The organism is Vreelandella profundi (assembly GCF_019722725.1).
Lineage (GTDB): Bacteria > Pseudomonadota > Gammaproteobacteria > Pseudomonadales > Halomonadaceae > Vreelandella > Vreelandella profundi.
Map to the genome: position 1 here is coordinate 2,528,335 of NZ_CP077941.1, position 57,671 is coordinate 2,586,005.

44 protein-coding genes and 1 pseudogene are annotated in these 57,671 nt (G+C 55.0%); 22 read left to right on the forward strand and 23 right to left on the reverse strand.

From position 1 onward, the window contains the following. Positions 1-190: 190 nt before the first annotated feature. Complete coding sequence (gene tkt / locus KUO20_RS11625; RefSeq protein WP_235040022.1) at positions 191-2,206, forward strand: transketolase; 2,016 nt, start codon at positions 191-193, stop codon at positions 2,204-2,206. Positions 2,207-2,286: 80 nt separating this feature from the next. Here the strand turns inward: tkt and KUO20_RS11630 are convergent, their stop codons facing one another. The 5 genes from KUO20_RS11630 to KUO20_RS11650 all read right to left on the reverse strand — a co-directional run bounded on the left by KUO20_RS11630 (position 2,287) and on the right by KUO20_RS11650 (position 6,557). Beyond that, positions 2,287-3,162, reverse strand: a complete 876-nt coding sequence (locus KUO20_RS11630; RefSeq protein WP_235040023.1) for a PA4780 family RIO1-like protein kinase — start codon at positions 3,160-3,162, stop codon at positions 2,287-2,289. A gap of 65 nt (positions 3,163-3,227) precedes the next feature. Then, positions 3,228-4,661 carry an ATP-dependent RNA helicase DbpA gene (gene dbpA / locus KUO20_RS11635; protein WP_235042472.1) on the reverse strand — a complete coding sequence of 478 codons (1,434 nt, stop codon included), beginning with the start codon at positions 4,659-4,661 and terminating at the stop codon, positions 3,228-3,230. A 100-nt stretch (positions 4,662-4,761) separates the two neighbouring features. Then, positions 4,762-5,229 (reverse strand): Cys-tRNA(Pro) deacylase, encoded by a 468-nt coding sequence (ybaK, locus tag KUO20_RS11640; RefSeq protein WP_235040024.1) that lies wholly within the window; start codon positions 5,227-5,229, stop codon positions 4,762-4,764. A gap of 88 nt (positions 5,230-5,317) precedes the next feature. Further along, the gene (locus tag KUO20_RS11645) at positions 5,318-5,587 is read right to left on the reverse strand and encodes a hypothetical protein (protein ID WP_235040025.1); all 270 of its coding nucleotides are present in this window, start codon (positions 5,585-5,587) and stop codon (positions 5,318-5,320) included. 103 nt (positions 5,588-5,690) lie between these two features. Then, positions 5,691-6,557, reverse strand: a complete 867-nt coding sequence (locus KUO20_RS11650) for a cation diffusion facilitator family transporter (protein ID WP_235040026.1) — start codon at positions 6,555-6,557, stop codon at positions 5,691-5,693. A gap of 116 nt (positions 6,558-6,673) precedes the next feature. On the opposite strand from KUO20_RS11650, the gene KUO20_RS11655 reads away from it, so the two are divergent. Continuing rightward, the gene (locus KUO20_RS11655) at positions 6,674-7,558 is read left to right on the forward strand and encodes a LysR family transcriptional regulator (RefSeq protein ID WP_235040027.1); all 885 of its coding nucleotides are present in this window, start codon (positions 6,674-6,676) and stop codon (positions 7,556-7,558) included. Positions 7,559-7,766: 208 nt separating this feature from the next. Beyond that, on the forward strand, positions 7,767-9,176 hold the full coding sequence (locus tag KUO20_RS11660) for a PhoH family protein (protein ID WP_235040028.1): 1,410 nt from the start codon (positions 7,767-7,769) through the stop codon (positions 9,174-9,176). A gap of 122 nt (positions 9,177-9,298) precedes the next feature. Here KUO20_RS11660 and KUO20_RS11665 read toward each other — a convergent pair whose 3' ends face one another. The 9 genes from KUO20_RS11665 to KUO20_RS11705 form a co-directional block, all read right to left on the reverse strand. Then, entirely contained in the window at positions 9,299-10,273 is a 975-nt protein-coding gene (locus tag KUO20_RS11665; protein ID WP_235040029.1) for a YihY/virulence factor BrkB family protein, read from the reverse strand. Positions 10,274-10,309: 36 nt separating this feature from the next. Further along, positions 10,310-12,082 (reverse strand): complex I subunit 5 family protein, encoded by a 1,773-nt coding sequence (locus KUO20_RS11670; RefSeq protein WP_235040030.1) that lies wholly within the window; start codon positions 12,080-12,082, stop codon positions 10,310-10,312. Further along, a complete protein-coding gene (locus KUO20_RS11675; RefSeq protein ID WP_235040031.1) occupies positions 12,079-13,584 on the reverse strand; it encodes a complex I subunit 5 family protein in 1,506 nt (501 codons plus the stop codon). The genes KUO20_RS11670 and KUO20_RS11675 overlap by 4 nt, the downstream gene beginning before the upstream one ends. Next, complete coding sequence (locus tag KUO20_RS11680; RefSeq protein WP_235040032.1) at positions 13,581-15,071, reverse strand: complex I subunit 5 family protein; 1,491 nt, start codon at positions 15,069-15,071, stop codon at positions 13,581-13,583. Before KUO20_RS11680 ends, KUO20_RS11675 begins: the two co-directional genes overlap by 4 nt. After that, positions 15,068-15,748, reverse strand: coding sequence for a hypothetical protein (locus tag KUO20_RS11685; RefSeq protein WP_235040033.1), 681 nt, complete (start codon positions 15,746-15,748; stop codon positions 15,068-15,070). Before KUO20_RS11685 ends, KUO20_RS11680 begins: the two co-directional genes overlap by 4 nt. A 72-nt stretch (positions 15,749-15,820) precedes the next feature. After that, positions 15,821-16,486: an alpha/beta hydrolase gene (locus KUO20_RS11690; RefSeq protein WP_235040034.1), complete on the reverse strand. Its 666-nt coding sequence runs from the start codon at positions 16,484-16,486 to the stop codon at positions 15,821-15,823. 102 nt (positions 16,487-16,588) lie between these two features. Further along, on the reverse strand, positions 16,589-18,358 hold the full coding sequence (locus tag KUO20_RS11695; protein ID WP_235040035.1) for an SLC13 family permease: 1,770 nt from the start codon (positions 18,356-18,358) through the stop codon (positions 16,589-16,591). A 253-nt stretch (positions 18,359-18,611) separates the two neighbouring features. Further along, positions 18,612-18,815, reverse strand: a complete 204-nt coding sequence (locus KUO20_RS11700; RefSeq protein WP_235040036.1) for a cold-shock protein — start codon at positions 18,813-18,815, stop codon at positions 18,612-18,614. Positions 18,816-19,038: 223 nt separating this feature from the next. Then, a complete protein-coding gene (locus KUO20_RS11705) occupies positions 19,039-20,697 on the reverse strand; it encodes a GMC family oxidoreductase (protein WP_235040037.1) in 1,659 nt (552 codons plus the stop codon). Between the two features lie 307 nt (positions 20,698-21,004). On the opposite strand from KUO20_RS11705, the gene msrA reads away from it, so the two are divergent. Both msrA and KUO20_RS11715 read left to right on the forward strand, forming a co-directional pair. After that, entirely contained in the window at positions 21,005-21,628 is a 624-nt protein-coding gene (msrA, locus tag KUO20_RS11710) for a peptide-methionine (S)-S-oxide reductase MsrA (RefSeq protein ID WP_235040038.1), read from the forward strand. 172 nt (positions 21,629-21,800) lie between these two features. After that, entirely contained in the window at positions 21,801-23,183 is a 1,383-nt protein-coding gene (locus tag KUO20_RS11715) for an NAD-dependent succinate-semialdehyde dehydrogenase (protein ID WP_235040039.1), read from the forward strand. A 99-nt stretch (positions 23,184-23,282) separates the two neighbouring features. On the opposite strand, the gene KUO20_RS11720 is transcribed toward KUO20_RS11715, so the two are convergent. The 5 genes from KUO20_RS11720 to KUO20_RS11740 form a co-directional block, all read right to left on the reverse strand. Beyond that, positions 23,283-23,771 carry a phosphatidylglycerophosphatase A family protein gene (locus tag KUO20_RS11720; RefSeq protein WP_235040040.1) on the reverse strand — a complete coding sequence of 163 codons (489 nt, stop codon included), beginning with the start codon at positions 23,769-23,771 and terminating at the stop codon, positions 23,283-23,285. Continuing rightward, complete coding sequence (locus KUO20_RS11725) at positions 23,771-24,526, reverse strand: tellurite resistance TerB family protein (protein WP_235040041.1); 756 nt, start codon at positions 24,524-24,526, stop codon at positions 23,771-23,773. The genes KUO20_RS11720 and KUO20_RS11725 overlap by 1 nt, the downstream gene beginning before the upstream one ends. A 120-nt stretch (positions 24,527-24,646) precedes the next feature. After that, complete coding sequence (locus KUO20_RS11730) at positions 24,647-27,712, reverse strand: AAA family ATPase (RefSeq protein WP_235040042.1); 3,066 nt, start codon at positions 27,710-27,712, stop codon at positions 24,647-24,649. After that, entirely contained in the window at positions 27,709-28,854 is a 1,146-nt protein-coding gene (locus KUO20_RS11735; protein ID WP_235040043.1) for an exonuclease SbcCD subunit D, read from the reverse strand. The genes KUO20_RS11730 and KUO20_RS11735 overlap by 4 nt, the downstream gene beginning before the upstream one ends. Before the next feature lie 111 nt (positions 28,855-28,965). Next, a complete protein-coding gene (locus KUO20_RS11740) occupies positions 28,966-30,597 on the reverse strand; it encodes an SLC13 family permease (RefSeq protein WP_337926479.1) in 1,632 nt (543 codons plus the stop codon). A gap of 292 nt (positions 30,598-30,889) precedes the next feature. On the opposite strand from KUO20_RS11740, the gene KUO20_RS11745 reads away from it, so the two are divergent. The 3 genes from KUO20_RS11745 (at position 30,890) to KUO20_RS11755 (ending at position 41,096) form a co-directional block, all read left to right on the forward strand. After that, entirely contained in the window at positions 30,890-31,513 is a 624-nt protein-coding gene (locus KUO20_RS11745) for a CDP-alcohol phosphatidyltransferase family protein (protein WP_235040045.1), read from the forward strand. A 52-nt stretch (positions 31,514-31,565) separates the two neighbouring features. Beyond that, positions 31,566-32,282, forward strand: coding sequence for a Crp/Fnr family transcriptional regulator (locus KUO20_RS11750; protein WP_235040046.1), 717 nt, complete (start codon positions 31,566-31,568; stop codon positions 32,280-32,282). A gap of 207 nt (positions 32,283-32,489) precedes the next feature. Then, complete coding sequence (locus KUO20_RS11755) at positions 32,490-41,096, forward strand: glycoside hydrolase family 94 protein (protein ID WP_235040047.1); 8,607 nt, start codon at positions 32,490-32,492, stop codon at positions 41,094-41,096. Between the two features lie 90 nt (positions 41,097-41,186). On the opposite strand, the gene KUO20_RS11760 is transcribed toward KUO20_RS11755, so the two are convergent. Further along, a complete protein-coding gene (locus KUO20_RS11760; protein WP_235040048.1) occupies positions 41,187-41,516 on the reverse strand; it encodes a hypothetical protein in 330 nt (109 codons plus the stop codon). A gap of 183 nt (positions 41,517-41,699) precedes the next feature. Beyond that, a complete protein-coding gene (locus KUO20_RS11765; RefSeq protein WP_235040049.1) occupies positions 41,700-42,476 on the reverse strand; it encodes an IclR family transcriptional regulator in 777 nt (258 codons plus the stop codon). A 124-nt stretch (positions 42,477-42,600) separates the two neighbouring features. On the opposite strand from KUO20_RS11765, the gene KUO20_RS11770 reads away from it, so the two are divergent. From KUO20_RS11770 to KUO20_RS11825, 12 genes are all read left to right on the forward strand, one after another. After that, complete coding sequence (locus KUO20_RS11770) at positions 42,601-43,125, forward strand: 2,4'-dihydroxyacetophenone dioxygenase family protein (protein ID WP_096278628.1); 525 nt, start codon at positions 42,601-42,603, stop codon at positions 43,123-43,125. Between the two features lie 67 nt (positions 43,126-43,192). After that, positions 43,193-44,167: a Bug family tripartite tricarboxylate transporter substrate binding protein gene (locus KUO20_RS11775; protein ID WP_235040050.1), complete on the forward strand. Its 975-nt coding sequence runs from the start codon at positions 43,193-43,195 to the stop codon at positions 44,165-44,167. 12 nt (positions 44,168-44,179) lie between these two features. Continuing rightward, positions 44,180-44,650, forward strand: coding sequence for a tripartite tricarboxylate transporter TctB family protein (locus KUO20_RS11780; RefSeq protein WP_192535949.1), 471 nt, complete (start codon positions 44,180-44,182; stop codon positions 44,648-44,650). Beyond that, the gene (locus tag KUO20_RS11785) at positions 44,650-46,164 is read left to right on the forward strand and encodes a tripartite tricarboxylate transporter permease (RefSeq protein WP_235040051.1); all 1,515 of its coding nucleotides are present in this window, start codon (positions 44,650-44,652) and stop codon (positions 46,162-46,164) included. The genes KUO20_RS11780 and KUO20_RS11785 overlap by 1 nt, the downstream gene beginning before the upstream one ends. Continuing rightward, positions 46,161-46,856 (forward strand): SDR family NAD(P)-dependent oxidoreductase, encoded by a 696-nt coding sequence (locus tag KUO20_RS11790; RefSeq protein ID WP_235040052.1) that lies wholly within the window; start codon positions 46,161-46,163, stop codon positions 46,854-46,856. The genes KUO20_RS11785 and KUO20_RS11790 overlap by 4 nt, the downstream gene beginning before the upstream one ends. Before the next feature lie 24 nt (positions 46,857-46,880). Next, a complete protein-coding gene (locus KUO20_RS11795) occupies positions 46,881-47,669 on the forward strand; it encodes an SDR family oxidoreductase (RefSeq protein WP_235040053.1) in 789 nt (262 codons plus the stop codon). 252 nt (positions 47,670-47,921) lie between these two features. Then, on the forward strand, positions 47,922-48,452 hold the full coding sequence (locus KUO20_RS11800; protein WP_235040054.1) for a helix-turn-helix domain-containing protein: 531 nt from the start codon (positions 47,922-47,924) through the stop codon (positions 48,450-48,452). After that, complete coding sequence (locus KUO20_RS11805) at positions 48,449-49,171, forward strand: AzlC family ABC transporter permease (protein ID WP_235040055.1); 723 nt, start codon at positions 48,449-48,451, stop codon at positions 49,169-49,171. The genes KUO20_RS11800 and KUO20_RS11805 overlap by 4 nt, the downstream gene beginning before the upstream one ends. After that, positions 49,168-49,500, forward strand: a complete 333-nt coding sequence (locus KUO20_RS11810; protein ID WP_235040056.1) for an AzlD domain-containing protein — start codon at positions 49,168-49,170, stop codon at positions 49,498-49,500. The genes KUO20_RS11805 and KUO20_RS11810 overlap by 4 nt, the downstream gene beginning before the upstream one ends. A gap of 117 nt (positions 49,501-49,617) precedes the next feature. Continuing rightward, positions 49,618-50,547 carry an ABC transporter substrate-binding protein gene (locus tag KUO20_RS11815; RefSeq protein ID WP_422823077.1) on the forward strand — a complete coding sequence of 310 codons (930 nt, stop codon included), beginning with the start codon at positions 49,618-49,620 and terminating at the stop codon, positions 50,545-50,547. Beyond that, positions 50,541-51,545 carry a FecCD family ABC transporter permease gene (locus tag KUO20_RS11820; protein ID WP_235040057.1) on the forward strand — a complete coding sequence of 335 codons (1,005 nt, stop codon included), beginning with the start codon at positions 50,541-50,543 and terminating at the stop codon, positions 51,543-51,545. Before KUO20_RS11815 ends, KUO20_RS11820 begins: the two co-directional genes overlap by 7 nt. Next, entirely contained in the window at positions 51,542-52,525 is a 984-nt protein-coding gene (locus KUO20_RS11825; protein ID WP_235040058.1) for a FecCD family ABC transporter permease, read from the forward strand. Before KUO20_RS11820 ends, KUO20_RS11825 begins: the two co-directional genes overlap by 4 nt. Here KUO20_RS11825 and KUO20_RS11830 read toward each other — a convergent pair. Then, entirely contained in the window at positions 52,522-54,663 is a 2,142-nt protein-coding gene (locus KUO20_RS11830) for a TonB-dependent receptor (protein ID WP_235040059.1), read from the reverse strand. The two genes, KUO20_RS11825 and KUO20_RS11830, sit on opposite strands and share 4 nt — an antisense overlap. A gap of 281 nt (positions 54,664-54,944) precedes the next feature. On the opposite strand from KUO20_RS11830, the gene KUO20_RS11835 reads away from it, so the two are divergent. Together KUO20_RS11835 and KUO20_RS11840 are read left to right on the forward strand one after the other, a co-directional pair. After that, positions 54,945-55,772: an ABC transporter ATP-binding protein gene (locus KUO20_RS11835; RefSeq protein WP_235040060.1), complete on the forward strand. Its 828-nt coding sequence runs from the start codon at positions 54,945-54,947 to the stop codon at positions 55,770-55,772. 374 nt (positions 55,773-56,146) lie between these two features. Then, positions 56,147-56,388: pseudogene (locus KUO20_RS11840) on the forward strand (integrase core domain-containing protein); the annotation flags it as partial. An 80-nt stretch (positions 56,389-56,468) separates the two neighbouring features. Here the strand turns inward: KUO20_RS11840 and KUO20_RS11845 are convergent. Beyond that, entirely contained in the window at positions 56,469-57,434 is a 966-nt protein-coding gene (locus KUO20_RS11845) for a LysR family transcriptional regulator (RefSeq protein WP_235040061.1), read from the reverse strand. Positions 57,435-57,671: the final 237 nt, after the last annotated feature.

Here is a 57,671-nt window from a genome sequence, read left to right on the forward strand (position 1 = left end):
AGCACTATACTTTTGTATGATGGCCTTAAAATGATTTAAGCCGTATGAGGATTTGACTAAATCGACCAAAACGGTCGATCATTTGAACAATACATGTTCATTTTTATGAAAAGCAGGCAATGTCGCTTCTGGATGGATTGCGCGTGCTTTATGCAACGCTACTAAATATAACAACGCAGGTATCACTGATATGAATAACCGTTTTGAGCTAGCCAATGCCATTCGCGCCCTTTCCATGGATGCTGTTCAGAAGGCCAAATCCGGCCATCCGGGCGCCCCCATGGGCATGGCTGATATTGCCGAGGTGCTATGGAATGACTACCTCAAGCACAACCCCGAAGACCCCAAGTGGGCCGATCGCGACCGGTTCGTGCTGTCTAATGGCCATGGCTCCATGCTGCTTTACTCGCTGCTGCACCTCAGCGGCTACGAGCTTAGCCTGGAACAGCTGCAAAATTTCCGTCAGCTGCATTCACCCACGGCGGGGCATCCGGAGTTTGGCTATGCCCCCGGCATTGAAACGACCACGGGCCCGCTCGGCCAGGGCTTTGCTAACGCCGTAGGCTTTGCTATGGCTGAAAAGACCTTGGCAGCGCAGTTCAATCGTCCCGGCCATGCCATTGTCGATCACCATACCTGGTGTTTCTTAGGCGATGGCTGCTTGATGGAAGGCATCTCCCACGAAGTCGCTTCGCTAGCCGGTACCCAACAGCTGGGTAAATTGATCGCGCTGTACGACGATAACGGCATCTCAATCGATGGCGAAGTGGAAGGCTGGTTTACCGACGATACCGCCAAGCGCTTTGAAGCTTACGGCTGGCACGTGGTGCCAAACGTCGATGGTCACAAGCCAGAGGAAGTTAAAGCGGCCATTGAACTGGCAAAGAGCCACGACGATAAGCCTAGCCTGATTATCTGCAAAACCATTATCGGTTTTGGCGCACCTAACAAGCAGGGCAAAGAAGACGCCCACGGCTCGCCGCTGGGTGACGATGAAGTCGCCCTGGCACGTACACAGCTGGGCTGGGAGCATGCACCGTTCCATATCCCCGAGCCGATCTATTCTGCCTGGGATGCTCGCGACGCTGGCAAACAGGCGCAGCAGGCGTGGGAAGATCGCTTTGCTCGCTATGCAGGCGCTTTCCCAACCGAGGCGCGCGAATTCACGCGTCGCATGAAGCGCCAGCTGCCTGCCGAGCTTGCCACTGAAGCATTGATTGAACAGGCGCAAGAGAAGGGAGAAAGCATTGCATCGCGCAAGGCATCATTTGAAGCGCTGAATGTGATTGGCCCGCAAATGCCGGAACTGTTGGGCGGCAGTGCCGACCTAGCCCCGTCTAACCTGACCTTCTGGAAAGGTGCCAAGGCGATTACCCCTGAAGACGCCAGCGGCAACTATCTGCATTACGGCGTACGTGAGTTTGGTATGGGTGCGATCATGAACGGTATCGCGCTGCACGGCGGCTTGGTGCCTTACGGCGCCACCTTCCTGATCTTCATGGAATACATGCGTAACTCGATTCGCATGGCGTCGTTAATGGGTCAGCAGGTGATTTACGTGTTTACCCATGACTCCATCGGCCTGGGTGAAGACGGCCCGACGCACCAGCCCATTGAGCAGCTCACTAGCCTGCGCACGACGCCCAACCTCAACACCTGGCGTCCTTGCGATGCGGTCGAAACGGCCGCCTCATGGGATGCGGCGATCAAACGCCACTCCGGCCCGACCGCGCTGGTACTCTCACGTCAGAATCTGCCGCACCAGCAGCGCACTCAAGCGCAGCTAGCGGCCATTCAAAACGGCGGCTACGTTCTTAAAGACCCGGCTCTTAAAGACAGCCAAGGCACGCCAGAAATGCCGGAGCTGATTCTGATTGCCACCGGCTCAGAAGTATCGCTCGCGATGGACGCCGCTGCCGAGCTTGAGCAGCAGGGTAAAGCCGTTCGCGTTGTGTCCATGCCCTCTGCATACCGTTTCAACGGCCAGGACGCGGAGTACCGTGAAAGCGTGCTGCCCAAAGCGGTCACCAAGCGGATCGCTATTGAAGCGGCGCATGCCGACTACTGGTACAAGTATGTGGGTCTGGAAGGCCGTGTGATTGGCATGACGACCTACGGCGAATCGGCACCCGCGGATGATCTGTTCAAGCACTTCGGCTTTACGGTCGACAATATCGTCAAGCAAGCTCACGAACTGCTTGGCTAAATCTTAAAAGCATGGCAATAGCTCAAACTAGGCTCCTCACTTTGCTATAAAGCGAGAGGAGCCAGTTTTATTGAGACTGTTCAGTAAGGCTGCGGAATTTCGCCATCGTCATCATCATCGCGCATACGCGCCTGACGCTCGGCCTCTTCCTCTTTGGCATCGTCGATCACTTCCATCAATTCATCTACATTGGCAATGTGATTATCGAAATCGAAGTGGCCGGTCAGCTTGCTATCGGGGTGCAGCTCGCCTGATTCATATAGCGCCCACATCTCTTTGCCATAATGGGTATTAAGCAGCTCGGGGGCATACTGGCCAAAGTAGTTGCGCATATTATCGACATCGCGATAAAGCATGGCAGCGGCACTGTTGTTACTGGCGGCGTCAACGGCTTGAGGCAAATCGATAATCACCGGGCCGGTGGCATCCACCAGCACGTTAAATTCCGACAAGTCACCATGAATTAAGCCCGCACACAGCATGCGTACGACGTCTTGTATAACCTTGGCGTAGTAGGTTTCGGCCTGCTCTGGGGTCAGCGTGACTTCATCTAGGCGCGGGGCAACGTTACCGTCGGCATCGCTGATCATTTCCATCAGCAGCACACCGTCTACGAAGCCATGGGGCTCGGGAACGCGCACACCGGCTGATGCAAGGCGATAAAGCGCGTCAACTTCCGCGTTAAGCCACGCCTGCTCCTGTTCTTTCTGACCGTAACGTGTTTTCTTCGCCATCGCTCTTGAGCGGCGGCTGTTACGCTCTTTACGCCCTTCTTGGTACTGTACCGCCTGTTTAAAGCTACGCTGCTTGGCCTCTTTAAACACTTTCGCACAGCGCACATCGTCACCGCAGCGCACCACGTAAACCTGCGCCTCTTTGCCGCTCATTAACTGCACCAGCACCTCATCGATCATTCCATCATCGACCAGCGGCTGTAATCGTTTAGGGATTTTCATGGTTAGCTGCGTCGGCTCCTCTTTACTCTCTGTATCGTTGCCATCTACGTTCAGTAATTATTGGCTCAATAACGAATACGACGAACGCGGAAAGCCCGCCCTTTTAATTTATCACGCTCAAGCTTGGCCTGAGCCTGTTGAATCACATTGCGCTCAACCGCGACATAGGCACTGCGGGCGAGCACTTTAATTTTACCCACTTGATCACCGCGCAGCCCACCCTCACTGGTCAGCGCGCCCAGAATATCGCCAGGGCGAAGCTTATCCTTCTTGCCACCGGCTAGCTGCAGCGTCGCCATCAGCGGCTCAAACGGCACTGACTGCTGAGGTTTGGGGAGTGGCTCAGTGGCAAGCGGCTGCTGCAGTAACACTTCAAGCTTTTCCAGCCGATAGCTTTCTTTCGGGGTCACCAGCGTACAGGCAATACCGCTGGCACCGGCGCGCCCGGTGCGCCCAACCCGATGCACATGCACATCAAGCTCACGCGCAATTTGGTAGTTAAATACGGCGTCCAGCTGTGCAATGTCTAAACCACGAGCGGCCACGTCAGTGGCCACCAGGATAGAGGCACTTTGATTGGCAAACAAAATCAGTATGCGGTCACGGTCTTTTTGTTCTAAATCACCGTTAAGAGCGACCGCGCTAAACCCGGCGTCCGTCAACTGCTCAGCCACTGCCTGAGTCTCGCGTTTGGTATTGCAAAACACAACGCTGGTGGTGGGTCGATAGGTCAGCAGCAACTGGCGAAGCGCATCAAATCGCGCCTCTTCATTTGCCACCGTATAAAAGTGCTGATGAATAGTGCGCGCATCGTGCACCTCGGCGATTTTCACCGTCACCGGGTCGCGCATAATGCCACGGGTCATCTCGGTTAAGCCGCCGGACGCCTGCTCGTCCGGGAACGTCGCGCTAAATAGCAGCGTTTGGCGCGAAGCGGGCGTGTCCGCAATGATGTCATCGATGGTTGCCTGGAAGCCCATATCCAACATCCGATCCGCTTCATCCAGCACCAGCATGGCAAGGGAATTCAGCGTCAGCGAGCCTTTGCGCAAGTGCTCATCAATGCGTCCCGGCGTACCCACCACGATGTGCGCGCCGTGTTCTAAAGAGCCAAGCTGGGGACCGAACGGCGCACCACCGCAAAGCGTCAGCACTTTTACATTGGCCATACCGCGGGCCAATCGACGTAGCTCTTCTGCCACTTGGTCGGCGAGCTCACGGGTTGGGCACAGCACTAAGCCTTGCACGGCAAAGCTTTCTACTTTCAGCGCCGCCAGCAGCGCCAAGCCGAATGCCGCCGTCTTACCTGAACCCGTTTTCGCCTGCGCTAGCACATCGCGCCCGGCCAGCATCGGCGGCAGGCTCTGCGCCTGCACCGGCGACATTTCATGATAGCCAAGAGATGCAAGGTTGCTCAGCAAAGCTTTCGGCAACGCTAACGAGGAGAAAGAAGAGTCAGACACGATATTACCTTGCTTGGGCCACCGGTGTGCGGCCATCATAAATACAGTGCGCGCCCTCTGGAGGGCAGTCGACGCACACAAACGTTACGGCACCATACCAGAAAGTGCCTCGATCTGCGCCGCCATCACATCGGCGTCACGTTGCCAGGGATACAAAAGTGGCCTCACTCAGGGTGGCCAAGTCTCTCGGCGTCAGTTCAATTTCAAGCCCTCGTCGGCCCGCGCTAACATACACAGTGGCGAACGCTTCGGCTGACGAATCCACAAACGTGACTAGGCGCTTTTTCTGGCCTAGCGGGCTCACCCCGCCCAACACATAGCCAGTGGTGCGCTCTACTTCTTCTGGCGCGGCCATGGCGGCTTTTTTAACGTCGGCCGCTTTGGCAATTTTCTTTAAGCTTAGCTGCCCCGTAACAGGCACGATGCACACCGCCAGCTGCTTGCCATCCAGCTTCACAACTAAGGTTTTAAAAATCTGCTCGGCAGACACACCCAGCTTTTCAGCGGCTTCCAAACCGTAAGATTGCGCGGCACCATCGTGATGATACTCATGAACCTGGAAGGCAACCCCTGCATGTTTTGCGCTATTAATCGCCGGCGTCATGTCGCTCTCTTTTTTTGCCAGGAACTGAAACACTAACGCCAGCTTAACAACGCTGGCGTTAGTGTTTATACAGTTAATATATCAGCGATTACTGACAAGACACGACTTTACGCATAGTGTCTTTCGCCCAAAGGGTTTGCCCATCGGGCGTACGCCCATGCTCGTTCCAGCGTTCGGCCGTTTCCAAGCAGAAAGAACCGGCGCTTTCAACGGTCGTATCGCGATTAGCCGGGCGCTCTCCGCCAATACGCATCACGTCTGGATTATCAGACGTATAGCGAGGAGCAATGGTAGAACTTGCACAGCCAGCGACCAGGACAGTCAGCAGCAGTGCGGGTAAACAGCGGCGCAATGGCATGTTGTTACAACCCTCAACGTAGCGATCATTAGCCCGACACTTTTTTGTCGGTAGCGCTAAATAGCATCGCCGCACAAACAACGTCAATCTTTTTTAATGCCGCTTAGCCAGCAACCAGGGTAAGACTGGTGATTGGGCGCAGATTTAACCGCTTGCAGCGCTGCTCCACGCTATCAACTATTTCCTGGGCATCGTGAAACTGCTGCTTGTCGAGCTGAATGTCTACCATCAAGAAACTGCCTACCTGCGCCAGACGCACATCGCCAGCGGCGACATCAAAATCAGCAACGTCTTTCATTACATCGCGACGCACGCAGTTACTCGGCACACCGAACATCAGCTCACGCAGCGCGCCCTTCACCATGCGAATTGGCATCGGGAGGAAGTAGCCTGCAATCACCAGCACCATGACCGGGTCGGCAAAGCGTGCGTAGCTCGCCCATGGCGTTTGCGTTAGCCCCCAGGTGAGCATAAAGCCCAGCATCACTGCAGCACTTAGCCAGGTATCCATCTGCCACTGACGCAATTCAGCAGCCAGCAGCGACGAGCGCGCCACGCGGGCATAGCGCGCCAGCCACCACCAGGTCAATAAACAGCCGGTCACGTTGACCACGCCAAACATTAAGGCTAAATCTAGCGTGACTAGCCGCCCGCCTGCCGACAGGCTCCAGAGCGCTGACACCAGCGACACGAGACATACCATGGCGATCACTATGCCTTTGAGCAGCACCGCTAGCGGCTCAACCGTTAGCCGCCCAAAGGGGTAGTGATCGTCCGCAGGCTTACGCGCTTGATGAAGCGCATAGAGCGATAGCGATGCTAGCAATAGGCTTAGTAAGGAATAGCCGCTGTCAAAAAGAATCGTTATAGAGCCACTGGCAATCCCTAAAACAAGACCAGTGGATGCGAAGAGGCTGGCTGAAACGGCTGAAAATCTTAGCGCACGGCGCTCGGCTACAAAGGGGGTCACGCGGATAACTCCATCACATTGGGCAAATTGTGCGCCATAATAGAAGGAGGCTATATGAATAACCAATCGCTCAGTGCTAGGTTTATTGGCGCTAACATCTTTAAAACGAGACGACTATGCGTGCTGAACAGGTGCAGGCCTTTGTTGATGTTACTGAACATGGATCTTTTGCCGCTGCGGCCCGGCACACGGGAGTAAAGCGAAGTACGCTGAGCGCCGCGGTTAACGCCTTGGAAGACAGCCTTGGCGTGGCGCTTTTTGAGCGTTCTGGCAATAGCTTAACGCTGAGCGCCGTTGGTGACAGCGTGCTGCCCGACTGCTATCGCCTGTTAACCAGCGCCAGCCGGATCAAAAAACACTGCCATCAGCATTTGCAGGGTGTTGAAAGCCAGCTCTGTATTGCTCGTGACGACGCCCTGCCAGAGGCCTTTTGGCGCCAGGTAATGCATGATTTAAAACAGCAGTTCCCGCTCACGGCGATATCGGTTTATCTGGTGCCTCCGCAGGAACATGCCCAGTTTGTGCAGCGCCAAACGGTAGATATCGCTTTTGGCCTTTACACCGCTGAAGGCATTGATGCTAATGCAGCCAATCTTGCCCCGGTCACTATGCGTTTGGTGGCCGCACCGCAGCACCCTCTCAGCCGTCTTCCCAGCGTCAATCGCGATGACTTAGCCCAGTACACGCAGGTGTGCTTATCCCACGTGCAAGATGACAAGCTGATCAACGAGGCGTTGTTTTCAGGCAATTATCTTGGGTTCACCATGTTTGAAGTCATACGCGATGCCGTGATTAACGCTACCGGCTGGGCGCTACTTCCTTATCCGCTGGTCAAAAGCGCTCTGGAGGCAGGCACGCTGTGTACGCTCAATCACGATCTCGTCTTAGACAGCCATCATTATCGCTACGTAGAGAGCGATAACCGCGGCGTAGTGGCCGCTGCGCTGCTGAATAAGGTGGCACACTTCTTAGCCACGCTGCGTCAATCAGAGTTTTCTTAACCGCTGCCCAAGCGGACTGACACAGCGTTGAAATAATTTAATTGGCAAAAAATGCCAAAGCCTTCCACGCTATTAAAAAGTGCTCAGCCATTAAAAAACGAAGGAGATGCCAGGACACGCCACGTGAGGGACACAGGCAAGTGTCATCTGGGCGTAATACGCACCTGCCAGTGTCGAAGTTGCCGTCAACCAAGGAGTGATTCCACCGATGGTACGACTCGATAAGAAAGCCACTCGGCTGTACGTGCTGGACACTAATGTCCTCATTCATGACCCTGCCGCGCTCTATCACTTCGATGAGCACGATGTTGTTATCCCGATGACGGTTCTGGAGGAACTGGATAAGCACAAAAACGGTATTCGTGAAATCGCCCGCACGGCCCGCCAAATCAGCCGTACGCTTTCTGACCTTACTAGCCAAGTCACCTTTGATGAAATTCAGCTCGGCATTCCGATCCCTCGCATTAGCGGCGAATCAGGTCGTCTGCACTTTTTATGCTACAACGATTTAAAACTCCTCGACGCCATTGATGACAGCCCCGATAACCGCATATTGGCGGAAACCTGCCGCCTGCGCGATGAACGTCCCGATGCCTCGGTCATTCTGATCACCAAAGACATAAACCTGCGCGTTAAAGCCGCCGCGCTCAAGGTACCAGTTGAGGATTATCTAAACGACCGCGCGTTCTCTGATAGCGATGCCATGATTGAAGGCGCGCAGGTATATGCCTCAGCAGGACAAGATGGCGCCACGCTATGGGAAGGCCTCAATGTCGATGTGACTGTCGAGCGCGTTGGCCATCACACCTTCTACCAGCTCAATGGCGTGATGCCCAGGCATTGGCACGTTGGCATGCTGGTATCGGATAGTGAGAATGGCGCAGAGTTTGAGGCGATCGTTCGTGAACTGGGCCCCTCCACGGCCCGCCTTCAGCTACTCACCAACTACCGCCATCACTCCGGTGTTTGGGGCGTTCACGCACACGACAGCCGGCAAAACTTCACCTTAAATCTACTTATGGACCCGGATATTGACCTGGTCACGGTGGCCGGTAATGCCGGCACCGGCAAGACCTTTATGACGCTGGCGGCCGCCTTCCAGCAAACCCTGGATGCCAAGCTGTTTGAACGCATTGTGTTTACCCGCGCACCGATCCCCATGGGGGAAGACATCGGCTTTCTGCCCGGTACCGAGGAGGAGAAAATGTCACCTTGGATGGGCGCTTTCCACGACAACATGGATAACCTTTTGCGCAACGAGGAGGGAGAGTCTAGCTGGGATAATGGCGCCACCCGTCAACTGATTGGCTCACGCGTACAAATTCGCGCGCCGAGTTTTATGCGTGGCCGCACCTTAAATGACACCTTTCTAATCATTGATGAGGCGCAAAACTTTACTCCCAAACAGCTAAAGTCGCTGGTAACACGGGCGGGGCGCAATACCAAGATTGTCTGTCTGGGCAACGTTGGTCAGATAGACACGCCCTACCTCACCGCCAATACCTGCGGTATGGCGGCCGTCGTTGAGCGCTTTCGCGACTGGCCTCACGCCGGCCATATCACCTTGAAAAGCGTTGAACGTTCACGCTTAGCACTTGCCGCTGAAGAACTTCTATAAATAACCACTTTAGAGCAGTAATTGTTATGCACCATCCCTCACGCCAGAACCGGGTGAGGGATCCAAGAAAGCTGACTCAAAGAGCAACGAACACGAGGGCTTAAACAACCGGTCTTAAGCGGCTACTCAGTGTCAGATGCACGCCACGGCTGAGGGCTGCCAATCGTGTCTGCGGCAAACGCCTCACGTTCGCCAAGAGGACGCGGATAACCGACCGTTGTGTCGCGGTAAGTCTGACGCTCCATTTCACTGTTCACCTCTGCTCCGAACAGCACCACAAAGGCAGAAAGCCAAAACCATATCATCAACGCGATGACGGCTCCCAGTGATCCGTAGAGCTCACTAAAGGTTGCGAAATAGCGCACGTACAGCGAAAGCCCGCCGGAGCCCAATAGCCACATAAAAGTGGCGAGTAGTGTCCCATAGCTTAACCACCGCCACTGCGCTGAGCGCCGATAGGGAGCGAAACGATAAAGCAACGCGATCAGCACGCTCATTAGCACCAGGAGTGCAGGCCAACGTAGCCATTGCAGCAGTTTATCCAGGGGTGGATCAATAGCTAGAACATCAACCAACATGGGGACGACGGCGATAAAACCCAGCGATACCAAGGTCATAATAATCAAACCAAACGTCAGCGACACCAGCACCGTACTACGATGAAATAATGAGCGTTTTTCCGTTTCCCCATACACCACGTTTAATCCAATCACTAATACCGCCACACTTTTTGAGGCAATAAAAATGGCAATTAACAGGCCCACTAGCGTGCCCATCACGTTACTTGATTCAGCGCTTTCAACGACCTTCTGAGCCTGCTGATCAATTAATTTGGCCGCATCGGGTGGCATAAAGCGGCTGATTTCATAAAGCTGCTGGCCCGCCTCATAGGGGTCAAACAGCAGCCCCCAAAGCGAAATAACCGCTGCAATCGTGGGAAATAAGGCGAGCAATGCGTAAAAAGCGACACCGGCCGCCAGCATGGTAATGCGATCGCGCCGCGCGGCGCGCACTACTCGCCAGGCAATATCATGCCAGCCACGAGCAGGAATCTCGCTCGGCACCTCGGCACGCCGACCACGCGCCAGATTACTCATAGCGCGTCAAAATCCAGCACGGTTGCGACATTCTCATCATCCTTGCCCTTCCCACATAAGTAGCGCCGCAAGCACTGCGGCAAGCACCATCATCAAACCACTGGAATGATGCCGCAACCAGCCCTCCCCGGCCAATACGCGTGATAAAGAAACCATAAATCTGTTTTCCACACTTTGCGCGACAGTCACGCTGGCCGCTTTAATCTTGCCACAGCCGTGCCCTATCACACGTATCGGCACCAGCGCAGCGCTGACGACACAAGCATAAAGCCACCATAAATCACCTGCAGGGGGCGCTTTACCCTTAAAGGGGCGGGTTAATACCCAGCCCACGGCGGCGAGAAGAACACCTGCCGGAAATGGCCATATAATCCCCAGCCACTCTTTAATGGGCGGCATTTCAATACTGCCCGCAGGCAACGGTAGCCACAGCGGTGTCACAAGCGCCGCCATAATGCCTGCTAGCCAGGCGCCCGATTGCCACGGGTTGCTGCCGCCCTGCTCGCGCTGCTGCCACTGGCGCCAGAGCGCGACACTCACTAGCGCCGCGGTGCCAACGGCGGCCCAGCTCAGCAGCTTAATTAACGATTCATGATGCATCTCATAAAGCGGGCTTTTGACGCCCCACTTGCTGACCATGCCTGCGCCAATAGCACCGGCCAGCGATATACCCGGCAGCGCCATCAACGCCCACATCAGAGGCAACGGCCAGCGCGGCAGGTGCTCACTAATACTGGTGCCCATAAACAGGCTGCCTTTGGCCAACGCGTGATGAGCTGCAAACAACACCAGGCCCGGCCACAGCAGTGGCCAAACATCCGGCGCCACCAGCCCCATTGCCACCAGCGCGGTCATCATGCCCATTTGACTAATACTTGAATACGCTAGCACGGCCTTGGGATGGCGCTGAAAGACACCGTAGAGCGCCGCGGCGAAGGCGGCTGCCAATCCGGCTATTAGCATGACGTGGCCAAACTGGGCCAAGGCATCGGATACCTCTTCATGACCCAGCGGCAGCACGCTTATCCAGCCGAGCAGGCCGGCTTTAATCATCGCCCCGCTGAGCACCGCACTGGCCGGTGCGGGCGCGACCGGGTGTGCCAACGGAAGCCATACGTGCAATCCGATCACGCCGGCTTTGACGCCAAAGCCTAAGCACAGCAAGGCAGCCATCCATGCGCCCTGCTCCGCAACTAAAATACTCTCACGCACGCCTTGCAGCGTTAGCGTGTCGGCCTCACCGGCGGCCCATAAAAAGCCGCCTAAAATAAGGCCTTCGCCGACCACGGCCAAGATTAAATATACCCGAGCGCCCAGCCGCGCCTCTTGTGTACCGGTATGCACCACGAGGGCATAAGCGGCAAACGTCATCAGCGCAAAGCCTAAATAAAAGCTGGCAATATCCTGGGCGATCACCATCAGCACGTTGCCCAATAGGGTCATTGGCCACAGCAATGAAAAACGCTGCAGGCGTCGCTGAGCGGCTTGATCGCCCACCTGAGCCTGCTGCTGCTCCGCCGCAAAATAACCTCGCGCGTGCACCGCCGCTAAACTCCACAGCAACGCGGTAAACGCCAGCCATGGTCGGCTTAGCGAGTTTAACGCCCACTCTCCGCCCAGCATCCAGGCATCGATAGTCCACTGCGCTTCGCCACCGTACGCTAACAGTAAGGCAGGCCAGGCAGCGCTCACCCACAGCAGCGAAAAATAGTCGCGCCGTGAGCTTGGCGTGCGATAGGCGTGCCAAGCTGAACTTCCCGCGACGCACAGCGGCCATAGCAGTGACAGCGCCAGCAGCAGCGTCATCATAGCAAGTACTCCCCGTTTGCGACGCGGGTTGCCCAGTCCAGCGGACTAAACGGCAAGCCTGCCAACAAACCAGCAGCAAGGCTTATCAAAGCGGTAAACACCATCGGCAAAAGCAACCAGCCATGGGTTTCAAAGCGCCCTAAACGCTGTTCATCGGGCCAGCTGCCTTTGCCATGCGAAGGCCCCAAGCGGAACCACAGGCGATGTACAATCGGCAAAAAGTACATCGCGTTGAGCGTACTGCTGGCCACCAGCACGGCCACCACCCAGTACATTTCAGCCTGGATCGCCCCAATACCGAGGTACCATTTGGTAATAAAGCCAGCAACGGGCGGGAGGCCAATCATGCCTAGCGCGCCAATCGTAAACGCAATACTGGTTAACGGCATGCGCTTACCGGCGCCGTCCATTTCGTCGATGCGGTGAATCCCCAACTCTTCTGCATAGTTACCCGCACAGAAGAATAACGTGACCTTCATTAAGCCCTGGTGCAGCAAGTGCGCTAACGCGCCTATAGTACCGAAAGGCCCAAACAAGCCGATGCCGAGAATGACGTAGGAAACCTGGCTGATGGTAGAAAACGCTAAGCGGGGTTTCAGCTCTTCTTGCGCAAGGGCTCTTAGCGAGCCATAAATAATTGTAATCGACGCCGCCACCGCAAGCGCGGTAATGACGCCAAGCTCCACGCTAAGCTCAATGCCATAAAGATCATAAACCACCCGCAAGATGCCAAACGCCCCGGCCTTCACGACCGCGACCGCGTGCAACAACGCGCTCACCGGCGCTGGCGCGACCATGGCTCTCGGTAGCCAGCCGTGCAGCGGCACCATGGCAGCCTTGACCGCAAACCCACCCACCAGCAGCGCAAATATTAGCGTTAGCAAGCCACGATGATCGTTTAAATAGTCGCCCAAGCCCTCTTCGGAAGAAAAAGACTGGTCCCCCGTCAGGCTATAAAGCAGCACCGCGCCCAGAAGCAGTACCACGCCAGCCGTGAGGGTATAGCGCAAATAAACGCGGCCCGCATTGAGCGCTTGCTCCGTGCCACGGTGCACCACTAGCGGGTACGTGGAGAGCGTCAGCATTTCGTAGAAAATCAAGAAGGTAAACAAGTTATCAGCCAGCGCAATGCCGATGGTACTGGCCACGCAGAGGCTAAAAAAGCCAAAAAAGCGTTTTCGGTTGGCAGACCCTTCCAAGTAGCCAATCGCGTAAATCGTCGTACACAGCCACAGCAGTGACGATAACCCGGCGAACATCACCCCGAGTGCATCTGTACGCAATACGAAATCAACACCACCGACGACCTGGAAGCTGAAAACATCCTCATATCCAGCGGCTACCCGCCTGACCATTAGGGTAACCAGAACAATATTAACGACCGCAGCCAGCAGATTAATCGTGGTACGTAGACGGCGGGACTCTTCCGGCAGCGCAAAAATAATCACGGTGACCAGCAGCGCGATAGCCAGCGCGGTGATGGGTAGCCACGCAGCAGTCATACGCCACCTCCCTGCATCAATTCCAATGGAAAATGCGCCAAAAGCCCCAGCGCGAAAGCAGCCAACGCCAGCGTCAGGGCGATTAAGTCCATTCCCGGCGCAAGCGGCTGATAACGCTGACGCGGTGCCGACTCGTCAAACGAATAGCGAAACATGCGGAATATATAGGCGGCGGTTAGTAACGTACCGACAAGCAGTGCCGCCACGGCCCACCACTGCTGGGTGATGATCATGGCCTCAAAGAGCAGCCATTTTGCGGTAAAACCAGCACTCGGCGGCAGGCCCATCAACGTGATGGCAGCAATGCCAAACACTAACAGTGAAAGCGGCAAGCGTCGGCTGGTGCCGGCCAAGCCCTTTAAGGTACTTTCACCGGTCGCCAGAATCAGGTTTCCGGCAGCCATAAACATCGCGGCCTTGGCAAAGGCGTGCCCCATTAGCTGCAGCCAAAAGCCTTCCCACGCTAAGGCGCGAGGCAGCGGCGCGACGTCTGCTCCCAGCAGCAGCGGAAAAATCACCATCAAATAACCCAGCTGCGCGACGGTTGATGAGGCAACCAAGGTTTTCAGTGAGTCGGTACGCCATGCTAATAGGCCACCCCATACAATCGCCAGCATGCCTAGCCAGGCGATAACACGCGATGCGTAGAAAGCATCCGGCAGTAGGATGCTCCACAGCAGCACCAGCATAAACAGCGAAGCTTTGATCACCAGCCCGGCATGCAGTGCACTCACCGGCGTCCAGGCATTTTCGTGGACAGGCGACAGCCAGGCATGCAGCGGAAACAGCGCGGCTTTCAGTGCAAGCCCCGCGCCCATCAGCGCCGCAGCGAACCATGCCACGGGGCCGGGCTCTATTGTCTCGGCCAAGCCCTGTAAATCTAACCGGCCCCAGTGGCCTAAAATCAAAGCAACGCCCAGTAGATAAGCCAGCGACCCCACCAGCGCTAGCAGCAAATAGCGCATCCCAGCCTTAAGGGCAGGCGCTTTACCCGATAGCAGCAGCATGCCAACCGCCGCCAAGCCCATCAGCTCCAAGGCGACATAGAGTGTGAGTAGATCCGTGGCTAGCCACATTAATGAAAGCGCGCTTATCAACGTGCCCATCAGCGGCCAAAGCCAGCGTGCCATCGGGCCGGGGTCGCTTAAGCGCAAATAGCCGGGCGTATATAGCGCTGCGGCAAAGCCAATCCACTGGGTCGTTAACAGCAGCAGCACGCTGAGCCCATTTAAGCGCAGCGACAGATGGATGTCTGCGACGGCCCACTGCCAACGCAGCAGACCCGCATCGTTAAATGCCAATAGCAGCATTACACCAGCCGCCACTATCGGCGCACCGGCAAGTAGCACGGGCCATACTCGCTTAGGGGGGAATAATGCCGCCAGCAGCCCCATCAACAGCGGCAGGCAAAGCGCCGTCAACAGCGCCCAGTGGGTTGTGGCAAGCGGCTCAAAGGTGCTATCAAAGAGGCCAAAGCGCCAGATCATGTCGCACTCTCCTTGGGCCCGCTGTCGTGGTCCAAGGCATCGACCCCTTCCAAATGTACAAGCTGCCTTATTAGCAGAGCGCCGAGCATCGACCCAAGTGCCGCCACTAATAGCCCCACGCTTATTAACGCCTGGGCAGCCGGAGTAGTATCCGCCACGCCGGCGAGCAGCATAAATACGCCCGAACCGAGTAGATTAAACGCTAACAAACGTCTTAACAGGTGACGGTGTAGTGCAAAGGAGGCCATGGCGCTAGCAGCAATCACCACACCAGCCAATACAAGCGGATGTTCAGAAAGCGAGTGCTGCATATCGGCTAATACATAGCGAATCGCGGCAGCAACCATGACAAACCAGACCAGCGCTAACACTACGCGCACAGCAACGCGCGACCATGGCTCGCTAAAATGATCGTGCGTTAAAACGGATGGGCCGCTAGGCCCAAAGTGACCGAGTGCATAAAAAAAGCAGAGCCCTGTCAGCACTGCTCCTAGCAATAGCTCTGCGCTTGCTAACCAAATGGCACCTAGCTGCCACCATGCCAATGCCATAGCAATAGCAAAAGCCAAAAAGAAGCGGCAGGCGCGCAGAAGATAGCGATCAAACAAGCACACCAGCGCCGTCCCCGTAAGGCACAGCGCTAGCGCTACTTCTATCACATCAATGGAAGCTATCATTCGTTTTCGCTACGTCCTTGCATCGGGCACGAATAGGCGCTTAATTTAGGCAAATGCTAGCTTAGGCAAATGCTAGCTTAGACGCGTGCCCAGCCATTTGCCGATATCATTCACCTGCTGTGGGCAGAGCGCGTGGGCCATGGGGTACTGGCGGTAATTGACCTTATAGCCCATCTCCTTTAAGCGGTCTACGCCGCTGCGCCCCAGGCTTTCGGGCACGATAGGATCAAAGTTACCGTGCTGCACTTCAATTGGTATTTGTCGATTCGCGTCGCTAAGAACAATATTGTCGGCAGTGGCAAAATAGGTCGACATCGCCAATAAGCCGCCCAAGGGTGCGGGGAAAGTGAGCGCGGCTTCGTAAGCAACGGCGCCGCCTTGCGAAAAACCCGCCACAATAATGCGCCGGCTATCGATTCCCTGATCAATTTGCTCTTGAATCAGCCCCTGTAATCGCTCAGCCGATTTTTTGAGCTGGCTTTTATCCACCCGACGCCCCAAATCCATGGCGAGAATGTCGTACCACGCCGGCATCACCATGCCGCCATTAATCGTCACGGCCAAGCGCGGCGCATGGGGCATGATAAAACGCACCTGCGAGTCTTTATGTAACGCTAATGCGGGCACTAGCGGCTCAAAATCGTGCCCGTCAGCACCCAAACCGTGAATAATAAAGACACACGCATCGGCGGGTTGACCGTTTTTCGGCTCAATAATCAGTTCGCCAGGATCAGTCATCGACTCTCATTCCTTGTGCAAAAAAAGCAACCCTAGCGCAAACCAGTCCTAACCGCGAGTAGTGGCGTGCCTAAAGGAGTCACGCCACCGCCAAAAGATGTTTCAAAAAGGCCATACCTGAGGAATCAACACAAGCGCTATCGCACCGGTTAACACATTTAAACCACTGCCTAAACGTAGAAAGTCACTCACTCGGTAGCCGCCGGGGCCATACACCATCAAGTTCGTTTGGTAGCCGATAGGGGTTAAGAAGCTGGCTGAGGCAGCAAACATAACGGCCACTACGTAAGGCATCGGGCTAACCCCTAAGCTTTCTGCAGCGCTCATCACGACCGGAAAAATAATCACTGCCGCGGCGTTGTTTGTGACTAGCTCGGTGAGTAACGCTACGACACAGTAGGTGCCTATCAGTAAGAGTAGAGGATTGCCCGCCACTAGCGCCAGCAGCCCACCGGCAATCACTTCCGCCGCACCGGAGCTCTGTAGCGCGGCTCCCACGCCAAACGACGCGGCAATGGTTAGCAGCACCTGCGTATCAAGACCTCGCTTGGCCGCTCCCACCGAGCAGCAACCCGTCAGTAGCGCAAACGCCGCACCCAGCATGGCCGCATTGAGCATGCTAAGCACGCCCAGTGCTGCAAGCATCACGGCACCCAGTAAAATTCCCCACGCGAGCGGCGCCTTTTCATGGATCGGCCGTGCTGCCCCATTAAGCTCGCTTATCAGCAAGAAGTCCCTGGACTGACGATGACGTTCAATAAACGGTGGACGCGCTTCCAGCAGCAGCACATCCGCTGACTGCAAGCGTACTTGACCTAAATTCCCTTTTACCCGCTCACCGCCACGGCATATCGCCAGCACCGCCGCGCCGTACAGTGTTCTAAACCGGCCATCGCGAATACGCTGGCCAATAAACTGGCACTGGTCAGACACAACGGCCTCGACCAAACGGCGCTCTTTAAACTCTTTCTCTAAACTGGAGGTGTCGTCGCGTGAAGGAATCAAACCACGGATTTGCTGTAGCTCCACCGCTGCGTCGCTGGTGCCGACAAACACCAGCCGATCGCTCCCCTTGAGCTGCTCCCCCGGGCCGACAACGCTAACAATGTTACCTGCGCGCTCAATCTCCACCAGAAACAGCTCCTGTAAATGACGCAGCCCGGCTTCCTCAACGCTACGGTCGACCAGCACACCGGCAGGGTCCACCTCCATTTCAATCGTGAACTCACGCGGATTGGCAAACGCACTGGCCACCCCGGAACGCGACGGTAGCAGCCGCGGCCCTAGTGCAATCAGATAGGCTAGCCCCGCTATGGCCACGGGAATCCCGACCCAAGCGAGATCCAAAAGCCCCATGCCGCGCTCGGGATAACGGTCAAGTAATAGTCCATGTACGACCAAGTTAGTACTGGTGCCGAACAGGGTAATGGTGCCACCCAGGATAGAAGCAAAGCTGAGCGGCATGAGCAGTCGCTGAGGAGATAAACGCAGCCGCCGGCTCCAGCTCATCACTGCAGGGATATAGGTCGCCACTACCGGAGTATTGTTTACAAAACCACTGAGCATCGCCACGGGTAATAATAGGCGTGCCAGGGCGCCTCTTTCACTTGTAGGGCGCCCCAATACATAGCGAATAATGAGATCGATCCCACCGGTTTCACGAATGCTGGCCACCAGCACGTACATAAAGGCGACGGTGAATAAGCCGCTATTGGAAAAGCCGCCTAATGCCTGCTGAGGATCAATGACACCCAGCGTCATCAGCACGATAACCGCGCCTAGTAAGATAATATCGGGCCCTAAGCGTGAAAAAGCCATTAGCGGAAAGATCGTAACCACCACTGCTACCGCAATCCATGCATCCAGCGACATACCCACCCCATTCTTAATCCACAAGCATGGGCTATTGTGACGCCAATCACATATTCTAAAAAGTTATTTTTAGAGAAATTTAAAGAACAAAAATGAATATAAGAATAGCGACAATGGTGCCAAGATTGCGGCTTTAGAACTTACTAAAGAACTTACTAAATGACGGACAGCAAAAAGCCCCGCACGAGGCGGGGCTTTCCGGTCAATCAACGCTAAGCGCTAATTGTTAACATCTCATGGTTTAAGAATTAACTTAAACGATTTTGATGTTAGAAGCCTGAAGGCCTTTTTTACCCTGAGTGACGTCGAAGGAAACCTTCTGGCCGTCTTGCAGAGATTTGAAACCTTCAGACTGAATTTCAGAGAAATGCGCGAACAGGTCGTCGCCATTGTCGTCAGGAGAAATGAAGCCGAAGCCTTTAGTGTCGTTGAACCACTTAACGGTACCAGTTGCCATGATCGAAATCCTCGATGTAGCTAATCAAAACCGGGAAATACCCGAATTACAGTGGGTAGAACAAGAAACTTTCACCAGATTTAACGCTTGAGGCGTTTCTATACTGCTGACAACGTTCAACTTGCTAACCAACTGAGCGTATATTGCGCCTAACCAATGCACCCGTCAACACTACTATAATACCTAGCTAAAAGTCTCTACATTCCTGGACTTTCCATGAATTTCAGCTATGTGCTGCTAAGATCCAACCGGCAGCCTTCTCCGCAATCATTAGCGTCGGTGAGTTTGTATTGCCACTGGTAATGGTTGGCATAATGCTCGCGTCGGCGACGCGCAGACCGCTAATACCACGCACTCGCAGCCGCGCATCCACCACCGCCATAACATCGTCCTTGCGGCCCATACGCGCAGTGCCCACCGGGTGAAAAATGGTCGTTCCTATGTCGCCTGCCAACCGGGTAAGCTCATCATCGCTTTGGTACTCAGCGCCGGGCTTCACTTCTTCAGGCGCATATCTGGCAAAGGCCGGCTGCTCGGCAATGTGCCGAGTGACGCGCAGCGAGTCCGCTGCAACCTTACGATCTTCTGGCGTACTCAGATAGTTAGGCGAAATGGCCGGCGCTTGACGCGGGTCGCTGCTCTTTAGCCGCACTGTCCCTCGGCTGGTGGGGTTCAAGTTACACACGCTTGCGGTAATCGCCGGGTATGCGTGCAACGGCTGGCCAAAAGCCTCAAGGCTCAGCGGCTGCACATGGTACTGGATATTGGGATGCGCGTGCTCTGGCGAGCTGCGAGTAAACGCCCCCAGTTGAGAAGGCGCCATGCTCATAGGCCCAGAGCGTTTGAGCAAATATTCAAACCCGATACCGGCCTTTCCCCATAGCGTACTGGCCATGACGTTTAATGTTTTGCCATTGGTGATTTTATAGACCGAGCGAATCTGCAGGTGATCCTGAAGATTCTCGCCGACGCCCGGCAGCTCATGCACCAAGGTAACGTCATGTTTACGTAAGAGCTCGGCAGGCCCCACGCCAGAAAGCTGCAGCAAGTGCGGCGTACCGATAGCGCCTGCACATAACACCACTTCCCCACTCACCGTCGCTCGCTGAACGCTGCCATTGCGCTCAACCTCAACGCCCGTGCATCGCGGCACGCCACCGTCTGCGGAAAAACACAGCCGATTAACCTGCGTGGAATGCCATAGCGTTAAGTTGTTGCGTTTGAGTGCCGTGCGCAAAAATGCTTTAGACGTATTCCAGCGAAATCCCGAGCGCTGATTAACGTCGAAGTAGGCCACACCCTCGTTGGAACCGCGATTGAAATCGTCGGTTCGCGGTATGCCCGCCTGCACGGCAGCCTCGGCAAAATCGTCTAACACAGGCCATTTTAGGCGCTGTTTTTCGACTCGCCATTCCCCGCCATGCCCATGAAAGTCGCGATGCTGAGCATCGCCATCACCGCCCGCATCTAATCGATAGTGGTCTTCATGCTTGATAAAATCAGGTAAACAGTTTTCCCAGCGCCAGGCATCGTCGCCCGTTACCTCAGCCCAGTGATCGTAGTCTTGCGCCTGGCCGCGCATGTAAATCATGCCATTGATGCTGGAGCAGCCGCCCAGGGTTTTGCCGCGTGGATAAATCAATGAACGGCCGTTAAGTCCTTTATCGGGCTCGGTGCGAAACAGCCAGTCGGTACGCGGATTGTTGATACAGTAAAGATACCCTACGGGAATATGAATCCAATGGTAGTTATCACGCCCACCTGCCTCTATCAGCAGTACCTTGTTATTGGGATTGGCACTTAAACGATTGGCCAGCAAGCACCCGGCGGTGCCTGCGCCTACAACGATATAGTCATAGTAATTATTAGCTAGTTCTGGCATCACGGGCTCCGGTAACGTTAAGGCGCTACTTCGCCATCACAAATGCAGCGCATGCGCAAACCCCACTCGTCGGAGAGTGGCGGCTAACAAGAGCGTTAATTAATTGGATTGTTGTTGTCATGGGCCTACCTTTAAGAAAGAACGTGTTTTGCAAAGGCTGCGGATAAACGTATAAGTAGAGACTAGCCTACTGAGTTAGCCAAGGGAGCCTAGGCGTTAGTTTAATGTCGCTATTAGCAAGTCGCGCCACAGGCCATTAATGGACTTAAGTTCGACCCGTATCACTACTGCCACTGGAGTGCTTTCAATGCCCCGACTTCCCCTTTTTCGTCCATTAGCACTTTGCGTAGTGGCCGCTGCGGGCCTAGCCAGCCCGTCACTTCAAGCCCAGGCGACCACTGAGGCTACGTTTGCCGGCGGCTGCTTTTGGTGCATGGAGCCACCTTACGATAAGCAGCCCGGAGTCAGCGCCACCATTTCTGGCTACATCGGCGGCGAGCTAGAGAACCCTAGCTACGAAGATATTTCGCGAGGCGGTACCGGTCACGCTGAAGCTGTGCAGATTGAATACGACCCAGAAGAAATCAGCTACGCGCAGTTATTAGATATCTTCTGGCGCAATATCGACCCCTTCGCGGTAGACCGCCAGTTCTGCGACGTGGGCGATCAGTACCGCTCAGCGATTTTTTATCATAACGAAGAGCAGCGCGAGCTGGCCGAAGCATCTAAAACCGACATGGAAGCACGCTTTGACAAGGATATCGCCACCCAAATAGTACCCGCCACGACGTTCTGGCCAGCAGAGGAGTACCACCAGGATTATTATGAAAAGAATTCGGTGCGTTATAAGTTTTATCGCTTCAGCTGCGGACGCGACGGGCGGTTAGAAGAAGTATGGGGCGAAGAAGCCGGTGGGCCTACGTTTAGATAAGCACATTCATATTGAACCGATTGATTAACGCTATGCCCTAGACTGAGTATCTCTATTATGCAGGAGTACTCAGTTTGTACTAGAGTGACTCTACATTAGAAATAGACTGGTCGATTAAAGCCCAGGAGCTGGACGATTTGATCAACACGTTGATCTATAAATAGGAAATATTATGAGCAACAGCATCACGACGATTAATCCGACTAATGGCGAAACCCTCGACACCTATGCACTAATGAGCAGCGGTGAAGCTAAGCAGGTAGTTGATGTCTGCTACGAGGCGTTTCTAGAATGGCGTCTTGAATCCCTTGAAAGTCGCGCTAAAACGGTTAAGGCGATTGGCCAGGCGCTTCAAAAGCACAAAGAAGCACTGGTCGACCTGATCGTCAAAGAAATGGGCAAACTGCCTGCGCAGGCACGTCAGGAAGTTGACCTGTGTACCAGTATTTGTGATTACACCGCTGAACACGGCCCTAAAAAATTAGCTGACGATGAGCGCCAGCCTAGCAACGGCGAGCGCGGCTTTGTCACCTATTCTCCAATGGGTGTTATTTACGGCATTCAGCCCTGGAACTTCCCGGCTTATCAAGTGGTGCGTTACTCCATCGCCAATCTGATGGCGGGTAACGGTGTACTGCTTAAGCACGCTGAAAATGTTACCGGCAGCGGACTCCTGCTGGAAAAGATTTACCGCGAAGCAGGGCTCCCCGAGAATGTTTTCCGTACGATCGTGATTTCTCACGACGTGTCTGATGAAGTCATCGCTCACCCTGCGGTACGCGGTGTGACGCTCACCGGCAGCGATGGTGCAGGCCGCAAAGTCGCTGTTAAAGCCGCTGAGCACCTGAAAAAGACGGTGCTTGAGCTGGGATCAAATGATGCCTTCTTAGTGCTTGATGATGCAGATCTGGATGTCGCGGTTGAAACCTGCGTTCAAGGGCGTGTGTACAACGGCGGTCAAACCTGTGTGGCGGCCAAGCGTTTTGTAGTGACTGAAAAGAACTATGATGCGTTCAAAGAACGTTATGTCGCTCGCATGCAGGCATTGAAAGCAGGCGATCCAAACCAGGAAGGTAGCGACCTTGGCCCCATGGCTCGTGTTGATCTGCGTGATGGCCTCCACGACCAGGTCGAAGAAAGCGTTCGCAAAGGCGCCAAAATCCTCTGCGGCGGTGAAAAGCCCTCAGGTAAAGGCGCGTTCTACCCGGTCACGGTGCTGGACAACGTCACTCCTGGTCAGCCTGCTTACGACGACGAACTGTTTGGCCCGGTGGCGGCACTCATTCGCGCCAAAGATGATGAAGACGCTATGCGTATCGCCAACGACAGCCGTTATGGCTTGGGTGGCGGTATTATCTCAAAAGATGTTAAGCGCGCCACAGAGCTTGCCAGCAAATATTTTGATACCGGCATGGTGTATATCAACGGCTTTGGTGTCGCGACCCCAGAAATGCCCTTCGGTGGCGTCAAAAACTCCGGTTACGGTCGTGAACACGGTGGCTTCGGCATGCTTGAGTTCGTCAATGTCAAATCAGTCATCGTCGTTCAAGAGTAATACAGTGAGCAAACGCAACATGTAGTAAGTTGTGAGCTGTAAAAAAACAGCGCCGCAGGCCTTCATCAGGCCTGCGGCGTTTTTTTGTAGCGCGAATTTCTAAGAACTTAAATGTTGCTCATTGGAACGGCGATGCCATAGTTTTAAGCCTATCGCCATCACCACCCAGGTCACAAGCGCTGCGATCACATCATCTAACACAATGCCAAAACCACCCTGCACGTACTCGGCTAGATGAATCGGCGGTGGTTTTAACGCATCGAAAAAACGATAAACAACGAATGCCAGCGCCATCACCAGCGGATGGCGTGCGGCTTTTAAACCGATGACCGCTAGCGGAAACGCCACATATTCATCGGCAACGATGCTGCCATGATCCAAACCGGCAAATTGTCGCGCAGCGATATGGCAGACCGGCACCGCAAGCACCACTAGTATCGCGATAATGGCCCCCTGCTGGCTAAGCGGGCGGCTCAGCAGCCACCACGCTATTGGGATACCCAGGAGTGAACCAAAAGTACCTGGTGCAAAGGGTAATCGCCCCAATCCAAAACCATTCGCTAGCCAAATATTAAGCGTTTCCAGCATTAGCCAGCCTGCTGAGCTTGATGCTCAAGCTCAGTCGTCATCTCTTTGGGTAGATTAAGAGCACTGGCCAACTGGTCTAGCCAAGCACGCTCCATCGGGTTTTGATCATCGGTGACAGCGACGCTCATCAGATACATCTCACGCGCAGCCTGTGGGGAGTCCGCTTCGCGAGCCAGCGCCTGGGCATCCAGCGGCGCTTTTAGCTGCTGCTCTACCCAGTTATGCATCTCTTGGTCGGCGCCCAGCGCATCGATTTGTTCGGTAATCAGCGTCTGCTCTTGCTCATCAATGTGGCCATCGGCACGCGCGGCCATGATCATCGCCTGCAGCAACTCAAGGCTACGCCGCTCTTGGAATTCACCGCTGAGCACTTCTACCCGCTCACCCTCTGCCGCACTTGCCTGCTCAGTGGAAGGCTGCTCGCCGCCGCCCTTAGCCGCTTGCGAACTCTGCCATGCCTTCCAAGCCAGCATGCCCACGCCCGCAATAGCGCCATACTTGAGCGCTTTGCCGCCCATGCTGCGGCCACGTTTGGAACCTACAAGCATCCCCATGGCACCGCCGCCAAGCAGGCTCTTTACATCAAAACCACCGGATGAGCCGCTGCCTTGACTACTGCCGCTACCGCCACCGAACTGCTTAGAAAGCCCGCTCAGCATTCCCTTAACATCGACACCGCTACCGCTGTCACCACCGCCCTTCTGACTACCGCCGGCTTGCTTCATCAGCTGCTGCAAAATTTTGCTTGCGTTCATCCTTGTACTCCTAGGTCGATATTATCTTTAGGCCCGTTTAACAATTAACCCACGTTATAAAACATACTGTATGAACGCAGCGTGAACTAGCGCTGGCTCTAGCATCAAAACAATCAGGCATCAAAGAAGTGCACCCTTTATTTCCACCGAACTACCGTGGCGGCTGGCCTGCACGTCTATACGGACGGGCATTTGCTCTTTGAGTTCACTAACGTGTGAAATAACGCCGATCATGCGCCCGCCCATTTGCAATTCGCTAAGCATAGCAATGGCTTGATCCAAGGCATCTTGGTCCAGGCTGCCAAATCCCTCATCAATGAATAGTGTATCCAGCTGAATACCGCCAGCGTAAGCCTGTACAACGTCCGAAAGCCCCAGCGCCAGCGCCAGCGCAGCCATAAATGATTCACCGCCGGAAAGTGTCGCTACCGAGCGGTTCTTGCCGGTATAGGTGTCCGCTACATCCAGCTCTAAACCCGAGGCTTTATTGCCCTTAGATGGATCTTCTCGACGCACTAGCTGATAGCGGCCGCGACTCATGCGCACCAGCCGCGCGGAGGCTTGAATCAGCACGTCATCCAGCAGTACCCCCAACACGAAACGCTGCAGACTAATCCGATGCCCGGTGCGGCCATTAGCGACCTCGCTTAGCGTGCCCCACAGCTGATATTGGGCTTCAAGCTCTGCCTGAGCCGCGTGGGCTGTCTTAAGCTTATACTGGGTATTGGTTAACTGCACTACGCGTGCCGCCAGACGTTGGTAGGTTTCATCGCAGGCTTGCTCGTGGGCCTGCGCTGCGGCCACCAGTTCAGCGAGTGCCTTTACGTCTGGCGCCGTCAGCCCCTCAAGACGAGCCTTGCTGGCCTCAAGCTGGCCCTCTAGCTTGGCAAGCACCTGCTGAAAGCGCGTAACGGTTTCAGCCAACGCTTGGCGCGCCGATGTTTCCAACCGGGCCTGCAAAAAACCTGCATCATTTTCAAACACGCTACGCTCAAGCGCGCTGCGCCATACTTGCTGGGCGGTGGTTAATGCCTCGGTCGTAGCTGCTGCACGTTGAGCGCTATCCGCCAGCGTAGTGTCAGCCTGGGCAAGCGCCGTTTGTACCTGATGGGCAGCCTCTTGGGCAGAGTGCCACGCCGCCTCGCCCTGCTGAATCTCATGCTGTAAGTGGCTCAGCTCTGCCTGTATTGCCTCAAGCGATGAGTACGCCTCAGGCAGCGCCGTGCGCAGCTGCTCGCACTGAGCCTCTAACTGGTGGCAGCGCTTTTGAGCCGCCTCTACCTCGGGCTGTTGAGACTTTATCTGAGCATCCAGCGCTTTCCAGTCGCTACGCCGCTGCTCAAGGGCAAGTTCCTGCGTCTGTATGTATTGAACAAGTTCTTGATGGCGCGCCACATCGCGCTGGCTTTGCTGGCAGGCGGCCTCCAATGCGGCGAGTGGCTCGCTACTCCACTCGCCTAGCGTGCGGCGCAACTGCTCGCTCTGCTCATCGCTATAGCTAAGCTGCTGGGCTAGCCGCTGTTGCAGCTGTTGGGCGTTTACCAACGCCTGCTGCGTCTGCTCGTAGTCCATGCGCGCACGCTTTACATCCGCCTGGGTCACGGGTGCCTGCTCTGGCGCGGCGGGTGCGGGATGCTCGCAGCTGCCGCAAACCGGGCAAGGCTGGTGAAGCTCCAGCCGCGCAGCCAGGAGTGCTGCCTGGCCCTGATGCCAGTGCATTTCTTGCTCAGTGGCTCGCTGCTGACAGCGTTCGAGAGTCTGCTGGTGATTTTCTACTTGGCTATTCGCTTGAGCTGCCTGCTCAATGAGCACACTGCGCTGAGCGTCAAGCCCCGCCAGCGTGTGCCGCTGGTCACGCAGAGTCTGGCGGCTTTGCAGCACTGCTTCACTGCCTGCCAAGCTATTGCGCTCGGCCTGCTGCGCTTTCAACTGCGCGGCGAGCGCCTCTCCTTGCTGAGCGATGGTGTCGCGCTGGCGTAATTGCCGGCCGGCTGTCTGATCTAACGCTTGCCACGCCTCACGGGATTGATTAAACGCCTTTTCGACACGGCTTAAGGTTTGAAACTGCTCAAGAGCTTGCTGTAACCGGCCGATCTTTTCTCGACGTTCAGGCAGCTGCTGATAATGAGTTTGCGCCTGCTGCAGCACCTGCTGAGCCTGATGGTAGGCCGTGCGCTGCTTTTCAACGCCCGCTTGGGCTTGCGTATACTCTTGCTGAGCAGTCTGCGACGCTTGTTGCGCCATGTGGAGGCTGTGAAACGGCGCCGCCAGCTCCTGGGTTTGCTCATGCGCGTTTAAACGCTCTTGGGCGCGATTGACCTCGGGCTGTTGTTGTAGCAGCAGGCGATGTTCTTCAACCAGCGCTGCCTCCCGATCAAACAGCGCCTGGTATTCCTTGCCCTGGCGCTCGGCCGCCTGCGCGTTTTCACGCTGCTGTTTAGCGGCGGCTAACGCATCGCTGGCGACCTGCTGATTTGGGATAAGCGACTCCAGCAGCTCACTCAGCGCCGTTTCGCTTTCAACATCGCTGGCTTCTAAAATGCCTTTTACCCGATGCTGATGATCATTGACGTCTCGTATGATTTGATTAGCCTGGGTGCGCAAGCGTTCTTCAATGCGTTGGAAAATATGCGTTTGGAATAGCTGAGAAAAAATGTTTTCTCGTTTGGCGGAATCTGCTATTAGCAGTTCGCGAAACTTACCCTGCGGCAGCACCATCACTTGACGGAACTGGTCAGCGTTCAGCCCCATGAGCGCCTGCACCTCAGCTGTCGCATCGCTGACCTTACGCGCCACCAGGCAGGTATCTATCTCGCCTTCCGTGGTTAGTCGCCATAGCTGCGCCTCAGCGCTATGGGTGGTGGTGCCTTCGCCGCGCGCTTTGGGGCGCTCCTGCTGGGGCACACGCCTGACCCGGTAATCGACGTCGCGCAGGCGAAAACTCAGCGTCACTTCCGTTAACAGCGTACCGGCCGCCTGATCGCAGCGCATCTGCGTTGGATCGCGGTCATTGCCGGTGGTCTGGCCGTACAGCGCGAAGCAAATGGCATCTAGAATCGAGCTTTTACCCGCCCCAGTCGGGCCGTTAATAAGAAATAGCGGGCTTTTACCCAGCGCAGTAAAATCGATGTTTTCAGTACCGGCAAAAGGGCCAAACGCCTGCATGGTCAGGGTTAATGGCGTCATCCTTGAACCTCATCGCGCTGCAGCTGGTTAATGAGCTCTGCCATGGCCTGCGATTGCTCTTCGCTCATTGCTTCTCCGCTGGTTTGATTGAAAAAATCACCAAACATATCCAGCGCATCAAAGCGTAACCGCTCCCGATCAAGCTGCTGCCCTCCACGGCTTTCTAACATGCCCGGCTTCTCCAAATGCAGCACGTTGGGGTAAACCTCGCGCAGCTTACCCATCGGATCAAGAATGGCGTGGCGATCGGTTAACCGCACCAGCAGATAGTCATCGGCATTTGCATCCGTTCTACCCTGGGCAATCAAGGCGTCAATTTCACCTTCTAAGACGCGCACTTCACGGCTGGGTAACAAAGGCACCTGCTGAATATGCGTGACGCCACCGGCGTCTAAATCCACCAGCGTAACGCCTTTGCGCTGATTGGCTTCAGAAAAGCTGTACTTGAGTAGTGAGCCGCTGTAGCGAATGTGCTCGCCGCCGCGATACTGCGGGCCATGCAGGTGGCCAAGCGCCACATAATCAAAGCCTTGCATGGGTTCCCAGGCAACGCTTTCAGCTCCGCCTAGGGTAAGCGGGCGCTCCGAATCTGACGCGCTGCCGCCATCCACAAAACAGTGGCTCATCAGTATGCAGGGGCGCGTTGGGTGGCGCTGTTCGCCAATCCGCTCGACCAAATAACGATGGGCACCGTCAAAATCATGTACGTCGACCTTAAAGTGACTGCGCACATGCTCAGGATCAGCGTAGGGAATACCAAAAACATCTACCTCAACGCCATTTATAGTGAGCGTCACGGGAGTCGCAAAGTCAGCTAGGTCAGAGAGAATATGCAGCCCGGCTTGGCGCAGGTGCCGCGCGCCAAACCGCAGCCGTTCAGCGCCATCGTGATTTCCTGAAATCATGATGACCGGGAGTTTGCGCACCTCACACAGCGCATGCAGCACCTCATCCAGCAGCGTTACCGCGGCGGAGGGAGGCACCGAGCGATCGTAAATATCACCCGCGATCAGCACCGCCTCGACCTTTTCACGATCAATGATCTCAAGGAGTTGGCTGAGCACATGACGCTGGTCATCCAGCAACGAAAGATTGTGAAATAGCCGCCCCAAGTGCCAATCCGCGGTGTGAAGTAGTCGCATAACGGGCTCAACTGCAAAGGATGTAGCGGCATCATAACAATCAACCCAGCCAATCGCCCAATAACAAAAAGCCCCGCTCAAGGCGGGGCTTTTAGACACTAGCACGGCATATTAGCGGCGGAAGGCGTCTGGATAGCTGGTTAAGTCAACGTTCCACATCACCGGTAGCATGAAGTAAACCGCTGCCACTATTAACAGCATGGCAATGATGTTGATCCAGAAGCCAGTACGCACCATTTCAATAATTTTAAGCTTACCAGTGGCGAAGATAATCGCGTTTGGTGGCGTACCCACCGGCAGCATAAAGGCGCAGTTAGCCGCCATAGCAGCAGGCACCATCAGCACGAAGGGGTGAATATCCAGCGCTAATGCTAGTGACGCCAGCACCGGAAGAATCATCGTCGCCGTTGCGGTATTTGAAGTGATTTCGGTTAAGAACAGCACCATACCCGTTGCCAGCAGGATCACCAGCAGGAAGTTAGCACCTTCCAGCACGCTCATCTGTCCGCCGATCCACTCCGCTAAGCCTGAAGAACCGAAGCCTGCGGCAATTGCCAGGCCTCCTCCGAACAGCAGCAAAATGCCCCAAGGTACGTCTTTAGCAACGTCCCAACCTAGCAGGCAGCCGCCTTTGTTCTTGGAGGGAATCAAAAACAGCAGAATCGCGGCAAAAATAGCGATCATCGTGTCACTGATACCAGGAATATTGATGATCTGCCCTTGCCATAAAAAGGAGCGGGTAATCCACAAAAAGGCAGCCAATAGGAACACCGCCAGCACCGCTTTTTCTTCAAAGCTAGTAGCGCCTAAGGCAGCCTTTTCTTTGTTGATGAGTTCACGGCCGCCCGGCAAATGATTAAATTTGATCTGGAAAAATACGCGTGTCAGCAGTAGCCACGTGATGAATAGCAGTGCAACGACAACGGGGAAAGCAAACATTAACCAGCCAGCAAACGAAATCTCGATACCAAAAAGCTCGTTAACAATGGCCGCAAGAATAATATTGGGCGGCGTGCCAATTAGCGTGCCCAGGCCACCGATAGTGCCGCCATAGCCAATACCAAAAATCAGCGCTTTGCTAAATTTATCAATTTCACCGCTGTAGTCATCATCGCTTTTTTTCAGCTCTTGGCTCACTTGGTAAACGATAGCGGAACCGATCGGCAGCATCATCATAACCGCCGCCGTATTGGATACCCACATCGATAAAAAACCGGTGGCGGCCATAAAGCCAAACACGATGTTATTAATGCTGGTACCCAATACAGCAATAATCGACAGCGCGATACGCTTGTGCAAATCCCACTTTTCCATGGCCAGCGCGATCATAAAGCCGCCTAGGAATAGGAAAATAATCGGATTGCCGTAGGCAGCAGTAACCGTATTGCCTTCAAGCGCACCGGTTATCGGCAGCAAAATAATGGGCAATAGCGAGGTAACGGGAATAGGAATGGCTTCCGTGATCCACCACACGGCTACCCACAGCGTGGTCGCAAGCACCATGCGCCCTTCAAAGCTTAAGCCTTCGGGATGAAAGAACATCACGACAAAAGCAAAGAGCAAAGGCCCAAGCAGTAACCCCACTTTTTGCGGAGGCGTGTAGGCCGGTGGCTTAGGGTCAGGGGATGGCTCTCGCTTGGCATTGGAAGCCGCTGCCTTCGCGGCACCACCGGTAGGTAGTGCGCACATCAATAAGTTTTTGGCTTGGTAATGGGAATTCCATAGCTGATCCCATACCGTCATCAGGGCAGTTTTATGCATACAATTAGCGTCGCTTTCGAGATATTGGTGATCGGATGTCGAGGATGAGCGCGTAGCCGGTTAGTCGACTAATACGCGTTGTTGGTACTCCTATGACGCCCTTTATTTCACTGCAATAGGTATTCAGTCCAGTCATTTACCCTAACTTGCCACCAAAGTCTAACAGCCTTTAGTTCTAATTATTAGTTATCACTAGCGATGACACGGGGCTTCTGAGCACGTAAGTTATTACCACTGTTAACTAATTTCTTATATGCAGATTAAGGAGTCGCGTATGCTAGACCGATGGACCATGCCGCTGACCCAGCGGCCCCTCAAGCGATTCGCCAACGCCTTGCACAAGCGGCGTATAACGCCCGACCAGGTCACGCTATGGGCTTTTTTCATCGGCATAACCGCCCTACCCCTGTTAGCCTGGGAGCACTATGGCCTCGCCTTACTCGCCATTGTACTCAATCGAATCGGCGACGGCGTGGACGGTGCATTAGCGCGCTTAAGTGGCAGCACCAGCGAGGCAGGCGGATTCCTTGATATCGGGCTAGATTTTGTTTTCTACGCCGCTGTCGTGCTTGGTTTTGCGCTGGCCAATCCAGCCCAAAATGCACTTGCAGCGGCTCTACTGCTGTTTGCCTTTATCGGCACCGGCACGTCGTTTCTGGCGTTCGCCATTGCCGCTAAACAAAAATCCCTGGCGCGCCCCAACTTTCCTAACAAAGCGTTCTATTATTTAGAAGGATTAACCGAGGGCACTGAAACCGTACTCGCGCTAGTGCTTTTTTGCCTTTTCCCCGATCACTTCTCGATCCTAGCGACCCTTTTTGCCAGTGCATGTATTGTCACCACGGCAACACGCCTATGGGGAGGCTACTGGACACTGCGCAGGCATGAAGCCGACTAATATAGCGTATGCTCAAACGAAGGATGACACGCTCTCTCAGGGATGATGACAGATGAAAGATCGTGATTTAACGGCACAGAATCATTTATTTGCAGCCTTGCCGCCTGACGCTAAACGACGGCTTACGCCGCTAATGGAATTGCTACACTTGTCGTTAGGCCAGGTGCTTTACGAACCGGGCGTTACGTTAGCGCACGTTTACTTTCCTATTACTGCGATTGTTTCGCTTCTGTATGTCACCGAAAACGGTGCCTCGGCGGAAATATCGGTCGTCGGTAACGAAGGGCTGGTTGGCATTGCCGTGTTTATGGGAGGAGAAAGCACAACCAATCGCGCTATCGTGCAAAGTGCCGGGCAAGCTCTGCGCTTACCCGCGGCGAGCTTACGCGAAGAGTTTGGCCGCCATGAAGCCATGCTCCACTTACTATTGCGCTATACCCAAGCGCTGATTACTCAAATGGCACAAACGGCGGTCTGCAATCGCCACCACTCGATTGACCAACAGCTGTGCCGCTGGCTGCTGCTATCGCTAGACCGCCTGCCCGGCAACGAGCTCATCATGACCCAAGAACTCATTGCCAATATGCTTGGCGTGCGGCGTGAAGGCGTCACCGAGGCGGCTGGCAAGCTGCATAAGCTCGGTGCCATTGACTATCGACGCGGGCATATTACCGTTCTAAACAGAGCATTACTGGAACAGCTTAGCTGTGAATGCTATGCCGCCGTAAAAGCAGAAAGTGATCGCTTAATGCCCTATCAATGCGCTTAAAGCTTTAAAGAAACTGGTTGTAAAAAAACTCATCCAAAATAACCCATCACTAATAACTAATAACCCACTTACAACGCTTAAATATCTAAACAAAGCGCAATTAATCCATGCTATGTGCGCTAGCGCACGGACGAAGTCACGCGGCAAGACCATTGTCCTGGTAAGGAAGCACCGTTTGTGTGGCCCCTGAGGCGCACTCTCACCAGGATGGAATCTGTGAAACAACTTCTCCGTTTTGTGCGTCCGCACCATGCGTTTGCAGCGCCGTGGAATTCTACTATCCCCGTTAGAGAAGAGCTCTTTAGCGCAGAGCGCCTGGAACAGCATGCTGGCAGCCTGGCACTGGCTCAAAAAGTGACCAGCACGCCACCTAAGGTAGTATCGCTAACTCGACGACTCGACGATAACGCGCAAACGCTGCTAAGCGTTTATCGCGCTAGCGCATCAGCGCTCGCCAACAACCGCGATATCGTGCCCGCGGCCGCCTGGCTGCTTGATAACTATCACCTAATTGAATCTCAAATCCGAGAAATTCGCAGTGATCTTCCCCCCGGCTACTATCGCCAGCTACCCAAGCTTGCCAGCGGCCCATTCGCCGGGTATCCAAGAGTGTTTGGCATCGCATGGGCGTTTATAGCGCACACCGACAGCCATATTGATCTGGCTAATCTACAAACCTTTATCAGCGCATACCAGCGTGTTCAACCGCTCACCATTGGCGAGCTATGGGCCGTTGCTATCACGCTGCGCATTGTGCTGGTTGAAAATCTGCGGCGGCTGGCCGATCAAATGATCAGCGAACAGACGGCGAGAGACGCAGCAGATGAGCTGGCGGCTAAATGGCTAACGCCGCCCGATCAGCCAGCGGTAATGGCGCTTGATACCTTGAGTGAAGGCATTCGAACCTTTAATTTTCACAAAGGAGCGCTGGCCGAGCCGTTTATCGCTCAACTGGCTAAACGAGTGCGCGGTCTCGACCCGCGCAGCAGCCCGCTTATTGGCTGGCTAGAGGAACAGCTTCGCCTTCAAGGTGAAACCATTGATGAAGTGGTTCAGCACGCGCAGCAGCGCCAAGGTGCTGCCAACGTTAGCGTGCGCAACATCATCACCAGTATGCGGCTGGTCTCCAGCATCGACTGGGCGGAGCTGTTTGAAAGCGTCAGCTTAGTGGATAAACGGTTAGGCCAGCACAGTGGCTTTGAGCAGTTAGATTTTCCCACCCGCAACCAGTATCGCAGCGCATTAGAGCAACTCGCCCGTGGCTCTAAGCACTCAGAGCTTGAGACTGTAGATGCAGCGCTTTTGCTATCGCAAAAGGCAGTGAAAAGCACTGGTGATCCCATTGAAGCTGCCCGAATGGGTGATCCTGGCTACTTTCTAATTGGCTCTGGGCGCACTGCTCTCGAAAAAGCGGTGGGGTTTATTCCCACCCCTCGCCAACGGCTGCGACGCACACTTATTCACTACGGGATTCGCAGCTATATCCTGACGGTGGCGGTGGTCACGCTGTGCTTAATGGCGCTGGCTGGAGGGCTATTAGTCACCCTGTCATTGGCGATAAATGATGTAGCGCTAACCTGGCTACTTCTACTGGGCGTACTCGCACTGCTGCCCATCGCTGAAGTGGCTACACTGATCGTTAACCGCCTGTTTATTAACTTCATCGCTGCCCAGCCGCTGCCCAGCCTCGATTTCTCTAAAGGTGTGCCTGCCCACTGTCGTACGCTGGTGGTCGTGCCAACGCTGCTAACCGGTGAAGAGGAGCTGCGTGAGCAGATTGAGCGCCTGGAAATACACCATTTATCCAGCGGTGACGGGGCACTCGCCTATGCGCTGTTGACTGACGGCGTTGATGCCCATCACGCGGAATCCCCCGAAGAAAAAGCGCTATTAACCACGGCCCACACGCTGATCGAGCAGTTAAATGAACGTTACGGCCTGACCGGTAGCGCTCAAGCGCCAGCCAGCTCCCGCGTCATCGGCAGCGAGAAGCGCTTTTTCTTACTGCATCGGCGACGGGTATTCAACCGTAGTGAAAACACCTGGATGGGCTGGGAGCGTAAACGCGGCAAACTGCATGAGCTTAACCGTCTATTGCGCGGAGCCACCGACACCACCTTTATCAACCCACCCCCAATGCCTGGTGATATCCGCTATGTGATCACCCTAGATGCGGATACACGACTGCCTCGCGGTGCGGCAAGTCGGCTGATCGGTAAGATGGCACACCCGTTAAACCAGCCGCGTCTTAATCAGCGAAAACAGCGAGTGGTAGAGGGTTACGCGATTTTACAGCCTCGCGTCACCCCATCGTTACCTACCGGTGGCGAAGGTTCTATCTATCAGCGGCTCTTCTCAGCCCCCGGCGGCATTGACCCCTATGCCGCCACTATTTCAGATCTTTATCAGGACTTAGTCGGCGAAGGCTCGTTCGCGGGCAAGGGCATTTATGCCATCGATGCCTTTGAAACATCACTGGCGGATCGAGTGCCTGACAACAGCCTGCTCAGCCATGATTTGTTTGAAGGTGTCTTTGCCCGCGCAGGGCTCGCTTCAGATATTGAGGTGATTGAAGATTTTCCGGCAAGGTATGACGTTGCTGCTAAGCGACAGCACCGCTGGACTCGCGGCGACTGGCAGCTACTCCCGTGGCTAAAAACCTCAGCCTTGCCGCTCACCGGGCGGATGAAAATGCTGGGCAACCTGCGCCGCTCGCTATTGCCACCCTTAATACTTGCAGGCTTTGCCGCCAGCTGGCAGTTACCGCTCAGCATGGCCATCATCAGCACGCTATTGCTTTTAGTCATGATGGGAGCCCCGGTGCTGCTCTCGTTAGCCACATCCTTTATACCTTTCCGGGCGAAAGCCAAGCTACGCCATCATTATCATCTTTGGTTTGACGAGCTAACCCTAGGTAGCAGCCAAGTGTTGCTGCAGGTGATTTTTTTACCCGACCAGGCGTGGCGCATGCTGGATGCCATTGTCAGAACCTTAAACCGTGTGTTGATTACTCATCGGCACCTGCTTGAATGGACCTCAGCGGCGCAGTCAATGAAAAGTCCGGCGCTGAGCGTCTTAGGGTTCTATCAGCGCATGGCACCAGGCACCGCGCTGGGGCTAGCGGTAGCCGTTAGTGCGCTTTGGCAAGCAGGCTATGTGTGGCCAATTGCAGTACCTATGGCGCTACTTTGGTTGGCTGCACCGGCCGTTGCCTGGTGGTTAAGCAGCAATAAAAGTGCCGTGGTTCAGCCCGTTATTTCGGTCGATGAAGCCCTTGAGCTGCGCGTGATTGCGCGGCGCACCTGGCGTTACTTTGAAACCTTTGTGACCGCCAACGATAACCGTTTACCCCCGGATAACTTTCAAGAAGACCCGCAGCCCGTACTGGCTCAACGTACCTCACCCACTAATATGGGGCTGTATCTTCTTTCCACACTGGCCGCCCGAGATTTTGGCTGGCTAGGCACCCATCAAGCTTTAGAACGCATTGAAGCGACGCTTAGCGTTATGCTGACGCTGCCACGCTACCGTGAGCACTTCTATAACTGGTACGCGACTCACGACCTACGCCCGCTGAACCCGCGCTATGTGTCCACGGTTGATAGCGGCAACCTTGCGGGTCACCTTATCGTGATCGCTAACGCCTTCGAAACCTGGCAACAAGCCACCTATCTACCAGACCCACGCGTAGGCATCGCCGACACCTTATATCTTGCTCGTCAGGCACTTGCACAGGCCTCAACGCTGCCGGAAAAAGACGTGGTTCAGCTTAGCGTAGAATTTGATGCCATTGAGGTTCAGCTGAAAGGCACTGCGATGGGATCAGAGTGTCTGGCAAATATCGCGCTACTCATCGACAAAACCTTCAGCTTGGTAAGCAATAGCGAGGATCTGCTGTTCTGGATACAAGCACTGCATGCCACCGTGGCGCAGCACCGCCAGGACAGAGAGAATCAAGAGGATCAGCCGCGTCAGAAAAACAGCCTACTCGTCTTGCGTTTGGAGAAACTGGCTGAGTCCGCTAGACACCTGGCAATGGGGATGAATTTTGCGTTTCTATTCAATACTGAGCGCCAGCTGCTGTCGATTGGCTATTCGCTGGATGACCACTGCCTGGATACCAGCTGTTACGATCTGCTGGCTTCCGAGGCGCGGCTAGCCAGTCTGTTTGCGATTGCCAAAGGCGATATTCCTACTCGACACTGGTTTCGCCTGGGCCGTGCAGCAACCCCATTAACGTTCGGCTCTGCGCTGATCTCGTGGTCAGGCTCTATGTTCGAATACCTGATGCCCTCACTGGTGATGCGCGCCCCCGGCGGCAGCCTGCTCGAACAAACCAATCGCCTGGTGGTGAAACGCCAAGAGACTTACGCCGCCCAGCGCTCTGCCCCCTGGGGTATTTCCGAATCAGCCTACAGCGCCCGAGATTTAGAGTTCACCTACCAATACTCCAACTTCGGCGTGCCCGGCCTAGGCCTCAAACGGGGGCTCTCTGCTGATCTAGTGATCGCCCCTTATGCCACCGGCTTAGCCACCATGGTTGACCCCAGTGGAGCCTGTCGTAACTTCAAGCATTTAGCTGAGATGGGCGCCTTAGGCCGCTACGGCTACTATGAAGCGCTCGACTTTACCCGTTCAAGGCTGCCCGCTGATGAAACCGTTATCATTGTGCGCAGCTTTATGGCCCATCATCAGGGCATGACTATCGTGGCCATTGCCAACACCTTAAATCATGGTCAAATGCGCGCGCGCTTTCACCGTGAACCCATGATTCAGGCCAGCGAACTCCTGCTGCAAGAGCGTGTTCCCCGCGATGTCGCCATCCTTCATCCGCGCGCTGAAGAGGTGAAATCAACCGCCAGCCAGAGTATTAACGAGGCACAAACGATGCGCCACGTTTCTACCGTGGCCACTGCCGCGCCGGTGACGCATTTACTCTCTAACGGCTGCTACTCAGTGATGCTAACGGCCAGCGGTGGCGGCTATAGCCGGTGGCGCAACATTGCAATTAGCCGCTGGCAGCCGGATGCCACCCGCGACCACCAGGGAAGCTTTATTTTTCTACGCGACAGCCAATCTCCCAGTATATGGACCGCGACAGGACAAATGGCTAGGCACGCGGCCGACATCACCGACCAGCATAGCCAGGTAACCTTTGCCGAGGACTATGCGCGCTACACGCACCGTCACAACGAGATAACCACGCATATGGAAGTGCTGGTATCCGGCGAGGACGATAGCGAAGTACGCCACCTCTCGCTGACTAACAGCGGCCGCCGTGCCCGCGACATCGACATTACCTCTTATTTAGAATTAGTGCTGACCACGCCGGATGCCGACAATGCTCACCCGGCCTTCGCTAAAATGTTTGTGGTTACCGAGTATTTGGAAGCCTTCAACGCGCTAGTGGCCACGCGTAGAAAGCGCACGCCTGACGAAGAGCCGGTATGGGCGGCGCACTTTGCCGTCGTGGAAGGCGATACCGTGGGCGAGCTGCAGTTTGAGACCGACCGCGCCCGATTCTTAGGCCGTGGTAAAAGCATGCTGAGCGCCGCCGCGCTTAGCGACGGGCAGCCTCTATCAAGCACGGTCGGCAGCGTTCTGGACCCGATATTTGCGCTGCGTTACCGCCTTCGCCTAGCGCCAGGCAAAGCCGCGCGGATCGCTTACTGGACCGTAGTGGCCCCCTCGCGCGAAGCGCTTCTCGACTTAATCGATAAGCACCATGACCACAGTGCCTTTGAACGCGCCAAAACGCTGGCCTGGACCCAGGCTCAGGTTCAGCTTCGCCACCTAGCCATTCAACCTGATGAAGCCGCTGATTTCCAACGCTTGGCCGCGCCGATTTTATATCCAGACGCCCGCTTTAGAGCGCCTGCCGATGCCATAGAGCGAGGCGCTGGGCCACAGTCACGGCTTTGGCAACATGGAATTTCCGGTGATCGGCCCATTGTGCTGCTGCGCATCGACACGATTGACGACCTTGCCCAGGTACATCAGCTGCTGCGCGCGCATGAATACTGGTGCATGAAGCGCCTAGTCGTGGACCTAGTGATTATCAACGAACGGGCCTCCTCCTATATTCAAGACCTACAGCAAGCGATCGAGACCGCGGTACTCAGCAGCCAGGCGCGGCCACATTTGCGCTCTGGCCATGTCCACGGCAGCATCGTGGCGCTGCGCGCTGATCTAATGAGCCTGGAAGCCCGCATGCAGCTGCAGTCGGTGGCCTGCGTTGCGTTAATGGCGCAGCGTGGCAACATTGCCCAGCAATTAGCCTTGACGCTGCCCGCCCATCCCGCTAAATCGGTGCTTTCAGACTCCGACTCTCCCAGGCGCACCTTACCCAAACACAGCCCGATTAAGGCCAGCGAGCCCGCGAATGCGCCGCTTCCAGCGCTTGAGTTTTTTAACGGCCTGGGCGGCTTTGCAAACAATGGACGCGAGTACGTCACGATACTTGATGAAGGCAGCTCAACACCCGCCCCTTGGATTAACGTTATCGCTAACGAGGGCTTTGGCTTCCAAGTATCGGCAGAGGGCGCGGGCTACCTATGGGCGGACAATAGCCGCGAAAACCAGCTAACGCCGTGGTCAAACGACCCGGTGGCAGACCCCTGTGGCGACGTAATCTATGTTCGCGATGAAGAGTCGCTGGCACTTTATACCGCGACCGCCCAACCGGTGCGGGATCAGGGCCGCTACCTAGCGCGCCACGGTTTCGGCTATAGCCAGTTTGAGCATCAAACCGACGGTATCGCGCTTGAGTTACTACACTTTGTTCCCTTAGATGCCCCGCTTAGGGTTTCACGATTAAGGCTTAGCAATCACTCAGACCGGCCACGCAAGCTATCGGTGACCGCCTATGCAGAGTGGGTGCTGGGCACATCGCGCAGCGCCTCAGCACCGTTGCTAATTTCGCACCCGGATGCTGATAGCGGTGCACTGCTGGTAGAAAAGCCGTGGAACATTGCCTTTCCAGGCCGAGTAGCGTTTGTCGATGTCGGTACTCAGCCTGCCTGCTGGACAGCCGACCGCGGCGAATTCATTGGGCTTGGTGGAAGTCTTTCAGCGCCTGCGGGGCTACGCACTAAGGCGGCACTGTCTGGCGCTCACGGTGCGGGGCTAGATCCGTGTGCCGCACTACAGCGCAGCGTGACGTTAGCGGTGGGCGAAAGCGTGGATGTCGTCATATTGATAGGCCAAGGAAAATCAACCGCTGAGGTGCAGGCGCTGATTGCGCGCTATCGCCAGGCCGACATTGACGCTGAACTCGCCAAGGTTAGCGAGCATTGGCAAACGCAGCTTAATGCCGTGCAGGTAACCACGCCTGACCGCGCCACGGATATCATGCTCAACGGCTGGCTGCTTTATCAAACCATTGCCTGTCGGATCACCGCTCGCTCTGGGTTCTATCAAGCCAGCGGCGCGTATGGCTTTCGCGACCAGTTGCAAGACGGCATGGCGCTGACCTTTTCCAGTCCCGAAACCACTCGCCAGCACCTGCTGCGGGCCGCATCGCGCCAGTTTGTTGAAGGCGATGTGCAGCACTGGTGGCTGCCGCACTCTGGCCAAGGCGTGCGCACGCGCATTTCCGACGACCGAGTATGGCTTGCCTATGCCTGCGCCCGGTATATCGCGACATCTCATGACGCAGATGTGTTAGATCAGCCGGTAAGCTTTCTCGAAGGCGCCCTGCTCGCACCTGACGAGCACGACTGTTTTTTCCAGCCGATGGTCGCGGCAGAAAGCGCCTCGTTATTTGAGCACTGCGCCCGCGGGTTAGACCAGAGCATGGCGCTAACGGGCGAACACGGCCTACCGCTAATCGGCGGAGGCGACTGGAACGATGGCATGAACCGTGTTGGCGAGGCGGGCAAAGGCGAGAGTGTCTGGTTAGGCTGGCTGCTGCTACACACCCTTGAGCTTTTTTTACCCTTTGCAGAGCAGCGCGAGGCTAGCAGAGCCCAGCGATGGCGCGTCCACGCAACGGCGCTGCGCCTAGCGTTGGAAAGTAACGCCTGGGATGGCCAGTGGTATCGGCGCGCCACTTTTGATGACGGCAGCTGGCTGGGCAGCAAGACAAGCGATGCGTGCCGAATTGACTCGATTGCCCAATCCTGGGCAGTGCTCTCGGAAGCAGCAGAGCCGCACCGGGCGGCGCTTGCCATGGGTTCGCTGGAACGCGAACTCATCCGGCAAGACGAACAGCTTGCGCTATTGTTCTGGCCACCTTTCGACCAGCCCGAGCGCGACCCTGGCTATATTAGCGGCTATCCACCGGGCATGCGTGAAAATGGTGGGCAGTATAGCCATGCGGCCATGTGGGCGATATTAGCCTTTGCTAAGCTCGGAGAAGGCGACAAGGCACATGCGCTCTTTGCGCTTCTCAACCCGATTAACCATGCTAAAACGGCCGATGAAACAGCTCGCTATCGCGTCGAGCCCTATGTTGTCGCCGCTGACGTGTACTCCGTTGCGCCGCACACAGGGGGCGGTGGCTGGACGTGGTACACAGGCTCGGCAGGCTGGATGTACCGGGCGGGCATTGAGGGGATCTTGGGTATCCGGCGGGAAGGTGAATGGCTGGTTATCGCACCCTGCTTACCTAGCGACTGGCCAGGCTTTAGCGCCACCTTCAGCATCGATGCCACGCACTATGCCGTCACGATAGCCACGACAAACGACGCAGCTTATGCCCTACTGGATGGCCATTCACTGACACGGCAACAGGGCGATGTTCGCATCCCTCTAGACGGTGAACGCCATCAGCTTGAGATGTTCATAGCGCAAGCATCCGGCGGTGTGGAATAGCAGAAAGTGCGCTATCGATGCCGCTGCGACCCCTGCTCTGAGCGGCACTCGCCTCAGTTGGCAGGGGCCAAGATAGTCATCAATGAGGCTTTAATCTAGATGATCAAGCGTCACGATAATGTCTTGGGTTGAGACATCGACGTTCCAAAAGGTATAGCTATCTTCATCTTCATCCACAAGGCGTATATCGAAGTAAGGGTTGGTATAACCGGTCAACGTGACACGCTGGGTATCACCGTTCATCAGCACATCGTTGCCCAGCACGTCTTCTTCCCAACTTTTTGAATTTCCTGGGCTGACATACATATAGACGAGGGTATAGCCGGTACGGTTAGTAATATCCACATAATAGTCAGCAGCTACCGCGAATGATGAAACCATTAGCGCTACAAGACCAACCAGCAACGTTTTGATACGCATTGGACGTTTCCTTTTTCATTCTTCTTTTGGGAAAGGGGTTTAGCATTGAGGGAAGCGCAATCAAATAGAGCCGATCACGCTGGCTAAGAATAGCGTTCTCCGGATTTATAATAAAGTATCGTTCGCTTTTTACAGCACGTTAAGGCATACCCCGATGGTTTTCTAAGCTACAAATACTCGGACTCATTTAAGCGCACTAAGATGCTCTTGGATGGTCGTTACTATATGGTGGGCGGTTCCCTCCTGAAAACGATAGCGCGGAACGCTAACGCTGATCGCCCCCGAAACCCGCCCATCGACGCCATTCACCGCTTGACCGAAGCAGATGATACCCAGCTCATTTTCTTCATCGTCAATGCCATAGCCCTGCTTGCGCGTCACCGCCAGTGCACCACGTAAATCCTTCAAGTTCGTCAATGTTTTTACTGTGATTGGTTCAAGCTTTAGCCGCGTCAGGTATTGTTCGCAGGCTTCTTCACTCAGTGCGGCCAAGTACGCCTTACCCACCGCGGTTGAGTGCATAGGCACCGGCATACCGATATAAGAAGCCATGCGCACGGCATCCGCCGATTCGACCTTATCGATAAACGTCATGTGGTAGCCATACGGAATCGCCAGATGCACGGTCTCCCCCGTCTGCTTACTGATCTCATGCATCACGCCCCGCACCCTCTCGCGCAAATTACTGCGGGTCAGCGATTGATGTGCCAGGTGAATTAACTGACGGCCAAGAGCGTATTCATCGCTGAGTGGGTTGCGCTCAATAAAGCCCTCCTGTTCAAGCGTTTTGAGCAGGCGATATACGGTAGGCCGCGGCAAGCCCAGGCGCTCCTGAATATTTTTTGCGTGCGCGTCTGGGCCTAACTCCGGAATGACTTGCAGCACGCGTAAACCTTTGACGAGCGCTGCGGCCCCTTGCACCGGCGGGCGCTGGGTAATGGAATCAATCTTCTCGCTCATACGTCCTCCAAGACGAATGTCTAATATCGCGCGACTTAACCGTGATTGACGTGGTGGCCTGCGTGTCTTAAATTTCAATTGTCCACATTATGAATTAAATGTCCACATTATGGACGGAGATAAGATGACCGACATTCAAGAACAACACAAACGGATGCCTTATCAGTACGCCCAGCCTGCGGAAGCTGCAGCGGATATTGTCGTGCCGCACGCCATTCCCACAGACGAGCGTATTTGGGTACCCCAGGCTGAAAACGTTCATTTCCGCCCCCTGTGCCTCAACGTTTCACAAGGCTACTGGGTGAACTTGCTGCGGGTGCGTAAATCCGGCGTTCTGAGCCGTCATCGTCATCCCAATCCCGTGCATGGTGTAGTGCTCAAAGGCAGATGGCGCTACCTCGAACACGACTGGGAAGCCACGGAGGGCAGCTACGTTTATGAGCCTCCAGGGGAAACACATACCTTGGTAGTGGATGACGATGTTGAGGAAATGATCACGCTATTTCAGGTGAACGGCGTGATGTACTACGTCGATCCGTGGGGCAAGCATCTGGGGTATGAGGATGTTTTCTCTAAAATTGATATGTGCCGCAAACACTACTCAGAGTGTGGTCTGGGCAGCGATTACGTCGACCAGTTCATTCGCTAAGCCCATTACTTCTGCTTCATTTATGCAAACAACTCTCCACGAACAACAAGTAATAAGGAATGCATCCATGAAAATATCCTCGTCTCCCCTCGTTCTCGGCGCCGGCTTTCTGGCCATCGCCCTATCGGCAGGGGCTGCTCAAGCCGACTACCCCGAGAAGCCTATCCAACTGATTGTGCCTTGGTCTGCTGGCGGTGGTACGGACGCCGTTGCGCGCCAGTTAGCGAGTGGCTTACAGAAAGAGCTAGGACAGCAGGTCAACGTCGTCAACCGAACCGGCGGAGCTGGCGTTATCGGCCATACGGCGATCACCATGAGCAAGCCCGATGGCTACACGCTTGGCCTGCCGACGGCTGAAATCACGACGTATCGGCATATCGGCACGTCAGCCATTTCATATGAAGACCTTACCCCCATCGCGCTAGTTAACTTTGATTCTGCCGCCTTCAGTGTCAATGCGGACTCCGGCTGGGATTCGTTAGAAGCCGCGCTCAACGACATTAAAGCTAACCCTAATCAGTACACCGTTTCTGGTTCAGCCCCGGGGGCGGCTTACCACTTGGCCTTTGCTGGCCTGCTTAACCAGCAAGGCATTGATCCCAACTCTGTCGCGCTTGTGCCTAGTGAAGGTGCCGCGCCTGGACTACAAGAGTTAGCGGCCGGAGGCGTGGACTTCGTATTCTCGTCACTGCCGGAATCTGAGTCCATGCGCCAAGCAGACCGTATTGATACGCTCGCCGTATTCTCAGATGAGCGGCTGTCGGCTTTCCCTGACATTCTTACCGCCGCAGAGCAGACCGGCCAGCCTTGGACAGCCGGCACATGGCGCGGGCTAGCGGGCCCCAAAGGGCTGCCTGAGGATATCGTCGCAACGCTTGCCGAAGCTGCTCAGAAAGTTTACGAGTCCGATGACTTCCAGTCTTTCATGCAGCAGCGTGGCTTTGGCACCGAGTGGAGTGGACCCGAAGAGTTCCTTCAGTTCATGACCGAATCAGATGCTAATAATGCCGAGATCATCGAAACGCTGGGGCTGGCCCAGTAAGGCCGGAAGACCATGCGTATTCACGATTTTATTCTGGGGCTTTTAACCGTTCTACTAGGCTGTATTACCGTTTGGCTCTCAAAAGACTTTCCCTCTCTTCCGCGCCAGGATTATGGCGCGGGAACCTTCCCCACTCTAGTGGCCATCTTATTAATAGCGATGGGCTTGATACTTTGCCTACGCGGCTGGATTCGCAGAGGGCCGTTAATTATTTGGCAAGACGCTATCCCTATCGGTCATGTGCTGTTCTGTATCATGGCCGTGGTAGTAGCAGTGACAGGCTACATACTCCTAGAACCTGTTCTTGGCTTTCCCATTGTGTCACTGGTCATGCTGACCGTGCTCATCGGCATCTTCACTAAGGGCAGATGGTGGCTAGCGATTAGCGTGGCTACCGTGGCGACGCTCATCATTTGGCTAACCTTTGCTGAGCTACTGCTCGTTCCGCTGTCATTAGGCATCCTAGAAGAGGTGATCTACTAATGCTGGAACTACAGCAATCATTAGCGATGGTCTTTGATTGGCAAGTGCTGCTGGTGATTCTAGGGGCTTCAATTTTCGGGCTATTCATTGGCGCGATCCCTGGACTAACCGCCACCATGGCAACAGCCTTGTTAGTCCCACTCACGTTTTTCATGGACCCTCTTCCCGCCATCGGCGCCATTGTGTCAGCAACGGCGATGGCGATCGTCGCGGGCGATATACCGGGCGCACTGCTACGCATACCCGGAACCCCCGCATCGGCCGCTTATACTGATGAAGCGTATCTCATGGGTCGCCAGGGGAAAGTGGGTCAAGCATTGGGCGTCAACTTGGTTTGCTCTGTCGTGGGCGGCGTCATTGGCGTTGCGATTCTGGCTTTTTTTGCGCCCCTAGTTGCTGAGTTTGCCATCCAGTTCACCAGTGATGAGTATTTTTGGCTGGCCCTGCTGGGTCTTTCCTGCGCGGTGCTCGTATCGGGAACCGATCCTGTGAAAGGGGCAATCTCAATGCTGCTGGGTCTGCTGATTTCGATGGTGGGCATGAGCTCAGTGTCAGGGCAGATGCGGTTTATCTTTGGGGTGCCTGAACTGCTCAACGGCATTGCGATTTTACCGGTATTAATTGGCCTATTCGCGATAGCAGAGCTGCTGCGCCGTCTGCCTGAAATTGGCACGATGTCGCTGTCTAAAATGCCGCTTGTTAAGAAGCCTTTCGAAGGCGTCGGCGGGCTGCTGTGGAAATATAAAGGCGGGGTGGCGCGCAGTAGCTTGCTGGGTACGCTCATCGGCGCACTGCCCGGAGCCGGTGCGGATATCGCATCGTGGATAAGCTATGCCTTGGCACGCAAACTCTCGCGCACACCTGAGAAGTTTGGCACCGGACACCCGGAGGGCTTGGTATCTGCAAGTTCAGCCAATAACGCAGCGCTTTCAGGCGCCTACATACCTGCCCTTGTATTCGGCATCCCCGGTGACACCATCACGGCGATCATTATCGGCGTACTGATGATGAAAGGCATTACCCCAGGGCCGGACGTATTCACCACCGATGCGGTATTAGTTAACGCGATTTTTATTGTCTTTATTCTCGCCAATCTCTTGCTGATCCCGCTTGGTCTACTCGCGATACGAAGCGCTCGGCATATTTTGTCCGTCCCTCACGGCGTGCTGTATCCGCTGATCTTACTATTCTGCATCGTCGGCGCCTATGCGGCCAATAACAGCATGCTCGATATCTGGATTATGCTGATTTTAGGCTTATTTGCGTATGTCATGGTCGAGCACGACTTCCCTATCGGACCAATGATTCTTGCGGTCATTTTAGGGCCGGTGGTCGAAGGCAATTTCCTGCGCTCAATGATCAAAGCCAACGGCGATATGTTGATGCTGTTTGACCGCCCGATTGCGGCCACGCTAGGCACCCTCGCCGTGCTGGTTTGGGTCGCGATTATCGCATCTGCCCTTATGTCAGCCGCCCGCCCCCAGCCCAACGTAGCCAATAAGGAAAGCACATGAAAACAGTGGTTGTGATTGGAGGCAGCAGCGGCATTGGCCGGGCAATCGCCTCCGCCTTTGCAGAACAGGCCAGCGTTCATGTAACGGGCGTTGAGGCGTCAGACAACGGCGTGACTGATTTCGGCGCCCTTCAATATCAGCTAGATGTTCGCAATGACGAAGCCGTGACGACGTTCTTTGCTCAATTCACTCGCATTGATGTGCTGGTTAACTGTGCGGGCGTCATCCTACGCGGTGGTAAGGAATTTACGCCTCAAGGTTTTGCCGATGTCGTGGATATTAATCTAAACGGCACCCAGCGTTGCTGTCAGGCGGCCTTTGAAGCGCTTAAGAACGCAGGTGGCTGCATTATCAATACGGCGTCAATGCTGTCATTTTTTGGCAGCGGATTTGTTCCAGCCTACTCCGCATCTAAAGGGGGCATCGCTCAGCTGACGCGCTCACTGGCGATTGCTTGGGCGCCTGAAGGCATTCGTGTCAATGCGCTAGCGCCCGGCTGGATAGCGACAGAATTAACGTCAGCGCTGGTTCAAGACAAAGAGCGTTCAGCAGAGCTTATAGACCGAACCCCCATGGGTCGCTGGGGAGCGCCCGATGATTTGACAGGGCCCGCCTTGTTTCTGGCATCACCCGGAGCAAAATTTGTGACCGGCGCCATTCTGCCGGTGGACGGTGGCTACGCCGCCCGTTAAACAATCTTTATCAGGAGAGCCACGATGGAACTAGGAATTAAAGGTCGCTGGGCAGTGGTTTGTGCCGCGAGCAAGGGTCTGGGTAAAGGGTGCGCCATGGCACTTGCCCAAGAGGGAGTGAATCTGGTCATTAATGCCCGCAATAGCGAAACCTTGGCGGCCACGGCGCAACAGTTAAAAGCGCTGAATCCGAGTATTGAAGTCGTCACCGTTGCTGGCGACATTGGTGATGCGCAGGTGCGTGCGGCGATGTTAGAGGCCTGCCCCCAGGTCGACATTCTTATCAATAATAATGGCGGGCCACCGCCGGGCGATTTTCGTGATTGGAGCCGGTCTGACTGGCTCAAGGCATTAGAAGCCAACATGATCACACCCATCGAGCTTATCAAAGCCACCGTTGACGGCATGGCGGAGCGCGGCTTTGGGCGCGTGGTGAATATTACCTCCGGTGCCGTAAAAGCCCCGATCGAAGTACTCGGGCTGTCTAATGGCGCTCGCAGTGGGCTGACGGGGTTTATTGCGGGATTATCGCGTCAGCCTCAATTGGTGAGTCGCAACGTCACCATCAATAATCTTTTGCCTGGCCCGTTTGAGACAGAACGCCTTGAAAGCGCCTTAGCATCTGAAGCCAACATTTCTGGCCACAGCCTGAAAGACGTGACTGAAAAGCGCTTAAGCGGTGTGCCTGCCGGTCGGTTTGGCACGGCAGAAGAGTTTGGCGCATTTTGCGCATTTATTTGCAGCCAGCATGCCGGCTACATGACGGGGCAAAACTTTTTGCTGGATGGCGGTAGCTACCCCGGCACTTTTTAACGTTTGCACTCCCCCTCTCGTTTGCACTCTTTGCCTCTCACAGTTGCCTGTTTCTCGGATGAAAATTCGAAAGCCGGCAGCTGCCTATCAATAATACCCGCCATTATCTGTGCGCCAGGCCTGCCCAGACCTGGAACGCGATTACCGCGCTGACTCTCCTGACTGGCGCACTAATCGTTGACAGGCTAACGTTCTTTATATAGAACGATAGGATACGCATAACCGCATTAAAGAACACCCGGGCGGTACGTCATGGATAAGCTTTCACTCACTACGCTAGGTCAACACCTGCAGACGCTGCGCATGGCGCGGGGCTGGTCGCTTTCGCAACTAGCCAATGATGCAGGCATCGCTAAATCTAATCTGTGCCGCCTTGAGCAGGGTAATGGCAACCCCACGCTGGATACTATCTGGCGGCTGGCGGTACAGCTCAATGTCCCCTTCGGCACGCTGGTAGCCCCGATTACCGTGCCGCTAGGCGAGGATGGTGTTCAGGTGCGCCTGATTGATCAAGGCAAAGGCATCCCGCAAGTGGATGCCTACTGGATGCGCTGTGCGCCTCATACGCTTCGCCACGCCGAATCTCATACGCCTGGCACCCGAGAGTCGCTAACGCTGATTAGCGGCTGCCTGGAAGCGGGGCCAGATGATGCGACGATAGCGCTTACCCCAGGGCAGACGGTGATATTCCCCGCCGACCAGCCACACCTTTATCGCACCCAGGCCGTGGAGGCCACTTTAATAATGACTATCATCTATGGTGAAAAAGGCAATACGCCATGAGCCAGCCTGCTCGTCACACACCTATTCGCTCAACCGTAAAAGGGGTCCGGGAAGCCATTCCGCTGCTGGGAGGCTATATACCGGTCTCACTCTCCTTTGGCCTGGTGGCGACTCAAGCTGGCTTTAGCACCTGGGAAGCCGCCGCGATTTCAGCGCTTATTTACGCCGGTGCGTCGCAGTTTCTCTTTGTCGGTATGGTGGCGGCGGGTTCACCGCTATGGTTAGTGGTGGCAATGACACTACTCATCAACGTGCGCCATGTCGTTTACGGCCCTAATCTAGCGTCATGGCTGCCACCCAGCCGCCACTGGCCTTGGTTAATGCATGGTTTGACCGATCAAGTCTTTGCCCTCGCCCTGACTCGACTGCCTCAGCTTTCCGCCCCCGAGCGTTTTAGCTGGTTTATGGGGGCCTCTTTGCTGGCGTGGGGAGTATGGATAGTGGGCACGGTAGTAGGCGCCACCGCTGGCGAAACGTTAACCGCGCGCTGGCCGCTGCTTGGCGAGGTTATGCCGTTTGCTCTGCCCGCGCTATTTCTGACCATGGTGGCGCCGCGCTTTACCGATAAGCGCTGGGCATTGGCGATGGGCTGCACCATTCTTTCAGCGCTGCTATTCACGCTTTATGGCTGGAGCAACGTGGCTATTCCGCTGGCCGCTGCCTGCGGCGCGCTGTGCTTCTACATTGTGAAGTTTCAGACGGGAGCGCGCACGCTATGAGCACCGAGCTTTGGATAGCCGTTATAGCGTGCGCCATCGGCACGCTGTTAATGCGCGTTATTCCTTTTCTATGGATGCAGCGCCGTCTCAATAGCGATACCGGCATCAATAATATGCCTCAGTGGCTGGGCATTCTCGGCCCACTGATGATTGCCGCCGTACTGGGCGTTTCGATTATGCCGGTTAACCCCAGTGCTATTGCCTGGATCGCAACGGCCATTGGGCTTTCCGTCACGCTGGCTGTATGGACTCGGCTACGTTCATTAGGCTGGCCCGTGGCCGCTGGGGTGGCCGTTTTTGGTCTCGTACAAATGGCGGCTTACATTTGATAATGCGTTGCATTGACTTTTACTGCATGACATCATCGCGGCTCTCTAATTTCCGCCGGCCTGACAGTGATCTTCAACCTTAACGCTCACCGCCATTACCGCAAAATATTACGGTGCGTGTTACTGGCGGCCTGCGCAACACTGGCATATTCCATTGCCGGGGCTAGCGATGAGCAGCCCGCTGCGCCTGCGCGCATCGTCACGCTGTATCAGGGCGCTACCGATAGTGCGGTCGCCCTGGGTATAACACCCGTCGGCGTGGTCGATTCATGGTTAGAAAAACCCATGTACCGCTACCTGCGTGACGCGCTTACTGACGTAGAGCACGTAGGCTTAGAAACTCAGCCCAATCTAGAAAAAATTGCCTGGCTGGCGCCTGACTTAGTGGTTGCAAGCGATTTTCGCCATGCCCGCATAGCCCCGCTATTGAGCGCTATCGCCACCACGGTGGCTGCGCCGAAGGTATTCGACTTCAGAGCGACGCTTACCATGATCGCCAATGCCACCGGGCGAGAGGCGCAGGCAAGCGAGCTACTGCAACGCTGGGATGCTCGGGTTGCCGATTTTCGCCAGCAGATAGCCGCTCAAATGGGCAATGAATGGCCGCAAAAGGTGGCCGTCATTCGCTTCAAGAGCGACCACGTGCGCATTTATACCAGTGGTTTTGCAGGCTCCATTTTAGATGACCTGGGCTTTGAGCAACCCGATACGCTACAAACTCAGGGCTGGGGTATGAAGCTTTCCAGCACCGAAAACATTCCGGCGCTGGATGCCGACGTCATCTTTGTACTGCTAGAGCCAGACGATGCCGCCATTGCTAATAATTACCGGCACTGGGCTTCTCACCCGTTATGGCAACAATTAAGCGCCGTTCAAAACCAGCGCGTGTTTGAAGCCGAGCCCGTGAGCTGGATGATGGGCGGCGGCATACTGGCGGCAAATGCCATGCTAGACGACCTGTATAGCCATTATGGGTTGACGCAACCGCTGCCCCGCCAAGCCTGTCGCGCTCTTGCCGCCACTAGCGTGGAGCAAACGACATGCTGAACAGCCGAACTGCAAAAAGCCTGGGCCTTTTGCTGGCAGCCTTCACGGCACTTGCGGCCTTTTTCGCTAGCGTGATGCTCGGCACCACCGACATCCCGCTGGCATCATTAGCGGCCGCAGTTCATCACTATGACCCCACCCAAATCGATCACATCATTTTATTCAACGAGCGCTTACCCCGCGCGGTGATTGCCACTCTGGTCGGCGCCAGCTTAGCCATTGCGGGGGCGCTGATGCAGACCATGACGCGCAATCCGCTGGCATCACCGGGCATTTTAGGCATCAACGCAGGCGCCATGTTTTTTGTGGTGGTCGCGGTTTCCTTCCTACCGCTGCGTACACCCGCTGACTATGTGTGGGCCGCACTGCTAGGCGCGCTTGTCGCCGCAGCGCTCGTGGTCATTCTCAGCCGAGACCGTCACGGCGAGCTTTCGCCCCTTCGCGTTGTGTTAGCGGGCGTAGCCGTCACCGCTATGTTTGTCTCGTTCAGCCAAGGGCTGCTGGTGATGGATCAGCAAAGTTTTGAAAGCGTCCTTTACTGGCTGGCGGGGTCGGTGTCCGGGCGCGACCTTTCCCTGGTCACGCCGCTATTGCCTCTTTTCGGCGCTGCAATGCTGCTAAGCGCGCTGCTAGTGCGCCACGCAAACGCATTAATGCTAGGCGACGACATGGTCACTGCGCTGGGCATGCAGGCGACGACGATCAAGCTGCTGTTAGGACTTATCGTGATTGTATTAGCGGGCAGCTCTGTTGCATTGGCAGGCATGATTGGTTTTGTGGGCCTGATCGTACCCCACATGGCGCGAGGCATCTTTGGCATTGACCATCGCTGGCTGCTGCCCAGCTGCGCGTTACTCGGCGCTTGCTTGCTGCTGCTGGCCGACGTGGCTTCACGGTTTTTAATGCCGCCGCAAGAAGTACCGGTGGGTGTGATGACCGCCCTCATTGGCACGCCCTTCTTTATTTATTTGGCGCGACGCAAGATGACTAGCCAATGACTAAATCCACTGTGCTTTTGCTAAGCCTGTTACTAGCGGCTAGCGCCGGACTTTCGCTATGTTTAGGCAGTTTTCCAACGCCGCCGTTAGAGGTGCTAGGTGCCCTAACAGCGCCGCAAAATAGCGACATTACCTTTATCATTTGGGAACTGAGGCTACCCCGCATTGCGTTGGCAATACTCGTTGGTGCCGCCCAGGCGATGGCGGGGGCTATTCTGCAAAGCATTGTGCGTAACCCGCTGGCCTCTCCCGATGTGATTGGTATTACCAGCGGCGCGGCGCTAGCGGCAGTGCTTTTTTTAGCGTTACTGAGCGCCCATGTCAGTATTCACTGGCTACCTTTCGCGGCCATGCTAGGCGCGCTTATATCAGCGCTGCTGGTGATTAGCCTCAGTTGGAAAAACGGCATTAGTCCATCGCGCATGGTGCTGGTCGGTATCGGCCTGGCGGCAGCCACTGGCGCGGGTACCACGCTGTTGATTGTGATCAGCGATGACGCTGCCGCCATGACCGCCTACGTATGGCTAACCGGCAGCCTGTATGCCGCGCAGTGGAAGGATGTGGAGGGGATATTGCCGTGGCTCTTAGTGTCGGTGCCCATCTGCTTGGCCTTTGCGCGTCATGCCGATGCCATGGCACTGGGTGACAGCGTTGCCGAAGGGCTGGGAGTGCCTATTTTGCGTAGCCGGATGATATTACTGGCCTGTAGCGTGGCGTTAGCCGGGGCCGCGGTGGCCTTCGCCGGTGGCTTAAGCTTTGTAGGTCTGATTGCGCCCCACCTAGCGGTGAGGCTGGTGGGGCGTAATATGGCACGGCTAGTGCCCGCCTCTGCGCTGGTCGGCGCGCTGATCGTACTGTACGCCGACTTGCTTGGCAGAGTGGCCTTCTTACCGAAAGACCTACCTGCAGGTATTTTCGTGGCAGGTATCGGCGCGCCCTTCTTTGTTTATCTATTGCATAGAACCCGCCAACAACGTTAGAAATCCAAACGATAGCCGAAGGTCACGGTTCTGCCGCGCCCTGCAAAATAGCGTTCGTCATTAACCAGCGCGCTTTGTGAATAGTAGGTGACGTACTGCTCGTCTAACAGGTTGGCCACGCCCACGTTGACCTGACCGACCGGCAGTTTATATCCCACCGCCGCATCCATTAGCACATAGCCATCAAACTCACGATCTTCCTCGTCAAAGGTTTCATCAAAGGCATAGTTTGCCTGTACAAACGTCGAGAGTTCATCCGTCCAATTCGCTGACCAGCTGGCGACCAGGCGATCCGGCGACACATCAAGCCCTGACAGTTTGGAATCTAGGCTACCGTCCTCATTACTGTCAAAACGCCCTTCCATACGTGAGTAGGCCACGCGGCCGGAATGCTGCTCGGTAAATTGATAATCCACCGAGGCTTCTAGCCCTTTAATCTCGGTTTCCTCGCGGCTCAAAAAGAAGACATCATCGATTTCCGTCAGGCGGCTGCCGAACTCAGAGGACGATTCGTAATAGCTTAGCTCAGCCGCTAAGCGCCCGTTCTCAAAACGTACGCCGGTCTCAACATTATCGGTGACGATGGGGCGAAGGTTATCAATGCTATTGACCGACTGTCCGGGTGTCGAAATACCACGCAGTGCACGCCCTACATCTGGGATCACAAACCCTTCGGAGTAATTGGCGAAGAGGCTCCAGTTATCAACGGGTTTCCACACAACCCCGGCGTTATACAGCGTTTCATTAAAGCTGGGGGCACCACCTTCGACCTCAACGCCATTGTTAGCCGCAACGGTCTGGTAGCCACCGATATCTAGCTTGGCATATTCATAGCGGGCGCCAGCGGATAAAAGCAGCGAATCGATGGGCCTAAACTCGGCTTGAATGAAAGGCGAAAGATCGGTGTACTCTGTCGACGGCACATAGGTACGGTCAGATTGATACAGGTACTGCTCCGTTTCATCAAACAGCGTATCAAAGCCGCCGGTCAGCGAGAGCCGGTCGCTAAATAGATCATCCTTAGTCAGCGATACTTTGGTACCAAATTTGCTAGTCGTCGCCAACGTTTGATCATAAAAACTACCCACTGGCGCAATAGCGGGGTCTTGGAAGGTCCCGGAGTTGGTCGCGCCAAACAGTGCCTCATAGTCCTGGTAGAACACCTGAGCACTTAAGCGCATCCCAGCGAGATCGTAGTGATCGTAACTCAGCCCCGTCGTCCACACGCGGTTATAAGGCACATCGCCCTCTGGGGTTCCACGCTCAGAGGTGGTTACCACACCGTTAGCACGGTCACCCGTCACGCTGACGTAATTATTTTGCCCTTCAATATCAAAATGATTCAGGGTCAATTGCAGGCGCTGATTATCATCGATCCAGTAGGCCACCTTGCCTAAAAAGTCATAGGAGCGAGAGTCCATCAGATCGCCCTGCGTGTTATCGACGCCGACAGCATCACCGCTACCGTCGAGGAAAAGCCCCTGCTTCTCGACGCTCGCCGAGAAGAGATAATCGATATCGCCGGTATTGCCACTCACGCCATAATTCGTTTCATAGCTCAGCGTGTCGCTATCCAGCTCGCTGGTAGGGGTTGTCACCCTAACCTCTGCATGTTGGTTGTAGGAACCTGGTTCCGGGCGCTTGGTAATCAGGTTAATCACGCCACCCGCCGCCCCAACGCCATTGGTCGCGTTGGCGCCTTGAATGACTTCAATTTGCTCAACCATGGAAAAATCGATGGTATGCGCTTCACGCCCTGTGGGACGTAGCGGATTAGACTGGGGAATACCGTCAATCAAAATCAGCGGCGTGCGGCCGCGTAGCGTCTCACCACTGCCGCTCATCTTCTGGCGGGCAGGCGAATAGGACGGCAGCAGGTTGCTTAGTACTTGCGATGAATCGCTGGAAATCTGCAGCTGCTGATCAATTTCCTCTTTAGTGATAATGCGCACTGTTTGCGGTGAATCGTCTTTCGTCGCATTAGTTCGTGAGGCGGTCACGACCATTGTTTGATCCGAGCCACCACGGCTACTTTGTGAATCAGCTACAGCCGTACTTTGCGCGTGGGCCTGACTTACAGCGACCAAACCAGCGAGTGTTACCGTTGGCCAAAACACTAGTCGATTCTTAATGCGCATGTTCTTTTTGTACCTTTGGAGTGAACGATCAGTGGAAAGCGTAATACATATACGAATGATAATGATTGTATTATGCATATAAACGGATTCAGGTCTACTAAACCGGAACGAAGCGTTCGCTTTTTTGAAATCCGCTTATTTGCGCTTATTATTCTGCACGCTATAGAAACCAGCACTCCTCAGAAAGCACCCGCTCATTCCTGATGTTAAATATTGAAAATGAGAATATTTTGTCTTACGGTGCTGCCTGCTTTGGCCATCCAATGAGCCCATCTATACCTATGCCACACTCTTTAGATACACAGCCCCGATTAACAGGCGAAGCCTTATCGGCTGGCTACGAGACTCGCCCCGTATTAAAAGGCGTGGATATCGCCATAGCGCAAGGCAAGTTAACGGTGCTTCTAGGGCCTAACGGCAGTGGCAAATCGACGCTTTTAAAAACGCTTGCACGAACGCTTACCCCCAGCGCCGGCCACGTGTATTTAGATGGTAAGGACATTCACCACAGCAATACGCGAGACGTGGCGAAACGACTTGGCATACTTCCCCAAGGGCCCATCGCCCCTGAAGGACTAACCGTTAAACAGCTGGTTGGTATGGGGCGTTTTCCCCATCAGACGCTGTGGCGCCAGGATAATAAGCAGGATGCCGAAGCCATTCGCGAGGCAATGGCCTACACCAACGTTACCGAGTTCGCCGACCGCAACGTGGATGCGCTTTCTGGTGGGCAGCGCCAACGCTGCTGGATTGCCATGGTGCTAGCGCAGAAAACCGATTTAATTCTGCTCGATGAACCCACCACCTTTCTTGATCTAAAGGTGCAGGTCGATCTTCTAGAGCTGCTTTCTCGCCTCGCCCACGAACATGGGCGCACTCTGTTATTAGTGCTTCACGACCTAAACCTGGCCGCCGCCTACGCCGACTATTTAGTGATGATGTGCGATGGCCGCATAGTCACCAGCGGCGCGCCCAGCGAGATCTTTACCGCCGCAAACCTAAAACGCGTATTTGACCTAGAGGCACGCGTGCTCCACGACCCCGAAAGCGGCAGCCCGGTGTGCGTACCGCGCAAGCAACCTGCCAGCGGACTTGCGCCAATCCAATAGTGGATAGCTAACTATTAGAGCGTCATTGATGCCTGCTAATAAACAGCCAAGAGTATTGAAGCAGAGGAATCAGCGAGAGGTTTTGAGCGTTGACAGCCGCAGCGGGCCTGCCTCGACAGTTATCATGGTTTCTAGCACTTATGCTTTAAATACTGCTCTAGTTGTTCGGCAAAGAACTGTGTCGTTTCACGTTCACGAGCCTGATAGTCTGTGCTAAGAGCAACCAATTCACGAACCTTTTGCTAGAAGCGCTTCTCCGCGGCCCTATATCTCGAATGCGCCCTAGCAGCTCATCAAAGAAGTCCCAGCCACCGGAATTCTTCAGCTTCGTTATATTGGGCCGTTAATCGCTTATGGTTCACAGCGACTAGGTCAGCCATTATACAAGCCGGAAGTTCCGTCAGACACTATGGAAATGCCGGATAAAAAAAGCCTAAGTCGGCGGGGAAATTGCTGAGACAATGCGCCAATGGAGCGATTCTTTCGGAGCTTAAAGGTTGAATGGATACCTACGCATGGGTATCGCTCATTCTTGCAGGGCCAATATCATATCGTGAGCTATTTAATCGGATATTACAGCCAGCTTCGTCCCCATCAGCATAACGGTGGAATGTGACCGAACCAGGCAAAGGAAAAGTACCGGGTTAACTATAAACCGGTGGCCAGTTTTACTTGACCACTAAAGGTGAGTGTTTACTATCCGTATTCAGAATGGAAATCCTCTATCCGCAACCAAGACGCATATTGTGAGACTTCCTGAAAAGCTTCCTCCCTGAGGATGCGCTTGGCGATTATTGCAACCTCCTCCGGTAGATTTCCCAGCTCACCAGTGCGGCACATGATGACGAGTTGGCGATATACAGGGGGCCCCGGTAACGGCTCGCACTTTACGCTGGCAAGATGGCTCTTGGCCTGCAACAAGCACAAGGGGGTCGTCATAGTCCAGCCCAGCCCCGAGGCCACCATCGACAGAACCGCATCGGCGGTATCAAACTCTAGCCCAGGACCCGGTTGCAGTCGCAGCCACTTCAGATAATTCTCTGCCTCTGTACCGCTGGGTGTGCGCCCGGAATAGCGGATAAAAGCCAGCGACTGCACCAGAGTCTTCAGCTCCCGGTATTTCTTATCGAAGCTTTTTGGCAGCGCCAGTACGTAAGCTTCCTGCAGCAACGGTAACTGAGATATACCGGGCATGGGCGCCGGTGGCGGCATAGTGATGGCGAGGTCGAGGTCTCGATTTCTGATCCCCTCCCACATAATCGGCGATACACCTGAAATCACGCTAAGATTCTTGGCACGGTCCGCAATGTTCTTGATCAACGAAGGGCCACCGGTTGACGCGAACGAATCCACCAGCCCGCAGCGCAGCAGAGGCATCTGCTTGGCGCTGGCAGTACACAACTGGTTTCTCAGTGCTGTCATCTCAGACAACCAGCGACTAGCGCTACTATAGACGGCATTGCCGGCGACCGTGACGTGCATAGGCCTCATGCTCCTGTCGAGTAGCGTCACTCCGAGCTCGGTTTCGAGCATTTTGACCGCCTGTGAAATGGCGGACTGAGTCATTGCCAGCTTCTTGGCAGCATCCGACATGCTGCGGGTTTCAACGACGGCCACGTAGATCGCCAATACTTTGGCATCGAATGGCAGTTGATAGCGCATGAGAACATACCTGTCACATATTAGTATTATAAATATTAATATTAGGGATAAGATATTTCCATTCTTATTATAGTGCACCCCTGCCAGTGGCATTATTAAACCGCCACGATAAATGCACCGCTGTGCTATCCGGGCCACCCCAACTGGACGAGGCAACATATCTGCTTGCCGAAAAGGTCAGCCTGCCCTGACCAATTGTCATAGGTGGAAATGGGGCTTCCCTGCACTTATATCACA

Excerpts from the sequence above, each read along its gene's own strand:
- tkt (WP_235040022.1), top strand. The coding sequence starts at position 191 with ATGAATAACCGTTTTGAGCTAGCCAATGCCATTCGCGCCCTTTCCATG.
- KUO20_RS11630 (WP_235040023.1), bottom strand. The coding sequence starts at position 3,162 with ATGAAAATCCCTAAACGATTACAGCCGCTGGTCGATGATGGAATGATC.
- dbpA (WP_235042472.1), bottom strand. The coding sequence starts at position 4,661 with ATGGCCGCACACCGGTGGCCCAAGCAAGGTAATATCGTGTCTGACTCT.
- ybaK (WP_235040024.1), bottom strand. The coding sequence starts at position 5,229 with ATGACGCCGGCGATTAATAGCGCAAAACATGCAGGGGTTGCCTTCCAG.
- KUO20_RS11645 (WP_235040025.1), bottom strand. The coding sequence starts at position 5,587 with ATGCCATTGCGCCGCTGTTTACCCGCACTGCTGCTGACTGTCCTGGTC.
- KUO20_RS11655 (WP_235040027.1), top strand. The coding sequence starts at position 6,674 with ATGCGTGCTGAACAGGTGCAGGCCTTTGTTGATGTTACTGAACATGGA.
- KUO20_RS11660 (WP_235040028.1), top strand. The coding sequence starts at position 7,767 with ATGGTACGACTCGATAAGAAAGCCACTCGGCTGTACGTGCTGGACACT.
- KUO20_RS11665 (WP_235040029.1), bottom strand. The coding sequence starts at position 10,273 with ATGAGTAATCTGGCGCGTGGTCGGCGTGCCGAGGTGCCGAGCGAGATT.
- KUO20_RS11670 (WP_235040030.1), bottom strand. The coding sequence starts at position 12,082 with ATGATGACGCTGCTGCTGGCGCTGTCACTGCTATGGCCGCTGTGCGTC.
- KUO20_RS11675 (WP_235040031.1), bottom strand. The coding sequence starts at position 13,584 with ATGACTGCTGCGTGGCTACCCATCACCGCGCTGGCTATCGCGCTGCTG.
- KUO20_RS11680 (WP_235040032.1), bottom strand. The coding sequence starts at position 15,071 with ATGATCTGGCGCTTTGGCCTCTTTGATAGCACCTTTGAGCCGCTTGCC.
- KUO20_RS11685 (WP_235040033.1), bottom strand. The coding sequence starts at position 15,748 with ATGATAGCTTCCATTGATGTGATAGAAGTAGCGCTAGCGCTGTGCCTT.
- KUO20_RS11690 (WP_235040034.1), bottom strand. The coding sequence starts at position 16,486 with ATGACTGATCCTGGCGAACTGATTATTGAGCCGAAAAACGGTCAACCC.
- KUO20_RS11695 (WP_235040035.1), bottom strand. The coding sequence starts at position 18,358 with ATGTCGCTGGATGCATGGATTGCGGTAGCAGTGGTGGTTACGATCTTT.
- KUO20_RS11700 (WP_235040036.1), bottom strand. The coding sequence starts at position 18,815 with ATGGCAACTGGTACCGTTAAGTGGTTCAACGACACTAAAGGCTTCGGC.
- KUO20_RS11705 (WP_235040037.1), bottom strand. The coding sequence starts at position 20,697 with ATGCCAGAACTAGCTAATAATTACTATGACTATATCGTTGTAGGCGCA.
- msrA (WP_235040038.1), top strand. The coding sequence starts at position 21,005 with ATGCCCCGACTTCCCCTTTTTCGTCCATTAGCACTTTGCGTAGTGGCC.
- KUO20_RS11715 (WP_235040039.1), top strand. The coding sequence starts at position 21,801 with ATGAGCAACAGCATCACGACGATTAATCCGACTAATGGCGAAACCCTC.
- KUO20_RS11720 (WP_235040040.1), bottom strand. The coding sequence starts at position 23,771 with ATGCTGGAAACGCTTAATATTTGGCTAGCGAATGGTTTTGGATTGGGG.
- KUO20_RS11725 (WP_235040041.1), bottom strand. The coding sequence starts at position 24,526 with ATGAACGCAAGCAAAATTTTGCAGCAGCTGATGAAGCAAGCCGGCGGT.
- KUO20_RS11730 (WP_235040042.1), bottom strand. The coding sequence starts at position 27,712 with ATGACGCCATTAACCCTGACCATGCAGGCGTTTGGCCCTTTTGCCGGT.
- KUO20_RS11735 (WP_235040043.1), bottom strand. The coding sequence starts at position 28,854 with ATGCGACTACTTCACACCGCGGATTGGCACTTGGGGCGGCTATTTCAC.
- KUO20_RS11740 (WP_337926479.1), bottom strand. The coding sequence starts at position 30,597 with ATGACGGTATGGGATCAGCTATGGAATTCCCATTACCAAGCCAAAAAC.
- KUO20_RS11745 (WP_235040045.1), top strand. The coding sequence starts at position 30,890 with ATGCTAGACCGATGGACCATGCCGCTGACCCAGCGGCCCCTCAAGCGA.
- KUO20_RS11750 (WP_235040046.1), top strand. The coding sequence starts at position 31,566 with ATGAAAGATCGTGATTTAACGGCACAGAATCATTTATTTGCAGCCTTG.
- KUO20_RS11755 (WP_235040047.1), top strand. The coding sequence starts at position 32,490 with ATGGAATCTGTGAAACAACTTCTCCGTTTTGTGCGTCCGCACCATGCG.
- KUO20_RS11760 (WP_235040048.1), bottom strand. The coding sequence starts at position 41,516 with ATGCGTATCAAAACGTTGCTGGTTGGTCTTGTAGCGCTAATGGTTTCA.
- KUO20_RS11765 (WP_235040049.1), bottom strand. The coding sequence starts at position 42,476 with ATGAGCGAGAAGATTGATTCCATTACCCAGCGCCCGCCGGTGCAAGGG.
- KUO20_RS11770 (WP_096278628.1), top strand. The coding sequence starts at position 42,601 with ATGACCGACATTCAAGAACAACACAAACGGATGCCTTATCAGTACGCC.
- KUO20_RS11775 (WP_235040050.1), top strand. The coding sequence starts at position 43,193 with ATGAAAATATCCTCGTCTCCCCTCGTTCTCGGCGCCGGCTTTCTGGCC.
- KUO20_RS11780 (WP_192535949.1), top strand. The coding sequence starts at position 44,180 with ATGCGTATTCACGATTTTATTCTGGGGCTTTTAACCGTTCTACTAGGC.
- KUO20_RS11785 (WP_235040051.1), top strand. The coding sequence starts at position 44,650 with ATGCTGGAACTACAGCAATCATTAGCGATGGTCTTTGATTGGCAAGTG.
- KUO20_RS11790 (WP_235040052.1), top strand. The coding sequence starts at position 46,161 with ATGAAAACAGTGGTTGTGATTGGAGGCAGCAGCGGCATTGGCCGGGCA.
- KUO20_RS11795 (WP_235040053.1), top strand. The coding sequence starts at position 46,881 with ATGGAACTAGGAATTAAAGGTCGCTGGGCAGTGGTTTGTGCCGCGAGC.
- KUO20_RS11800 (WP_235040054.1), top strand. The coding sequence starts at position 47,922 with ATGGATAAGCTTTCACTCACTACGCTAGGTCAACACCTGCAGACGCTG.
- KUO20_RS11805 (WP_235040055.1), top strand. The coding sequence starts at position 48,449 with ATGAGCCAGCCTGCTCGTCACACACCTATTCGCTCAACCGTAAAAGGG.
- KUO20_RS11810 (WP_235040056.1), top strand. The coding sequence starts at position 49,168 with ATGAGCACCGAGCTTTGGATAGCCGTTATAGCGTGCGCCATCGGCACG.
- KUO20_RS11820 (WP_235040057.1), top strand. The coding sequence starts at position 50,541 with ATGCTGAACAGCCGAACTGCAAAAAGCCTGGGCCTTTTGCTGGCAGCC.
- KUO20_RS11825 (WP_235040058.1), top strand. The coding sequence starts at position 51,542 with ATGACTAAATCCACTGTGCTTTTGCTAAGCCTGTTACTAGCGGCTAGC.
- KUO20_RS11830 (WP_235040059.1), bottom strand. The coding sequence starts at position 54,663 with ATGCGCATTAAGAATCGACTAGTGTTTTGGCCAACGGTAACACTCGCT.
- KUO20_RS11835 (WP_235040060.1), top strand. The coding sequence starts at position 54,945 with ATGCCACACTCTTTAGATACACAGCCCCGATTAACAGGCGAAGCCTTA.
- KUO20_RS11845 (WP_235040061.1), bottom strand. The coding sequence starts at position 57,434 with ATGCGCTATCAACTGCCATTCGATGCCAAAGTATTGGCGATCTACGTG.